This window comes from Methylorubrum rhodinum, assembly GCF_014199935.1.
Lineage (GTDB): Bacteria > Pseudomonadota > Alphaproteobacteria > Rhizobiales > Beijerinckiaceae > Methylobacterium > Methylobacterium rhodinum.
In genome coordinates this window covers 1-44,347 of record NZ_JACHOP010000033.1, presented here as the reverse complement: position 1 = coordinate 44,347, position 44,347 = coordinate 1, and the positions used below count along the sequence as shown (strand labels likewise).

General features: G+C 69.7%; 44 protein-coding genes, 2 tRNA genes and 1 pseudogene. 21 read left to right on the top strand and 26 right to left on the bottom strand.

The features are described 5' to 3' along the window. Window positions 1-175: 175 nt before the first annotated feature. Window positions 176-2,293, bottom strand: a complete 2,118-nt coding sequence (locus tag HNR00_RS23650; protein ID WP_183573699.1) for a TonB-dependent receptor — start codon at window positions 2,291-2,293, stop codon at window positions 176-178. 257 nt (window positions 2,294-2,550) lie between these two features. On the opposite strand from HNR00_RS23650, the gene HNR00_RS23645 reads away from it, so the two are divergent. The 4 genes from HNR00_RS23645 to HNR00_RS23630 all read left to right on the top strand — a co-directional run bounded on the left by HNR00_RS23645 (window position 2,551) and on the right by HNR00_RS23630 (window position 7,294). Beyond that, entirely contained in the window at window positions 2,551-3,384 is an 834-nt protein-coding gene (locus HNR00_RS23645) for a DUF3750 domain-containing protein (RefSeq protein ID WP_183573697.1), read from the top strand. A 570-nt stretch (window positions 3,385-3,954) separates the two neighbouring features. Then, window positions 3,955-4,446 carry a GNAT family N-acetyltransferase gene (locus HNR00_RS23640; protein ID WP_183573695.1) on the top strand — a complete coding sequence of 164 codons (492 nt, stop codon included), beginning with the start codon at window positions 3,955-3,957 and terminating at the stop codon, window positions 4,444-4,446. Window positions 4,447-4,530: 84 nt separating this feature from the next. Next, window positions 4,531-5,922 carry a GntP family permease gene (locus HNR00_RS23635; protein ID WP_183573693.1) on the top strand — a complete coding sequence of 464 codons (1,392 nt, stop codon included), beginning with the start codon at window positions 4,531-4,533 and terminating at the stop codon, window positions 5,920-5,922. Window positions 5,923-5,974: 52 nt separating this feature from the next. Beyond that, the gene (locus HNR00_RS23630) at window positions 5,975-7,294 is read left to right on the top strand and encodes a dicarboxylate/amino acid:cation symporter (RefSeq protein WP_183573691.1); all 1,320 of its coding nucleotides are present in this window, start codon (window positions 5,975-5,977) and stop codon (window positions 7,292-7,294) included. A gap of 4 nt (window positions 7,295-7,298) precedes the next feature. On the opposite strand, the gene HNR00_RS26155 is transcribed toward HNR00_RS23630, so the two are convergent. From HNR00_RS26155 to HNR00_RS23610, 5 genes are all read right to left on the bottom strand, one after another. Further along, window positions 7,299-7,550 carry a hypothetical protein gene (locus tag HNR00_RS26155; RefSeq protein WP_488199503.1) on the bottom strand — a complete coding sequence of 84 codons (252 nt, stop codon included), beginning with the start codon at window positions 7,548-7,550 and terminating at the stop codon, window positions 7,299-7,301. 86 nt (window positions 7,551-7,636) lie between these two features. Next, window positions 7,637-9,208, bottom strand: a complete 1,572-nt coding sequence (locus tag HNR00_RS23625; RefSeq protein ID WP_183573689.1) for an aspartate ammonia-lyase — start codon at window positions 9,206-9,208, stop codon at window positions 7,637-7,639. 105 nt (window positions 9,209-9,313) lie between these two features. Next, window positions 9,314-10,210, bottom strand: coding sequence for an amino acid ABC transporter substrate-binding protein (locus HNR00_RS23620; protein ID WP_183573687.1), 897 nt, complete (start codon window positions 10,208-10,210; stop codon window positions 9,314-9,316). 13 nt (window positions 10,211-10,223) lie between these two features. After that, entirely contained in the window at window positions 10,224-11,513 is a 1,290-nt protein-coding gene (locus HNR00_RS23615; protein WP_183573685.1) for a dicarboxylate/amino acid:cation symporter, read from the bottom strand. A gap of 153 nt (window positions 11,514-11,666) precedes the next feature. Beyond that, complete coding sequence (locus HNR00_RS23610; protein WP_183573683.1) at window positions 11,667-13,352, bottom strand: methyl-accepting chemotaxis protein; 1,686 nt, start codon at window positions 13,350-13,352, stop codon at window positions 11,667-11,669. A 280-nt stretch (window positions 13,353-13,632) separates the two neighbouring features. Here HNR00_RS23610 and HNR00_RS23605 point away from each other — a divergent pair, with 280 nt between their 5' ends. From HNR00_RS23605 to HNR00_RS23580, 6 genes are read left to right on the top strand one after another with little or no spacing between them, the layout of a single operon-like run. Continuing rightward, entirely contained in the window at window positions 13,633-14,547 is a 915-nt protein-coding gene (locus HNR00_RS23605) for an ABC transporter permease subunit (protein ID WP_056237309.1), read from the top strand. After that, the gene (gene livM / locus HNR00_RS23600; protein WP_183573681.1) at window positions 14,547-15,914 is read left to right on the top strand and encodes a high-affinity branched-chain amino acid ABC transporter permease LivM; all 1,368 of its coding nucleotides are present in this window, start codon (window positions 14,547-14,549) and stop codon (window positions 15,912-15,914) included. Before HNR00_RS23605 ends, livM begins: the two co-directional genes overlap by 1 nt. Then, window positions 15,914-16,798, top strand: coding sequence for an ABC transporter ATP-binding protein (locus tag HNR00_RS23595; RefSeq protein WP_183573679.1), 885 nt, complete (start codon window positions 15,914-15,916; stop codon window positions 16,796-16,798). The genes livM and HNR00_RS23595 overlap by 1 nt, the downstream gene beginning before the upstream one ends. After that, window positions 16,795-17,547, top strand: a complete 753-nt coding sequence (locus HNR00_RS23590; RefSeq protein ID WP_183573677.1) for an ABC transporter ATP-binding protein — start codon at window positions 16,795-16,797, stop codon at window positions 17,545-17,547. The genes HNR00_RS23595 and HNR00_RS23590 overlap by 4 nt, the downstream gene beginning before the upstream one ends. Window positions 17,548-17,576: 29 nt before the next feature. Beyond that, window positions 17,577-17,942, top strand: a complete 366-nt coding sequence (locus HNR00_RS23585) for a DUF6867 family protein (protein WP_210306661.1) — start codon at window positions 17,577-17,579, stop codon at window positions 17,940-17,942. 23 nt (window positions 17,943-17,965) lie between these two features. Beyond that, window positions 17,966-19,090 carry a branched-chain amino acid ABC transporter substrate-binding protein gene (locus HNR00_RS23580; protein ID WP_183573673.1) on the top strand — a complete coding sequence of 375 codons (1,125 nt, stop codon included), beginning with the start codon at window positions 17,966-17,968 and terminating at the stop codon, window positions 19,088-19,090. Between the two features lie 10 nt (window positions 19,091-19,100). Here the strand turns inward: HNR00_RS23580 and HNR00_RS23575 are convergent, their stop codons facing one another. The 11 genes from HNR00_RS23575 to purD all read right to left on the bottom strand — a co-directional run bounded on the left by HNR00_RS23575 (window position 19,101) and on the right by purD (window position 26,838). Next, the gene (locus HNR00_RS23575; protein WP_183573671.1) at window positions 19,101-19,367 is read right to left on the bottom strand and encodes a hypothetical protein; all 267 of its coding nucleotides are present in this window, start codon (window positions 19,365-19,367) and stop codon (window positions 19,101-19,103) included. Next, window positions 19,351-20,025: a hypothetical protein gene (locus HNR00_RS23570; protein WP_183573669.1), complete on the bottom strand. Its 675-nt coding sequence runs from the start codon at window positions 20,023-20,025 to the stop codon at window positions 19,351-19,353. The genes HNR00_RS23575 and HNR00_RS23570 overlap by 17 nt, the downstream gene beginning before the upstream one ends. Window positions 20,026-20,029: 4 nt before the next feature. Then, entirely contained in the window at window positions 20,030-21,460 is a 1,431-nt protein-coding gene (locus HNR00_RS23565) for an APC family permease (protein ID WP_183573667.1), read from the bottom strand. After that, entirely contained in the window at window positions 21,460-21,630 is a 171-nt protein-coding gene (locus HNR00_RS23560; RefSeq protein WP_183573665.1) for a hypothetical protein, read from the bottom strand. Before HNR00_RS23560 ends, HNR00_RS23565 begins: the two co-directional genes overlap by 1 nt. A gap of 76 nt (window positions 21,631-21,706) precedes the next feature. Next, window positions 21,707-22,126, bottom strand: a complete 420-nt coding sequence (locus HNR00_RS23555; RefSeq protein WP_183573663.1) for a hypothetical protein — start codon at window positions 22,124-22,126, stop codon at window positions 21,707-21,709. A 2-nt stretch (window positions 22,127-22,128) separates the two neighbouring features. Further along, window positions 22,129-22,422 carry a hypothetical protein gene (locus HNR00_RS23550; RefSeq protein ID WP_183573661.1) on the bottom strand — a complete coding sequence of 98 codons (294 nt, stop codon included), beginning with the start codon at window positions 22,420-22,422 and terminating at the stop codon, window positions 22,129-22,131. Between the two features lie 160 nt (window positions 22,423-22,582). Continuing rightward, window positions 22,583-23,626, bottom strand: a complete 1,044-nt coding sequence (locus HNR00_RS23545; protein WP_183573659.1) for a substrate-binding domain-containing protein — start codon at window positions 23,624-23,626, stop codon at window positions 22,583-22,585. 226 nt (window positions 23,627-23,852) lie between these two features. Further along, window positions 23,853-24,095 (bottom strand): hypothetical protein, encoded by a 243-nt coding sequence (locus tag HNR00_RS23540; RefSeq protein ID WP_183573657.1) that lies wholly within the window; start codon window positions 24,093-24,095, stop codon window positions 23,853-23,855. Window positions 24,096-24,623: 528 nt separating this feature from the next. Next, the gene (locus HNR00_RS23535; protein WP_183573655.1) at window positions 24,624-24,854 is read right to left on the bottom strand and encodes a hypothetical protein; all 231 of its coding nucleotides are present in this window, start codon (window positions 24,852-24,854) and stop codon (window positions 24,624-24,626) included. A gap of 239 nt (window positions 24,855-25,093) precedes the next feature. Further along, complete coding sequence (locus HNR00_RS23530) at window positions 25,094-25,537, bottom strand: nucleoside deaminase (RefSeq protein ID WP_183573706.1); 444 nt, start codon at window positions 25,535-25,537, stop codon at window positions 25,094-25,096. Beyond that, window positions 25,534-26,838, bottom strand: coding sequence for a phosphoribosylamine--glycine ligase (gene purD, locus HNR00_RS23525; protein ID WP_183573653.1), 1,305 nt, complete (start codon window positions 26,836-26,838; stop codon window positions 25,534-25,536). The genes HNR00_RS23530 and purD overlap by 4 nt, the downstream gene beginning before the upstream one ends. 100 nt (window positions 26,839-26,938) lie before the next feature. On the opposite strand from purD, the gene HNR00_RS23520 reads away from it, so the two are divergent. From HNR00_RS23520 to xseA, 3 genes are all read left to right on the top strand, one after another. Then, entirely contained in the window at window positions 26,939-27,655 is a 717-nt protein-coding gene (locus HNR00_RS23520; protein WP_183573651.1) for a hypothetical protein, read from the top strand. A 71-nt stretch (window positions 27,656-27,726) separates the two neighbouring features. Next, a complete protein-coding gene (locus HNR00_RS23515; RefSeq protein WP_246391035.1) occupies window positions 27,727-27,954 on the top strand; it encodes a hypothetical protein in 228 nt (75 codons plus the stop codon). 131 nt (window positions 27,955-28,085) lie between these two features. Beyond that, window positions 28,086-29,621 carry an exodeoxyribonuclease VII large subunit gene (xseA, locus tag HNR00_RS23510; RefSeq protein WP_183573649.1) on the top strand — a complete coding sequence of 512 codons (1,536 nt, stop codon included), beginning with the start codon at window positions 28,086-28,088 and terminating at the stop codon, window positions 29,619-29,621. Window positions 29,622-29,913: 292 nt separating this feature from the next. On the opposite strand, the gene HNR00_RS23505 is transcribed toward xseA, so the two are convergent. The 3 genes from HNR00_RS23505 to HNR00_RS23495 form a co-directional block, all read right to left on the bottom strand. Then, window positions 29,914-31,077 (bottom strand): YbfB/YjiJ family MFS transporter, encoded by a 1,164-nt coding sequence (locus HNR00_RS23505; RefSeq protein WP_312886108.1) that lies wholly within the window; start codon window positions 31,075-31,077, stop codon window positions 29,914-29,916. Beyond that, on the bottom strand, window positions 31,074-31,469 hold the full coding sequence (locus HNR00_RS23500) for a lysozyme inhibitor LprI family protein (RefSeq protein ID WP_183573647.1): 396 nt from the start codon (window positions 31,467-31,469) through the stop codon (window positions 31,074-31,076). Before HNR00_RS23500 ends, HNR00_RS23505 begins: the two co-directional genes overlap by 4 nt. A gap of 75 nt (window positions 31,470-31,544) precedes the next feature. Then, the gene (locus tag HNR00_RS23495) at window positions 31,545-32,306 is read right to left on the bottom strand and encodes a GNAT family N-acetyltransferase (RefSeq protein WP_183573645.1); all 762 of its coding nucleotides are present in this window, start codon (window positions 32,304-32,306) and stop codon (window positions 31,545-31,547) included. Between the two features lie 165 nt (window positions 32,307-32,471). Between HNR00_RS23495 and HNR00_RS25690 the strand changes: the two genes are divergently transcribed. The 3 genes from HNR00_RS25690 to HNR00_RS23480 all read left to right on the top strand — a co-directional run bounded on the left by HNR00_RS25690 (window position 32,472) and on the right by HNR00_RS23480 (window position 35,128). Further along, entirely contained in the window at window positions 32,472-32,699 is a 228-nt protein-coding gene (locus tag HNR00_RS25690; protein WP_183573643.1) for a DUF4170 domain-containing protein, read from the top strand. 297 nt (window positions 32,700-32,996) lie between these two features. Then, the gene (locus HNR00_RS23485; RefSeq protein ID WP_183573641.1) at window positions 32,997-33,941 is read left to right on the top strand and encodes a ribose-phosphate pyrophosphokinase; all 945 of its coding nucleotides are present in this window, start codon (window positions 32,997-32,999) and stop codon (window positions 33,939-33,941) included. Window positions 33,942-34,162: 221 nt separating this feature from the next. Beyond that, the gene (locus tag HNR00_RS23480; protein ID WP_183573639.1) at window positions 34,163-35,128 is read left to right on the top strand and encodes a LysR family transcriptional regulator; all 966 of its coding nucleotides are present in this window, start codon (window positions 34,163-34,165) and stop codon (window positions 35,126-35,128) included. Between the two features lie 280 nt (window positions 35,129-35,408). Here the strand turns inward: HNR00_RS23480 and HNR00_RS23475 are convergent, their stop codons facing one another. From HNR00_RS23475 to fdxA, 3 genes are all read right to left on the bottom strand, one after another. Then, a complete protein-coding gene (locus HNR00_RS23475; protein WP_137831096.1) occupies window positions 35,409-36,281 on the bottom strand; it encodes an RNA polymerase factor sigma-32 in 873 nt (290 codons plus the stop codon). Window positions 36,282-36,561: 280 nt separating this feature from the next. Beyond that, window positions 36,562-37,152, bottom strand: coding sequence for a CarD family transcriptional regulator (locus HNR00_RS23470; protein ID WP_183573638.1), 591 nt, complete (start codon window positions 37,150-37,152; stop codon window positions 36,562-36,564). A 411-nt stretch (window positions 37,153-37,563) separates the two neighbouring features. Then, window positions 37,564-37,902, bottom strand: coding sequence for a ferredoxin FdxA (gene fdxA, locus HNR00_RS23465; protein ID WP_183573636.1), 339 nt, complete (start codon window positions 37,900-37,902; stop codon window positions 37,564-37,566). A 547-nt stretch (window positions 37,903-38,449) separates the two neighbouring features. Here fdxA and HNR00_RS23460 point away from each other — a divergent pair. The 5 genes from HNR00_RS23460 to HNR00_RS23440 all read left to right on the top strand — a co-directional run bounded on the left by HNR00_RS23460 (window position 38,450) and on the right by HNR00_RS23440 (window position 41,119). After that, the gene (locus HNR00_RS23460; RefSeq protein ID WP_183573634.1) at window positions 38,450-39,040 is read left to right on the top strand and encodes a hypothetical protein; all 591 of its coding nucleotides are present in this window, start codon (window positions 38,450-38,452) and stop codon (window positions 39,038-39,040) included. 196 nt (window positions 39,041-39,236) lie between these two features. After that, on the top strand, window positions 39,237-40,223 hold the full coding sequence (acuI, locus tag HNR00_RS23455; RefSeq protein ID WP_183573632.1) for an acrylyl-CoA reductase (NADPH): 987 nt from the start codon (window positions 39,237-39,239) through the stop codon (window positions 40,221-40,223). 45 nt (window positions 40,224-40,268) lie between these two features. Beyond that, complete coding sequence (gene greA, locus HNR00_RS23450; protein ID WP_183573630.1) at window positions 40,269-40,733, top strand: transcription elongation factor GreA; 465 nt, start codon at window positions 40,269-40,271, stop codon at window positions 40,731-40,733. A 185-nt stretch (window positions 40,734-40,918) separates the two neighbouring features. Continuing rightward, window positions 40,919-40,995, top strand: a tRNA-Pro gene (locus HNR00_RS23445). A 47-nt stretch (window positions 40,996-41,042) separates the two neighbouring features. Beyond that, window positions 41,043-41,119: transfer RNA gene (locus tag HNR00_RS23440), tRNA-Arg, on the top strand. Between the two features lie 493 nt (window positions 41,120-41,612). Here the strand turns inward: HNR00_RS23440 and HNR00_RS26110 are convergent. From HNR00_RS26110 to HNR00_RS23425, 3 genes and pseudogenes are all read right to left on the bottom strand, one after another. Next, window positions 41,613-42,680: pseudogene (locus HNR00_RS26110) on the bottom strand (recombinase family protein); the annotation flags it as partial. 489 nt (window positions 42,681-43,169) lie between these two features. Further along, window positions 43,170-43,460 (bottom strand): type II toxin-antitoxin system RelE/ParE family toxin, encoded by a 291-nt coding sequence (locus HNR00_RS23430; RefSeq protein ID WP_183573628.1) that lies wholly within the window; start codon window positions 43,458-43,460, stop codon window positions 43,170-43,172. After that, window positions 43,457-43,705, bottom strand: coding sequence for a type II toxin-antitoxin system ParD family antitoxin (locus HNR00_RS23425; protein WP_183573626.1), 249 nt, complete (start codon window positions 43,703-43,705; stop codon window positions 43,457-43,459). The genes HNR00_RS23430 and HNR00_RS23425 overlap by 4 nt, the downstream gene beginning before the upstream one ends. Window positions 43,706-44,347: the final 642 nt, after the last annotated feature.

Genomic DNA, 44,347 nt, shown 5'->3' with positions numbered 1-44,347 from the left:
TCTGCTCCATGGACGGCCTCCTCGCTTGAGATCTGCAACGACCTCAATCTGGCACACACGATGCCGTCGGGGGCCGTCCACCCCATCACGACTGGGCACGACGCCCCGTGACGCCGCGCATCACGGGAGGATTCCGGGTTCCGCTCCGCGGCCCCGGAATGACGGCGGTGCCTCTTCAGAACCGCGCCGTCAGGAACAGCCGCAGGTTCCGGCCCGGCAGCAGGATCTCGTCCTTCTTGAAGGAGGCCGAGTTGCGGATGCGGTCGTCCAAGAGGTTGCGGCCCTGGAGCCCCAGCGTGATCTCGCTGGCACCGTACACCGCCGGATCGATCGGCTTGGTGTAGCTGATCTCCGCCCGCAGATCGTCCCAGCCCGGCGTCGGGGTCTCGATCGGCGCGGTCTCGGTGTGGGCGAAGGCGTGGAGCAGGAACACCCGCGCGTACCAGCCGTCGGCCCGCAGGTAGGCGCCGCCGCCGAGCCGGTGGGGCGGGATGCGCGGCACGAAGCCACCGTTGTCGAACTGCGCGCGGACGAAGTCGTACTGCGCGTCGACGCCGATGAAGCCGTTGCCGACCGGGATCAGGTCGAGCTGCGCGCCGATCTCGGCACCGTAGAATTGCGCGTTGGACTGGGTGTAGACGATCTGGCGCAGCTCGTCCTCGGCGCCGCAGGTCGAGAATTCGTCGCCGCAGAACGTGCCGGTCTCGCGCTTGTAGATGAAGCCGGTGTAGCGGGTGATGTAGCCGGTGGCATCGAGGCGCAGGGGGCCCACCGCCCGGCGGATGCCGAGTTCGAGAGTGCGGGCGCGCTCCAGCTTCAGGTTCGGATCGCCGATCTCGAAGGTCTCGGTCGCCTCGTGCGGCCCGCGCGAGTAGAGCTCGAGCACGGACGGGGCGCGCTCGACGTAGGACGCGGTCAGACTCCCCACGAAATCGTAGGGCAGGTCCTGCAGCACGCCGAAGCTCGCGCTCTTCGGGGCGAAGCGGCGGCGGCGGTCGTATTCCAGCGGATCGACCGGGCCGGGCAGGTAATCGCCCGGGAAATTCGTCGCCGTGCCGGTCGCGCGCGTCCCCTCGATGCGGCCCGCCGCCTGGAAGCGGGTGCCGGAGGGCAGGGCCAATTCCTCGAACAGGTAGAGGGCGTTGGCCCGCGCATCGGTCGGCGCAAGGAGCCCGCCCGCCTCGCCGGAGGTGCCGAGCACGCGCCGGTCCGACTGGACGCCCACCGCGCCGGTGAGCACGCCGAAGGAGAGATCGACCGGCACGTGCTGCGCCTCGACCCGGCCCTCGACCTCGCGGCTCTTGAAGGTCGAGCCGATGGTGCGGAAACCGTCGTCCTCCAGCCCGCTCTCGTTGTGCTTGTAGACCGAGCCGCCGGCCCAGAAGCGGATCACCGCGAACGGGCCTTCGAGCGGCCGGACCTCGCCCCGCGCCAGGAGCCGGTCCTGCACCGGATCGAGCAACACGCGCCGCTCCGCCGAGCCGCCGCCGGGAATGCCGTAGAGCGCGTCGTAATGGCTGTAGGAGATGCCGACGAAGCCGCGGTCGCCGATCACCGAGATGCCGACCGCGCCGCCCTGCGACCGGTATTGCGAGTTCGCCTGGATGCCGGCGGGCGTGTTGTAGCTGTCGCCCTGGCTGCGGAAGCCGTCGGCGTGGACGGCGACGTTGTCCGAGCCCGCATCCACACTGGCCGCGGTGTTGTACCCGTTGTCGACGCTCGAATAGCCCGTCGTCACCCGGCCGGCGATGCCGCCGACGGGGATGAAGGTCGGCACCCGGTTGTTCTCGGCGGCCACCACGCCGCCGATCGCCTGGCTGCCGTAGCGGAGCGCCGCGGGGCCGCGCACCACCTCGATGCGGTCGGTGGCAATCGGGTTGATCGGCACCGCGTGGTCCTCGGACAGCTCCGAGACGTCGCCGATGCCGACGCCGTTCTCTTGGATCCGCACGCGGGTGTTGTCGAGACCGCGGATGATCGGGCGCGAGGCGGCGCCGGGCGCGAAGGTCGAGGCCGACAGGCCGGGCTTGTCGAACAGGGCGTCGCCGAGCTGCGTCGGCTGCGAGCGCTCGATCTCGGAGCGCGTCACCACCGTGACCGAGGAGAACGAATCGGTCACCACCGGCAGCACGCCGGTCGGCGTCCGGGTGGGTAGCGGGGGGAGGGCGCCCGCCACGGGCCTCGCCGCCGGCTGGACCGGGCTCGCGGCGACGCTCAGCTCCTCGAGCGTCGTCGCCTGCTGGGAGAGCGCCGGCACCGCCCCGCCGGACAGGATCGTCCCGGCCAGCAGCATGCCCCGTCCCGTCCGCCTCGCCGCCGATCGCATCTTGCCTCGCTCAACATGTTATAATGTTTCATCGCGCGGATGTGACCTTGTTACAAGCGCGGACTCGGCGGCGGCGATACGCGGGCGGGCAAGCGTTGCCGTAAAGCCGCACTCGCGCTCCGCGTGCGGGCGCGCACGGACTGCGCGACGATGAGCCGGCGAACCGCCGCAGGCGGCCCCGCGCCGCTTGAACCGTGGCCGGCCCGCGGCAACATGCGCGGGACATGACCGCCGCCCTGCTCGCGAGCCTGCGCCTCGCCACCTTCGTCCTTCTCGTCGTCCTCGTGCTGGCCTTCCTGCTGCCGCTCGCGACCCACGCCCTGTGGTGGAGCGCGAAGGGCGGGCGCGCCGAGAGCTGGTCCTCGGCCGACTGGTCGAGCGCGGGCATCCTGCCGCCGGCCTCGGCCGCGCCGGAGGCGATGGTGCGGGTCTACGCCGCCCGGGTCGGGCGCTGGCGGGGCATTTTTGCGCATCACAGCTGGGTGGTGACGAAGGAGGCGAACGCGCCCCGCTACACCCGCTACGACGTGGTCGGCTGGGGCCCGCCGGTGCGCACCGACGCCTACGCCCCCGACGGGCGCTGGTTCGGCAACGATCCGGAGCCGGTGCTCGCCCTCGACGGCGAGGCGGCCGCCCGCGCGATCCCGGCGATCCGCGCCGCGGTGGCCGACTATCCGCATCGCAGCCTCGGCTCGTACCGGGCGTGGCCGGGGCCGAACTCGAACACCTTCGCGGCCCACGTCGTCGCGGCCATCCCCGACAACGACGTGCCGCTGCCGCCGACCGCGCTCGGCAAGGACTGGACCCCGCCGGGCCGCTTCCTCGAGATCACCCCGAGCCACACGGGCCTGCGCCTGTCGCTCCAGGGCTATGCCGGGCTGACGATCGGCTGGGTCGACGGCTTCGAGATCAACCTGCTCGGCGCGGTGGCCGGCCTCGACTGGCGCCGCCCGGCGCTGAAGCTGCCGGGCTGGGGGCGGATCGATTTTCGGCCGGGGGCGGGGGAGAGCAATGCGCGGGCGGCGACGCTGCCGGAGGCGTCTTCGCGGGGTGGGTAGGAAGGCCGATCTGCCTTAGATGAAATATTTCGATCACAACATCGAATTACATTCGAGAATTTGGCGCATCAGAGCCCACGTCGCGCTGCAGTGTCGCAAACATCAATCCCAAGGCAGCTTGGCTTTGTAGCCTTGAGCTTCATATCGGCGAACACATTCACCCATTTTTCGACGCGCCTCCGTCCTCTCGGCTTCATCTGCCATCATCATGAAATCGCGCTTGTAATTTTGCAGACAGAGCTCTGGCCGGCCTCCATTCGGGGGAATGAGTTCTGCTTCGATCAAAACCACTGAGCCGCAACCGGCGAGCGACAAAGGCAACACAATGACTGGAACTTTGCAAAAACTACGCACGATCCTACCTTTCATCAATTAACCCGCACTGTATCATAAGATGATTGAAGAAATTATCGCTGCGCATCGTGCTGACTCGATCACCGCCCCTCAAGAGAGGACTCAGGCGGGCTGCCGCTCATCGACACAACGCTCATGCTTGATCAAGCCGAACAGGATGATGCCGCCTGCCGACACGGGAGGACAGAAAAAGCCGTCCGATCCTAAACCGCCGCGATGACCGACCTCACCATCCGCCCCGCCACGCCCGATGACCACGACGCGATCTGGGCGATCCTCGAGCCGATCCTGCGGGCCGGCGAGGCCTTCGCGCTGCCCCGCGACTGGGACCGGGCGCAGGCGCTGGCCTACTGGTTCGCGCCGGCGCATCACGTCCACGTCGCGCTGGACGGGGACAGGGTGCTCGGCGCCTACTACCTCCGCGCCAACCAGCTCGGGGCCGGCGATCACGTCGCCAACGGCACCTACGCGACGAAGGCCGAGGCGCAAGGCAGGGGCGTGGCGCGGGCCATGGGCCTGCACTCGTTCGAGACGGCGCGGGGCCTCGGCTTCACGATGATGCAGTTCAACCTCGTCGTCGCGACCAACACCCGCGCGGTGGCGCTGTGGACGGGCCTCGGGATGCGCGAGGTCGGACGCCTGCCGGGCGTCTTTCGCCATCCCACCCACGGGCCGGTCGATGCGCTGGTGATGCATCGGACTCTGTAAGCGCCCCTCCATTGAAGACGGCCGCGCTTCGTCCAGATGGGTCCGGTGCACGGCCCGCGCGCCGCTGCCCGGAGGGTCGAGCACGTGAGCTTCCTGATCTGCCTCGCGGCGCTCTTCTTCCTGATGGGAATCGCCTATCGCGGCTTCTCGGTGATCCTGTTCGCGCCGGTCGCCGCCATGGGCGCGGTGCTGCTGACCGATCCGGCCGCCGTGCCGACGCTGTTCTCCGGCCTGTTCATGGAGAAGCTGGTCGGCTTCCTGAAGCTGTACTTCCCGGTCTTTCTGCTGGGGGCCGTGTTCGGCAAGCTCGTGGAGATTTCCGGCTTCGCCCGCTCCATCGTCGGCGCCGTGACGGGGCTTCTGGGGGAGGGTAGGGCGATCGTCGCCATCGTGCTGGTCGGCGCGATCCTGACCTATGGCGGCGTCTCGCTGTTCGTGGCGGTGTTCGCGGTCTATCCCTTCGCCGCCGAGCTGTTTCGCCGCTCGAACATCCCCAAGCGGCTGATCCCCGGCACGATCGCGCTCGGCGCCTTCACCTTCACCATGGACACCCTGCCGGGCACGCCGCAGATCCAGAACATCATCCCGGCCTCGTTCTTCAAGACCGACGCCTACGCCGCCCCCGTCCTCGGGATCATCGGCGCGCTCTTCGTGTTCGGGCTCGGCATCACCTATCTCGAATGGCGCCGCCGCCGCGCGGGCGACGAGGGCTACGGCGAGGGCCATTCGAACGAGCCGCAGGCGGTCGAGGACAAGGTCGTCATCCACCCGATGGTGGCGATCCTGCCGCTCCTCATCGTCGGGATCGGCAACAAGCTCCTGCTCGGCTGGATCACCGCCACCTACGGTGAGACCGCGAGCGCGGCGCTGACCCCGGAGATGGCCGCCCATCCGGTCACCGTACCGGTCAAGGCGGTGGCGGCGATCTGGGCGGTGGAGGGCGCGCTGCTGCTCGGCATCCTCGCCACCGTGATCCTCGGGTATCGCAACCTCGCGCCCCGCTTCGTCGAGGGCTCGAAGGCGGCCGTCGCCGGTTCACTGCTCGCCGGCATGAACACAGCGACCGAATACGGCTTCGGCGCCGTTATCGCGGCTTTGCCGGGCTTCAAGACGATCTCGGACGCGCTCTCGGCGATCCCGAATCCGCTGATCAACGAGGCGGTGACCGTCAACGTGCTGGCCGGCGTCACCGGCTCGGCCTCGGGCGGGCTGTCGATCGCGCTCGGCGCCCTGTCGGGCCGCTTCGTCGAGGCGGCGCAGGCGGCCGGCATCCCGCTCGAGGTGATGCACCGCGTCGCCTCCATGGCGAGCGGCGGCATGGACACGCTGCCCCACAACGGCGCGGTCATCACGCTCTTGGCCGTCACCGGGCTGACCCACCGCCAGTCCTACGGCGACATTTTCGCGATCACGATCATCAAGACCCTGGCGGTGTTCTTCGTGATCGGGGTCTACTACCTCACCGGCTTGGTGTGAGCCCTGGCACCGCCCTTGCTGCCCGAGCCGGGGACGTAAGGGGGCCGAGCCGATGACCACCACAGCCGCCACGCTGCCGGCCGCGCGCACGCCGCTCCACAAGTCGCTGTTCGCGCAGGTGATCGCGGGGCTGCTCGCCGGCATTCTGCTCGGGCTCGTCGCGCCCGAATTCGCCAAGAGCCTGAAGGTGTTGAGCGACGCCTTCCTCAAGCTGATCTCGATGATCGTCGCGCCGATCGTGTTCTGCGTCGTCGTCCACGGCATCGCGGGCGCGGGCGACCTCAAGAAGGTCGGGCGGGTGGGCGTGAAGGCGCTGATCTATTTCGAGGTGATGACCACGGTCGCCCTCGTGCTCGGCCTCGTGCTGGCCTGGGTCGTCGGGCCCGGCCACGGCATGAACGTCGACGTCGCGAGCCTCGACGCCAAGGCCCTGGGCCAAACCGCCGACAACGCCCAGAAGCTTCAGGGCGGGGGCATCTCGGCCTTCCTGCTCGACGTGATCCCGAAAACCGCCTTCGACGCGCTCGCCCGCAACGACGTGCTGCAGGTGCTGTTCTTCGCGGTCCTGTTCGGGGCGAGCCTGTCCTTGGTCGGCGGCGAGAAGGGCCGGGCGGTCACGGACATGATCGACGCGTTGAGCGCCGTGCTGTTCAAGGCGATGGGCCTGATCGTGCGGGTGGCCCCGCTCGGCGTGATGGGCGCGGTGGCCTACACGGTGGCCCGCTACGGCATCGGCTCGCTGACGCAGCTCCTCTCGCTGGTCGCCCTGTTCTACGCCGCGGTCGCGCTGTTCGTGTTCGGGGTGCTCGGCGCGGTGATGCGGCTGTCGGGCCTCAGCCTGTGGAAGTTCCTGCGGTATCTGCGGGCCGAGCTGACGATCGTGCTCGGCACCGCCTCGTCGGATGCGGTGCTGCCGCAGATCATGCGCAAGCTCGTGCATCTCGGCATCAAGGATTCCACCGTCGGCCTCGTGGTGCCGACGGGCTACTCGTTCAACCTCGACGCCTTCTCGATCTACCTGACGCTCGCCGTCGTCTTCATTGCCCAGGCCACCAACACGCCGCTCTCGCTCAGTGACCTGATGCTGGTGCTCGGCGTCTCGCTCGTCACCTCCAAGGGCGCGCACGGCGTGCCGGGCTCGGCCATCGTGATCCTGGCCGCGACCCTCAACGCCGTGCCGGCGATCCCCGCCATCGGCCTCGTGCTGGTGCTCTCGGTCGATTGGTTCATCGGCATGGCCCGCGCGCTCGGCAACCTGATCGGCAATTGCGTCGCCACCGTCGTGGTCGCCGCCTGGGAGGGCGACCTCGACCGGGAGCGGGCGCGCCGGGTGCTGGACGGGGAGGCGGTGGCGGATTCGGCGGCGGGGTAGGGGACTACCGGAGCGCCTTCGGATGCATCGATTTCGTACCGGCGAAATAATGGCCGAGCGAACAGCCGGGATGGCCGATCAGATGCTCGAAATGGGCCCGCATTCCATCTTTACCGGCCCTGTGGGCGCGCACGCCACCATGACATTCACGGCAGCGCATCCGCCGCCCGGAGGGCATCGTCAACGCCCGATCGATGTCGATTGGCGTCCACGCTCTGTTGGCCCAAAGCTCGCATGTGGCAGGTTCCGCATCCATGGAAGATACATACAACCTTGGAGCGCATTCTCATAGAGAGTACCTGACGGCCTCGGTTGCGTGGCACCGCCTCATGCGCCCACTCATCACCCCGCGCTCCCGGCCTTCTGCCGACGGGTCGGGTGGGTCATCGCTTCGAGTTCGAGTAGCTGATCGAGCTGGGCCCGCGTGAGCAGGCCTTCCTCCAGCACCAGATCGGCCACCGGGCGGTTCTCCGCGAGGGCGCGGCGGGCGACCCGCGAACTCGCCTCGTAGCCGAGCGTGGGCGCCAGCGCCGTGACGAGGCCGACCGAGCCCTCGACGAGGCTGCGACAGCGCTCGCGGTCGGCCTCGATGCCCTCGACGCAGCGCTTGGTCAGGGTGTCGATCGCCGCCGTCAGCATCCGCAGGGAATTGAGCACGCAGAAGCCGATGGTCGGCTCGAAGGCGTTGAGCTGGAGCTGCCCGCCCTCGGCGCAGAGCGTCACGGTGAGATCGAGGCCGATCACCATGTAGGCGACTTGGTTGACCACCTCCGGGATCACCGGGTTGACCTTGCCCGGCATGATGGAGGAGCCCGCCTGCACCGCCGGCAGGCGGATCTCGCCGATCCCCGTGCGGGGGCCGGAGGAGAGCAGGCGCAGGTCGTTGCAGATCTTCGAGAGCTTGACCGCGACGCGCTTGAGCGTGCCGGAGAACAGCACGAAGGCGCCGAGGTCCGAGGTCGCCTCGATCAGGTTGGAGGCCAGCACCATCGGCTGGCCGGCGAGCCGCGACAGCTCCTCGACGGCGAGCGCGGCGTAGCGCGGGTCGGCGTTGATGCCGGTGCCGATGGCGGTCGCGCCGAGATTGACCTCGCGGAACAGCCCGACGATCTCGGTCAGCCGCGCCACGTCCTCCTTGATCGTGGCGTGGAAGCCGTCGAATTCCTGGCCAAGCGTCATCGGCACGGCGTCCTGGAGCTGGGTGCGGCCCATCTTGAGCACGTCGGCGAACTCCACCGCCTTGCCCTTGAAGGCGTAGGCGAGGTCGTCGAGCGCCTTCACCAGCGGCGCGGTGGCGAAGATCACCGCGAGCCTGAGCGCCGTCGGGTAGGCGTCGTTGGTGGACTGGGCCATGTTGACGTCGTCGTTGGGATGGAGCGCGGCGTAGTCCCCGGGGCTCCTCCCCATCAGGCCCAGCGCCACGTTGGCGATCACCTCGTTGGCGTTCATGTTGGTCGAGGTGCCGGCCCCGCCCTGGATCGCGTCGACCACGAAGGATTCGGCGTAGACCGGATCGGTCGCCACCCGTGTGCAGGCCGCGTCGATGGCGCTCGCCTTGTCCTCGGGCAGGTAGCCGAGCCGGCGGTTGGCGCGGGCGGCGGCCTGCTTCACCAGGGCGAGCGCGCGCACGAGGTCCGGAAAGTGGCCGACCGGCACGCCGGTGATCGGAAAGTTCGCCACCGCCCGCTTGGTGTGGATGCCCCAGAGCGCGTCCGCCGGCACCTCGCTGTTCCCGAGGAGATCGTGCTCGGAGCGCGTCCGGCCGGATTCCAGCGCGATGGTGCGCACCGTCGCCACCGCGAGCCCGTCGGACGGGGGAGCCGCGGCGGGCTCGGGCGCGGCCGACGCCGCGGCGGCGGCCTTCGCCACTCGCTTGGCGACGCGCTTGGCCGTGGTGCCGGGTGCCTTCGCCATGCCGTCTCCCCCCGATGCTTCGGTGGCTCTCTCAGAGCCCGCTTGACGGATTCATCCTACCCATCCGAGTCGGCCTCATCTCGAAGAGATATGTCGAACAGCCCCTCAGTCCGGCAGCCCCATCACGGCGAAGCTCGTACGCAGGTCGTCCGACATCGGGATGTCGAGGCGCTCGCCGTTCGGCAGCCGCTTGAGGAACCACTTGTCGTAGGTCCAGCGCAGCTCGCGCGATTCGGCAAGCCGCTGGAAGGTGGCCGTGACCAAAGCCGCGAGCGCCGGATCGTCCTTGCGGAAGGCGAGGGCGTAGGGCTCGAACGAGAGCTTTTCCGGCAGCACCGTGAAGACCGCGCCGTCCGCCCCCGCGGCGGCCTTGAGGCCGTAGAGCAGCACGTCGTCGGTGGCGAAGGCGTCCGCCCGCCCGTCCCGCACCATGGCGAAGGATTCGCCGTGGTCCTTTGCCGTGAGGATCTCGGCGCTCACGCGGGCCTTGGCCAGCATGGTGCGGAGGGCCGCCTCGTTGGTGGTGCCGGCGGTGACGACGACGCGCTTGCCCCCGAGATCGCGATAGGACCCGATGCCGGAATCGCGCTTCACCAAGAGCTTCGTCGCGCTGAAATAGGTGACGGGCGAGAAGGCCACGATCTTGCGCCGCTCGGCGTTCGTCGTGGTCGAGCCGCATTCGAGGTCGATCCGGCCCGAAGTCAGCGCGTCGAAGCGGCTCTCCGAGGTCACCGGCTCGAAGCGGGTTCGGACATCCCGGCCGGTCGCCCGGCCGATATCCTCGACGACCTCCCGGCACAGGTCGAGCGCGTAGCCGACCGGGCCGCGGCCCCGTTCCTCGAACGAGAACGGCACCGAACTGGTCCGGTAGCCGATCACCACCTCGCCGGTCTCGGCGGCCTTGCGCAGCGTCCCGGTCAGGACTTCGACCGCGGCGGCCGGCTTGGCCGCGAGCACGAGGGCCAAGAGGAGGGCGAAGAGGAGAGCGATCCGGGCGGGCATCCGCGAAACACCTCTACTCGGCGGCCGCCGTCGCGGGGCCCGCCCCGATCTCCCGGTCGAGGCTCTGGTCGGTCTCGCTGAGCTGGCCCTCCCACTTGGCCACCGCCACCGTGGCGATGCTGTTGCCGAGCACGTTGGTGGCCGAGCGGCCCATGTCGAGGAACTGGTCGATGCCGATGATGAGCAGCAGGCCCGCTTCCGGGATGTTGAACTGGGCCAAGGTGGCCGAGATCACCACCAGCGAGGCCCGCGGCACGCCGGCCATGCCCTTCGAGGTCACCATCAGCAGGAACAGCATGGTGAGCTGCTGCCCCCAGGAGAGCGGGATGTCGTAGGCCTGGGCGATGAACAGCACCGCGAAGGTGCAGTACATCATCGAGCCGTCGAGGTTGAACGAGTAGCCCATCGGCAGCACGAACGAGGTGATGCGGTTGGGCACGCCGAATTTTTCGAGGTTGGCCAGGGTCTTGGGATAGGCCGCCTCGCTCGACGCGGTCGAGAAGGCGAGCACGAACGGCTCCTTGATCAGGCCGATCAGCCGCTTGAGGCCGTTCACGCCGACGAGCAGCGCGCCGGCGAGCAGCAGCATCAGCCACAGCACCGACAGGCTGAGGTAGAACTCGACGAGGAAGGTGCCGTAGGTGACGAGCACGCCGATGCCCTGCGTCGTGATCGTCGCCGCCACCGCGGCGAAGACCGCGAGGGGCGCGAAGTTCATCACGTAGCCGGTGACCTTCAGCATCACCTCGGCGAGCTGCTCGACCCCGTGCGCCAGCGCCTTGCCCTTCTCGCCGAGCGCGGCGAGGCCGACGCCGAAGAAGATCGAGAACACGACGATCTGCAGGATCTCGTTGTTGGCCATCGCCTCGACGGCGCTCTTCGGCACGAGATGGGTGACGAAGTCCTTGAGCGAGAGCGAGGCGGTCTTGAGCCCGGTGCCCGCGCCCGTATCGGGCAGCGGCAGGTTCAGGTTGTGGCCGGGCTGCAGCAGGTTGACGAGGACGAGCCCGAGCGCGAGCGAGCAGAACGAGGCGCCGACGAACCACAGCAGCGCCTTGCCGCCGACGCGCCCCACCGAGGCCGTATCGCCCATATGCGCGATGCCGACCACCAGCGTCGAGAACACCAGCGGCGCGATGATCATCTTGATCAGCCGCAGGAAGATGTCCGAGATCAGGGCGATGTAGCCGGAGATTTCCTTGGCGGTCTGCGGGTCCGGCCAGGTGATGCTGCACAGGTAGCCGACGAGGATGCCGAGCACCATCCCGACGAAGATCAGGGTCGTCAGCCGGGTGGACTTCATCGGATCTCTCCACAGGCCCGCCTTGTGCCGATCGGCCGGCTCCTCGTGGAGAAGAGTGAAGCAGGAAGGAGGCCACGCGCAAGCTCGGTTGTGCGCGGCCTCCCCGATCAGTTCGATAAAGCCGGGGAGAGTAGCGAGCCCGCCCGAAAGGGATCAGGCCGCCCGCACGCCCGCCAGGAAGCGATCGACCTCGGCGCCGAGCCGCTCGGATTGCTGCGACAGCTCGGTGGCGCAGGCGAGCACTTGGCTCGCCGCCGCCCCGGTCTCCTCCGCCGCCGTCGCGACACCCGCGACGTTGCCGGTGACCTCCCCCGTGCCGAGGGCGGCCTGGGCGACGTTGCGCACGATCTCCTGCGTCGCCGCGCCCTGTTCCTCCACCGCTGCCGCGATGCCGGTCGCCATGCCGCTGATCTCGCGGATGCGGCCCGCGATTCCGTCGATCGCCGCCACCGCCTGACCGGTCGAGGACTGGATGCGGCCGATCTGGGCGGTGATCTCTTCCGTTGCCCGCGCGGTCTGGCCGGCAAGCTCCTTCACCTCCGAGGCGACGACCGCGAAGCCCCGGCCCGCCTCACCGGCGCGGGCCGCCTCGATCGTGGCGTTCAGCGCCAGAAGATTGGTCTGGCCGGCGATGGCCGAGATCATCGTGACGATGTCGCCGACGCGGGCGACCTCGCCGCTCAGTTCCTTCACCAGGGCGGCGCTTTGGCCGGCCTCGCCGACCGCGGCCTGGGCGAGCGCGGCCGAGCCGTCGACCTGACGGCCGATCTCGCTCACCGTCGAGCCGAGTTCCTCGGCCGCCGCCGCCACGGTGGTGACGTTGGTCTCGGCCTCCTCGGCGGCAGCCGCGACCGCGAGCGAGCGGCGGGCGGTCTGGTCGGCGGTGCCGGCCATGCCCTGCGCGGTCGCCTGGAGCTGGGACGCCGCGGCGGCGACGCCGTCGATCAGCCCACCGACCGCCCGCTCGAAGCCGTCGGCCATCGCCCGCGTCGCCGCCCGGCGCTGCACCTCCGCGTCGGCGCGGGCGAGCGCGGTCTCCTCCTCCAGCGCGCGGGTGCGGATCAGGTTGTCCTTGAACACCTGCACGGCCGCCGCCATGGCGCCGATCTCGTCGCGGCGCCCGGTCGCCGGGATCGCCACCGTGGCGTCGCCCGCGGCGAGGCGCCCCATCGTCGCCGTCATGGCGCGCAGCGGCTGGGCGACGTTCAGGCCGAGCCCGACGGCGGCGCCGACCGCGAGGAGGAACGCGACACCGATGAAGAGCAGCGTGGAGAAGTTGGCCGTCTCGTAGGCGGCCTCCGCCGCGCTGCCGGCGAGGCGGGCGTCCGTCTCGTTCGCGTCGATGAGCTTCTGGAGCTCCGCCAGCGTCGCGTTGCTGCCCGCCGACATGGTCGTGTTGTAGATCCGCTGGGCGCCGACGACGTCGCCCTCGTTGGCCCGGGCGATGGCCTCGGCCTGGAGCGCGGTGTAGGCCTGCCACTTCGCCTCGAAGCTGGCGAACAGGGCGGCGGTCTCGGGGGTGGAGGGCTGCCGCAGGAAGGCCTCGCGGAACTCCCCGAGTTCGCGGATGCGCTTGGCGATCGTCTCCGCCACCTCGGCGCGCAGCGCGGGCGTGTCGGCGGTGATGAGGCGACCCCCGTTCACCCGCAACCGCAGGACGGCGACCTGGATCTTGGCGAGGATCTGCGTGACCGGCAAACGATGATCGCGCAGCTCCCGGGCGGCCTCGTTGACCTGGCGCAACTCCCACAGCGAGAACGCGCCGAAGGAAACTACCAGAAGGACCAAGACCCCGAAACAGGCCCCAAGCTTTCCTCGGATGGATGAAAGCCGGAACATATTCTTGACTCCTGATATCGTGATCCAATTACGGCGAATACCCCTCGATGTGTTTCCGTTTTCTTAAAGATCACTCAAATCAAGGCAAATTTGCCGCCGTTGTAAGCCGCCGCCGGGACGACGGTCGGACACCGCCACGCGGAAGCCGCAGGACGGCCCTTCCCGTAGGCGATTCCGGCGGCTACGCTCGCGCCCTGCGCGGGGTCCGGCTGTCGCCGGGACGCACCTTCCGGCGACGCGCCGGGCGCCACCGTCACGAGAGACCCGAGACCGCCGCCGCATGGACGTGTTCGTACAGCAGCTCATCAACGGCCTGACTCTGGGCTCGATCTACGGCCTGATCGCCATCGGCTACACGATGGTGTTCGGCATCATCGGCATGGTGAACTTCGCCCACGGCGACGTCTTCATGGTCTCGACCTTCATCGCGCTGATCAGCTTCCTCGTGCTGACGGCTTTGGGCATCTCCTCGGTGGCGCTCGCCTTCCTCGCGGTGCTCGTCATCACCATGGCGCTGACGGCGCTGTGGGGCTTCTCCGTCGAGCGCATCGCGTATCGCCCCTTGCGCGGCTCGTTCCGGCTGGCGCCGCTGATCTCGGCCATCGGCGTGTCGATCTTCCTGTCGAACTTCGTGCAGGTGGCCCAAGGCGCGCGCAACAAGGCGCTGCCCTCCATGCTCGACGGCGGGCTGACCCTGTTCGAGCGCGACGGCTACGCCGTGACGCTCTCCTACAAGCAGATCCTGATCATGGCGGTGACCAGCGTGCTGCTGCTGGGCTTCTGGTACCTCGTCCAGAGGACGCCGTTCGGCCGGGCGCAGCGCGCCTGCGAGCAGGACCGCAAGATGGCAGCACTTCTCGGCATCGACGTCGACCGCACCATCTCGCTCACCTTCGTGCTCGGCGCGGTGCTCGCGGCGGTCGCAGGCCTGCTCTACCTGCTCTATTATGGCGTGGTCTCGTTCTCCGACGGCTTCGTGCCCGGCGTGAAGGCCTTCACCGCGGCCGTGCTGGGGGGCATCGGCTCGCTGCCGGGCGCGGTCATCGGCGGGCTGATCATCGGGCTGATCGAGACCTTCTGGTCGGCCTATTTCTCCATCGAGTACAAGGACGTGGCCGCCTTCTCGATCCTCGCCATCGTCCTGATCTTCATGCCCTCGGGCCTGCTCGGCCGGGCCGAGGTCGAGAAGGTCTGATGGCCGCCGCCGCCACGCCGCCCGCCGCGATCCTCAAGGATGCCGGCCTGTTCGCCCTCGTGGCGCTCGGCCTGTGCATCCCGATCGTCAGCCACCGCACCGATCTGGGCGCGGACGGTCTCGAACTGACGCCCCGCTGGGGCCTCGTCGCGGGCCTGTGCGCCGCGGTCTTCACTGTCCGGCTGGTCCAGCGCCTCGTGCTGGAGCGGCGCGCGTCGCTCACCCCTTCGCCGCAACAGGCGACCGAAGCGGTCGGCGCCGAACCCAATGCCGGCCAGCGCCTGTCGCGCCTCGGTCTGCCGCTCTTCGTGGGCTTCGCCCTGTTCCTGCCGCTGATCGCGGCGCTCGCCAGCGGCGGCCTCTCGCCCGCGCGCTACTGGATCGATCTCGGCATCCTGATCCTCACCTACGTGATGCTCGGCTGGGGGCTCAACATCGTCGTCGGCCTCGCCGGCCTGCTCGATCTCGGCTACGTCGCCTTCTACGCGGTCGGCGCCTATTCCTACGCCCTGCTCTCGACGGTGTTCGGGCTGTCGTTCTGGGTCTGCCTGCCGCTCGCCGGGTTGTTCGCCGGCCTGTGGGGGGTGATGCTGGGCTTCCCCGTCCTGCGGCTGCGCGGCGACTACCTCGCCATCGTCACGCTGGCCTTCGGCGAGATCATCCGCCTTGTCCTCATTAACTGGACCGACGTCACCGGCGGCTCGGCGGGCATCTCCTCGATCCCGCGAGCGACCTTCTTCGGCGTGCCGTTCAAGGCCGGGCCCGACGGATTCTCGGCGCTGTTCGGCCTGACCTTCGATCCGATGCACCGGATCGTGTTCCTCTACTACCTGATCCTGGTGCTGGCGCTGATCACCAGCCTCGTCACCTTGCGGCTGCGCCGGCTCCCCATCGGCCGCGCCTGGGAGGCCCTGCGCGAGGACGAGATCGCCTGCCGCTCGCTGGGCATCGACACCACCAAGACCAAGCTCACCGCCTTCGCCCTGGGGGCCATGTTCGGCGGGTTCGCCGGCTCGTTCTTCGCCGTGCGCCAGGGCTTCGTCAGCCCGGAGAGCTTCAACTTCCTCGAGAGCGCGATCATCCTGGCGATCGTCGTGCTCGGCGGGATGGGCAGCCAGCTCGGCGTCGCGGTGGCCGCCGTCGCCATGGTCGGCGGGCCGGAATTGCTGCGCAACCTCGGCTTCCTCAAGGCCGTGTTCGGCGAGGGCTTCGACCCCAACGAGTTCCGGCTCCTCCTGTTCGGTCTCGCCATGGTGGCGATGATGATCTGGCGCCCCCGCGGCCTCATCTCCGACCGGATGCCGACCGTGGCGCTGGGCCGGCGCAAGGCCATCGGCAAGGACCTCGTGCGCGAGGGCCACGGCTGATGGCGACCCGCCGCCCGGACGACCCGGACGCCGTCCTCACCGTCGATCACCTCACCATGCGCTTCGGCGGCCTCACCGCCGTGGACGATCTCTCGTTCCGGGCGCGCCGCAGCGACATCACCGCGCTGATCGGCCCGAACGGGGCCGGCAAGACCACCGTCTTCAACTGCATCACCGGCTTCTACCGCCCGAGCGAGGGTATGCTGACGCTGCGCCATACGGATGGCGCCGCGCATCTCCTGGAGCGGCTGCCGAACCACGCGGTCAACCGCCGGGCGCGGGTCGCCCGCACCTTCCAGAACATCCGCCTGTTCTCCGGCATGACCGTGCTGGAGAACCTGATGGTGGCCCAGCACGCCCCGCTGATGCGCGCCTCCGGCTACACCCTGCTCGGGTTGCTTGGCCTGCCGGGCTACCGCCGGGCGGAGGCCGAAGCGGTCGCCAAGGCGAGCGCATGGCTGGAGCGGATCGACCTTCTGCACCGTGCCGACGATCCGGCGGGCGACCTGCCCTACGGCGACCAGCGCCGCCTGGAGATCGCGCGGGCCATGTGCACGGGCCCCGAACTCCTCTGCCTCGACGAGCCGGCGGCCGGCCTCAACCCGCGGGAATCGGCCGACCTCGCCCGGCTCCTGCGCCACATCCGCGACGACCACGCCACCTCGGTGCTGCTGATCGAGCACGACATGGCGGTGGTGATGGAGATCTCCGACCACGTGGTCGTGCTCGATTACGGAAAGAAGATCGCCGACGGCCCGCCGCGGGAGATCCGCGAGGACCCGAAGGTGATCGCCGCCTATCTCGGCGTCGAGGACGAGGAGGTGGCTATTGTCGATGCCGAGGTCGGGCTGACGATCCCCGTGGCCGAGGAGGCGCGCCCGTGAGCGTCCCGCTCCTCAGCCTGCGCGGCGTCTCCGCGTACTACGGCAGCGTCGCGGCGCTCCGCGGCGTCGATCTCGACGTGAACGAGGGCGAGATCGTCACCCTGATCGGCGCCAACGGCGCCGGCAAGTCGACCCTGATGATGACGGTGTTCGGCGCGCCGCGCGCCCGCTCCGGCTCGATCTCTTTCGCGGGCGAGGACATCACCGCTCAGCCCACCCACACCATCGCCCGGCTCGGCCTCGCCCAGTCGCCGGAAGGGCGACGCGTCTTCCCGCGCATGAGCGTGCAGGAGAACCTGCAGATGGGCGCCGCACTGCACGGCGGGCGCTACTTCGCGCAGGACCTGGAAAAAGTCTGCACGCTGTTTCCACGCCTCAAGGAGCGTCTGAGCCAGCGCGCCGGCACGATGTCGGGCGGCGAGCAGCAGATGCTCGCCATCGGCCGCGCCCTGATGAGCCGGCCCCGCCTGCTGATGCTCGACGAGCCCTCGCTCGGCCTCGCGCCGCTCGTCGTGAAGCAGATTTTTTCCGCGATCTCGGCCCTCAACCGGGAGGAGGGGATGACGATCTTCCTCGTCGAGCAGAACGCCTACCACGCCCTGAAGCTGGCGCACCGCGGCTCCGTGCTGGTCAACGGCCGCATCACCCTGAGCGGCCCGGCCCGCGCATTGCTTGACGATCCCTCGATCAAGGCCGCCTATCTGGAGGGCGGCCACGCCCCTGTGGCGAGCGTGGGGGAGGGGGTCTAGGCGTGTTCCAAGGCGCGGTCCAAGGATTCTTGCACGAGTCCGACTCGATCCTGCCCTTCCTCCTCGTCACGGTGGCGATGGGCGGCTGGGCCGGCTGGATGGCGGCGCGCGCCGTGGCGCGGGGCTGGCGGCCCTACCTCGCCTGCCTGCCGGCCCTGCTCGGTGTGGCGGCCGCCGTGCGCTTCATCCACTTCGCGCTGTTCTCGGGCACGCTGCTCTCACCACATTACTTCGCCATCGACGCGCTCGTGGTGCTCGCCGTCGGCTCGGCGGCGTTCCGCCTGACGCGGGCGCGGCAGATGACGACGCAGTACCGCTGGCTCTACGCCCGCACCGGGCCGTTCACGTGGCGCGAACGCAAAGAAGGCCAATCGCAGCAGGCCGGGCGGCCGTGATTGTCGATTTTCGGGGGGACACCATGAAGCGTTTCACATTCCTGGCCGGCCTCGCGCTCGGCCTCGGCCTGAGCGGGGCCGCTGAGGCTCAGATCAAGATCGGGGTCGGCAGCCCCGTGACCGGCAACAGCGCCGCCTTCGGGGCGCAGGTGCGCAACGGCGTCGTCCAGGCGGTGGAGGACATCAACAAGGCCGGCGGCGTGAAGGGCCAGAAGTTCGAGCTCTCCACCGGCGACGACGCCTCCGACCCGAAGCAGGGCGTGTCGGTGGCCAACAAGTTCGCCTCGGAAGGGGTGAAGATGGTGGTCGGCCACTTCAACTCGGGCGTCTCGATCCCGGCCTCCGACGTCTATCTCGATGCCGGCATCATCCAGATCACACCGGGCTCGACCAACGTGAAGTTCACCGAGCGCGGGATGTGGAGCACGTTCCGCACCTGCGGCCGCGACGACCAGCAGGGCGCCATGGCCGGCGACTACCTCGCGACCAAGCTCAAGGGCAAGAAGGTCGCCTTCGTCCACGACAAGACCCCCTACGGCAAGGGCCTCGTCGACGAGACCCTCAAGGTGTTCAAGGCCAAGGGCGGCAAGGAGACGATGATCGAGGGCATCAATCCGGGCGAGAAGGACTATTCGGCCCTCGTCTCCAAGCTGAAGCAGAACGGCGTCGATCTGGTCTATTTCGGCGGCTACTACACCGAGGCCGGGTTGATCATCCGTCAGATGCGCGACCAGGGCCTCAAGGCGCCGCTGATGGGCGGCGACGGCATGGTCGACAAGGAGTTGGTCGCCATCGCCGGCCCGGCGGCGGAGGGCACGCTGGTCACCTTCCCCCCGGACGCGCGCAAGAACCCGGCGGCCAAGGACGTGGTCGCGGCCTTCAAGGCCAAGGGCATCGAGCCGGACGGCTACACCCTCTACGCCTACGCCGCCGTGCAGATCCTGGCGAAGGCCGTCGAGGCCACCGGCTCGACCGAAGGCGAAAAACTCGCCGCCTACCTGCACCAGGGCAAGCCGACCGCCACCGCCATCGGCGAGATCGCCTATGACAAGAAGGGCGACATCACCCGGCCCGACTACGTGATCTACGAGTGGAAGAAGGGCCCGTCCGGCACCATCGACTACACCGGCAACGAGATCGCTCCGTAGCGATCCCGTATCAAACGCCCCGCTCGAACCTTGTCCGGTCGAGCCGGGCGCCGCGATAGGCGTCGGTCAGAGAGAGCGCCCAGACGAAGAACCCGCCGGCGTGGCGGCCGACGAAGCTCGCTTCCGGCGCCGCGAACTTCGCCGTCAGCCATCCGCCGAGGATGGCGAAGAGGGCGAAGCCGAAGCCGCGGGCGGCGCGCCCGGTCCAGACATGGCCCATGCCGGGCAGGAGCGCCGCGACCATCAGGACGTGGCGCGGGTCAGGCGGCGCGCGCATGGACGATCTTTTCCGGGTTCTGCGACAGGGCGCGGGCGAGGCGATGCAGTCCGGCGAACGTCTCGTCGAGGAGCGCAGGCGGGATGCCGTCGAGGTCGAACCGGCTGCCGCGCAGCAGCAGGTAGGCGCCGCGCGCGCCCTCCGCCGCCTGCACCACGAGGCGCACGCCCCGGGGCGTCACCAGCACCTCCTTGACGCGGGGGTCGGCCAGGATTTTCGCGATGATGGGCTCGGCCTGCCGCAAAAGAACGTCGGCGCCCCCTGTCCCGCGCACCAGCGTGTCGGCGGGCCAGCCGGGCGGGGGATCGAGGCGCAGCGGCAGGTCGGCGGGGGCGTAGAACTCGACGCCCGCGGGCCGGCGCAGCACATCGAGGGTGGCACTCACGGGAAGCGGGCACCGCAGGCTCACCGAGAGCCAGAGCTGCGGCAGGCGGCGATGCACCAGCGCCTCCGGGATCAACCGCACGGCGACCGGCATCCCGTCGCGAACAGCGTCGAGGGTGGCGAACCCGGCCCGGTCGCGCCCGAGCCGCGGCGCCCCGAAAAGCGCCGTGCATCCTGACAAAAGCCCGGCCCGCCACGCCGCCGCGCGCCGGCCCTGCCGCCAGCAGAACGCGGCGGCGGCCAGGGCGACCAGGGCGGCGAGCGCACCGAGCATCGGCTCAGTATCCCTTGGGCTTGGGCCAGGGCATCGTGAACTGCTCGCCGCGGCGGACATACTTGTAGCGGTGCAGCACGAACCAGGCGGAGGCCGCGATGTAGAAGGCCATCATGGCGAGCAGTTGCGTGCCGTAGCCCAAGAAGACCGCGAGGTAGGTGACGGTGCAGAGGCACAGCAGCAGGATCGCCGGCAGCGGGTGCAGCGGGTGGACGTAGCCCCGCTGGATCGAGCCGAGCGGCCACTTGCGGCGGAACAGCACGATCGAGATCGCCATCAGGGTGTACCCGAGCAGCCCCGATAGGATCGAGAGCGTGATGGTCTGATCCAGCGGCGTCGAGATCGCGAACAGGATCGCGATCGGCACGAAGAACACGATCGCCCGGTAGGGGGTGCGGTAGGTCGGATGCACCGCCCCGAACCAGACCGGCATGTAGCGGTCGCGGCCCATGGCGAACCATGCGCGCGAGGCGTCGTTGATGCAGCCGTTGGCCGAGGCCACCGTCGCGAACAGCGTGCCGAGGAACAGGAACAGCTCCAGCCAGCGGCTGCCGGTCAGCCGCGCCGCGTCGTAGAGCGGGGTGACGGCCTGGCCGAGATACTCCCACGGCATCAGGCCGGTGGAGACGTACCACGTGAGGGTGGCGGCGATCAGCAGGGTCATCATGCCGGTCATGGTGCCGAGCGGCAGCGCGCGGGCGGGCGAGCGCACTTCTTCGGCGGCCTGGGTCGTGCCCTCGATGCCGAGGTAGAACCACAGCCCGAAATGCATCGCCGCGAGGATGCCCAGCGACCCGTAGGGCAGGCCGACGAGCAGGCTCTCGTGCTGGAGCACCGCGCCCGGCGCCCAGGGCTCGCTGGCCACGAACAGCACGACGATCGCGGCAAACGCCGCGGCGGTGATGACGAGGTTGAGGGTGAGCGTCGCCAGCACGCCGCGATAGTTGAGGAAGGCGAGCGCCACCACGGTCAGCACCATGAAGGCGCGCTTGTCGACCGTGCCCTCCAGCTGCAGGCTGTGGGCGAAGGCCTCGATCAGGTCGCCGGTGACGATGGCGTTCGACACCTCCAGCATGGTGTAGGCCATGACGAGGTAGAGGCCGACGTTGAAGGCGGCCAGCGGCCCGATGATGTGCTTGGCCTGGGCGTATTGCCCGCCGGCGGCGGCGACCGTCGAGGTGATCTCGGAATCGATCATCGCGACGCAGGTGTAGAGGATGCCGGCGAGCCAGCAGGCGGCGAGCGCCGCGATCGGCCCGCCCTTTCCGACGGCGAAGTTCCAGCCCATGAACTCGCCGACCAGCACGATGCCGACGCCGAGCGCCCAGACATGGCCGGGGCCCAGCACGCGCAGAAGCGCGATCCGCTTGGCCGGAGGGGCCGCGGCGGCGGCGGGGGCCGGCGGCGTGGTGGCGGGTTGCAGGGTGCTCGTCATCACGACCTCGCCGCCGTCTCGCCGACGTCCGAATCCACGATCTCGCCCTCCTCCGAGGAGAGCAGGAAGCTCTCGTCGTAGGCGCGGTTGGTGCGCCAGAGGTCGATGCCCATCCACAGGGCGAGGACGGCCGCGACCGCCCAGGCGCCCCAGTTCATCACGGCCACCATGGCAGGGTCCCCCGGCTTTCGCAGTCTTTGAAAGGATTCGGAGAAAGGGGTCGGGCGGCCTCGGCCGCCGGCCACCTCAGGGGCGCGGCGGCCCGTCGAACCGCTCGGCGATGACGTCGCGGTACTGCTTGTCCGAGGTGCGGAACAGGAACACGAAATAGCCGACGATGATGAGCGCGGTGAACGCCATCGCGCCCCAGTTGAAGGCGTAGTCGAAGCGCGTGCCGATGATCGTCGCGGCCTTCTCGGGGGTGAAGTCCAGCTTCTCCCACTGCGCCGCCATCACGGCGTTCTGGCCGAGCGATTCCCAGGTCGGGTTCTCGACGGTCCTGGTGGTGGTGCCCCCGCCCGCGAGCTTGAGCAGCAGCGGCAGGTAGAGGGTGATGACCACGAGCACCAGCATCAGCAGCGCGTCGAAGATCTGCCCGGCGACCGACTGGGCCGGCGGCTCGTAGGGGGTACGACCTTGGGGCTTGCGAGCGGGAGAATCGGCCATGGTCAGACCTCGCCCTTGCGGCGCAGGGCCCGCAGCTGATCGAGATAGTACAGGTCCATCCCGTAGATCGCGGCGCGGTCCTCGCCGTAATGGCGGATCATCGCGGCGACCGCGGCGGTGTTGAGGAGCACGACGCAGAGGCCCACACCGACCATCAGCCCCGTGAGGCCGGCGGCCGCGATGGCGTCCCGCATGGTCCAGAAGGTGAAGGCGTAGACCAGCCAGACGACGACGACGGCCAGGATCGCCGCCGCCCTGTCGCGGCCGAACATGGCGGAGACCCGCGGATCCTGCACGGCGCACCTCCCAGATGGTTCTTGAAAGGAATTGACCTTTCTTATCGAGAAATATCCCGCCGGCCCGGACGCGCGTCAAGCACGAAGTTGCGCATTCCTGCGGCAAATGCGCGAAATTGTTCCAGTCGTCCGCGTTCGGGGAGCGGCGACCGGAAAGGGCTCAGTGCATGTCCGTCTCTGCGAGGCGGTAGCCGGGGATGTCCGCGGCGCGCGCTCCGACGGCGGCGATCAACTCGTCGAAGACCGGGGCGGCGAGCGTCCGGCTCGCGGCGAGGTAGTACCGCTCCCAGCCGACCGACAGGAAGTCGAGGCCGAGCCGGTCGGCCGCGGCCCGCACGCCGAGCCCGACATCGGCCGCGCCGCAGGCGATCATGGCCGCGACCGCCTGATGGGTGAACTCCTCGACCTCGTAGCCGCGGATCCGGGCCGGTGCGAGGCCGGCCTCCGCGAGCATGCGGTCGAACCAGAGCCGCGTGCCCGATCCCGGCTGGCGGTTCACGTAGCGCACGCCCCCGGCCGTCAGGTCGGCCAGGGTGCGGATGCCGAGCGGGTTGCCGGGGGCGAGGAGAAGCCCCTGCTCGCGCTCGAACAGGGGATGCACCGCGAACCCGGCGGCTGCGTTGACGCCGGAGAAGGGCGCCTCCGCCTGCTCGGGGGAGAGCGCGCCGCAATGGAAGCCCGCGACGTCGATCCCGCCCGCGAGCAGCAGCCGCACCGCCGCGCTGCTTCCCATCACCGACAGCCGGATCTCCCCGTGCTCGGGCGGAATCGCGTGCAGCACGTCGAGCAGCAGCGGGTCGTGGCTCGCCGCGAGCGCCAGCGCGCCGGCTTGGCCGGTGAGCAGGCGGCGCAGGCGGTGCTCGATGGCGCGGGTCTCGCGCTCGAGGCTCGCGCCGACGCCCGAGGCGGCCGAGGCGAAGGCCTCCGCGAGCGTGGTCCCGAACTCGGTGAGTTCCGAGCCCTGGCCTTGGGTCTTGCGCACGATCGGTCGGCCGAGCGCCGTCTCGCAGGCCTGCAACCGGTTCCAGGCCGCGCGGTAGGACAGGCCGAGGGTTTCGGCGAAGCCCTTGATCGAACCCGTCCGCCGGATCGCCTCGAGCATCACCATCAGGTCGCCCACCTCGAACGCCTTCGCGCCGATCCGCACCGTCCCGCCGAGCTTGAAGGCGACGGCAAGGGATTCCCTACCGGCAACGACGTTCATATGGGCGGGTCTCCAGTTGTCGCAGACAACCAGATACCCTGAAACCCGCCGACCTGTCGCGGGTCGGCGATGCCCCTTCCGACGCGTCTTCACCAGACGTCTTCGCGGGGTGGTCCCGTCGACCCGGCGGAGCGGCACAGGGGGCGCGTTCGATCCCGCCGCCGCAGGACTTGGACGGGCGGCCCCGGTCGCGGCCGACCCCGCGCCGATCCGGGATCGGTCGGCCTCAGCGGGCTCCGCGGCGGGCAGGGGTGGTCCGGGCCGCCGCGACCGGCTCGTCGGGCGATTTCTGCGCGACGGGAGCGCCGAGCGCGGCCATCAGCACGCGCAGGCCGTCCACCCACTCTTCGGCCTCGGCCAAGGTGGCGAGGCCGCTGCGCCGGAAAACCTTGTCGGGCTCGATGGTGGCGGTCACGTCGAACCGCCCGTCCTCCCGGTCGCTGATCGTGTAGGTCACGAGGCGAGGCATGGGAGGGACTTAGGGCAGGGCGCGCCGGAAGGAAACCCGACACCGCGGATGAAAATCTTGACGACACAACGATATAGCGGACCGTCCAGGATCCCGGGTCCAGGACGATGCGCCGGTTTCCCGTGCCGCATCGGCCCGAAAGCCGGCGGCCACCTTTCGGGCCGATGCTCTTGACGGGCCGTTCGCCGCGCCGGTTCGCGCGCCGCCCTCACGCACCTCGGACAGTTCGACAGACCGGAAACGCCGTCGTCACGATCGGTCACGACGGCGCGCCCGTCACCGGGGCCGCGGCCACGGGACGGCTCACAGACGCATATCGCACAGGCTCGACCCCGATCGAAATTAACAAATGAAGTTTTCGGCCGAAGAGCGCGTCGCGTCAAGCGCGTCCGGTCGTCAGGGGCGGTCGCCCAGTCACACGACCGGCGCCCCCGATCCGGCGCCGGATCCGGGCGGATCGCCCCGTCCCTGCATTCTTCGTGACGTCCCCCCTCTCAACCGACCGGCATCCACGCCGTCGGACCTGCTCTAATAGGTGAGGGTCCACATCCTGTCGGGCTGCGGCCTGATGATCTGTACGATGTTTCGACTGCGGAACTCGTCGGATTCCAAGTAGCTCTTCAGCACGTCGGCTAGATCGTTGCCGAGATGCGCTTTCGTATGGATGCCGATCTCTTCCGGGGTCGGTTCTCGACCGAGAATGAGCTTGAAGCACGCAGCGATATCGGCCAGCGTTGCCCTTACCATGGAATCCCCCACCTGAAAGACTGATCCTTAAATCGTTTCGAATTGATTTTTCCATAACGAACACGTGAATCGATTACTGAAAAAGGCGGTGTTGCACCGATGCACCGGCCGGCGCATCCGGGCACCCGACGCGTCCTGCGGGACGGCGCCCCGGTTCGTCCCGCCGCATGGGGCGCCGATGCCGGGCCGCATCGGCGCGGCGGCGTCCGGCTATGCCCTGCTTGCCGATCCTCCGGCGGACCGGACCCGGATCAGCTCCGCCGCCCTTCGAAGAAGCCGCGCAGCAGGGCCGCCGCCTCGCCCGCGCGAAACCCCGAATAGACCTCCGGGGCGTGATGGCAGGTCGGCTGGTTGAACACCCGCGGGCCGTGCTCGACGCCGCCGCCCTTGGGGTCGCTCGCCGCGTAGTAGAGGCGGCGGATGCGGGCGAACGAGATCGCGCCCGCGCACATCGGGCAGGGCTCCAGCGTCACGTAGAGGTCGCAGCCCGTCAGCCGCTCGTCGCGAACCGCGGCGCAGGCGGCGCGGATCGCCAGGATCTCGGCATGCGCCGTCGGGTCGTGCAGCGCGCGGGGGCGGTTGCCGGCCACCGCCAGCACCGTGCCGTCGCGGACCACGGCCGCGCCGACCGGCACCTCGCCGAGCCCCGCCGCCTCGCGGGCGGCGGCGAAGGCGAGGTCGAACGGGTCCATCAGTCGGACAGGGTCTCGGCCGCGGCCTCGCGGGCGACCGCCCGTCCGCCGATGTCGCGGCGGCAGAAGCCCTCCGGCCAGTCGATCCGGTCCAGCGCCGCGTAGGCGCGGCCTTGCGCCTGCCCGACGCTGGCGCCGAGCGCGGTCACCGCGAGGACGCGCCCGCCATCGGACAGCAGCCGGTCGCCGTCGCGGCGGGTGCCGGCCTGGAACACGATGGCGCCGCCCTCGGCCTCCGCCGCCTCGACGCCGCGGATCTCGGAGCCGCGGGTGACCGGGCCGGGATAGCCCTGCGCCGCCATCACCACGGTGAGCGCCGCGCGGGCCGGATCGAAGCCGATCGTCACGCCGGAGAGGTCGCCCTGGGCGGCGGCGAGCAGCGCCGGCACGAGGTCGCCGGTGAGGCGCGGCATCAGCACCTGCGCCTCGGGATCGCCGAAGCGGGTGTTGTACTCTATGAGCTTGGGACCGGCCTCCGTCAGCATCAGTCCGGCATAGAGGATGCCTGAGAACGGCGTGCCGCGCTCGGCCATGCCGCGAAGCGTCGGGGCGATGATCGCCTCCATCACGGTGCGCTCGATCTCGGGCGTGACGATCGCGGCGGGGGAATAGGCGCCCATGCCGCCGGTGTTGGGGCCGCGGTCGCCGTCATGGACGCGCTTGTGGTCCTGCGCGGTGCCCAGCGGGATCGCGCGGGTGCCGTCGCAGAGCGCGAAAAAACTCGCCTCCTCGCCGAACAGGCATTCCTCGATGACGAGGGCGCCGCCCGCGTCACCCAGGATCGCCCGCACGGCCGCCTCGGCCTGTTCCAGCGTCTCGGCCACCGTCACGCCCTTGCCGGCGGCGAGCCCGTCGGCCTTGACGACGATCGGCGCGCCCTGCTCGCGCAGGTAGGCGAGCGCCGGCTCGAGATCGGTGAAGCGGGCGAAGGCCGCGGTGGGGATCGAGCGCTCGGCGCACAGGTCCTTGGTGAAGCCCTTGGAGCCTTCGAGCTGCGCCGCGGCCTTCGTCGGCCCGAAGGCCGGGATGCCCGCGGCCTGGAGGTCGTCCACGAGCCCGGCCACCAGCGGCGCCTCCGGCCCGACCACCACGAGCCCGATCTTTTCCGCCTCGCAGAACCGCACGACGGCGGCGTGGTCGGCCACCTGAAGGTCCGGGCGGTTCTCGCCGTGCCGGGCCGTGCCGGGATTGCCGGGAGCCACGAAAAGCCTCTGGCACAGGGGCGACTTCGCGATCGCCCAAGCCAGGGCGTGCTCGCGCCCGCCGGAGCCGACGAGCAGGATGTTGAGAGGGGTCTGGCTCATGGTCCCACCCCTTCCCAAAAATCGCCGCCCGGGGGAAGAGCCATCGCGCGGGAACGCGAAGGCGGTCGCCGGCGCTTGTGGCCGAGAAGGAGGAGGCTCGATGCCCGCACCCCCGTCCGAGCGGCCGAAGCCCCGGCTCGGCCTCGACCGCGCCAACACCCTGGTGCAGACGCTGGCGATCCTCGGGGCCGGCGCCTGGGGCGTCTACACCTTCATCTACGAGGCCCGGATCAAGCCGGGCTTCGAGCCGCCCTCGGTGACGGTCAAGACCGACCTCGTCCGGGTCGGCGAGCGCGACCACCATGTCGCGATCCGCTCGACGGTGACGCGCACCAATGTCGGCCATGCGGGGGTGCGCGTGCTCGGCCTCACCTACACGGTGATCGGCCTGCGCACCCGCTTCGCGCCGCCAGGCCCGGACGCGGCGGCCCGCGAGGCGGAATTCCGCCGGAGCCTCGACCGGGCCGCCACGGTGGACGCCGCCCGCGACTACGTCCGCGAGAGCGCGACCGAGGTCCCGATCCTGCGCCAGGGCGTGCTGTTCTCCGGCGCCACCGACCTGCCGAGCGAGCCGTCCGAGCTGAATCCGGGGGAGGCGGTCTCCCGCGACCTCATCGTCTACGCCGACCGCACCGAGTTCGACGCCGTGCGCTTCGAGGTGCGGCTCGCCTATGCCCGCGAGGACGCCGCGCCCGTGCGCCTGCGCTTCGAGACGCAAGGCGACGGCACCCTCGGGCTCGCCCCCGCGGCAGCCTGCCCGGCCCCGAACTGCCCGCTGCGCAGCACGGATTTCGCCACCGAATTCTCGCTCTGGTGATTTTTTGCGTGAAGCGTCGATTTCCGTGCGAGCCGCGGGCGCGAGGCGGAACGCCGGAGCCCGGTCGCTCGTTGACGCAAGCCATGCCCCTCTGCCGCCACTCGACCCTCCCCGCGCTTCCCGCCCCACCCGGGCCGACGGCCGTGCGGCTGTCGCATTACGTGGTGACCCGCCGCACCGCGCCGCGCGCCGCCAACGACAACCGCCGCCCCCGCGCCGTCCCGGCCTGGCCCTGGGCGGTGGCGATCGCCGCCGCGCCGATGCTGACGGCGGCCTTGATTGTGATGCAGCTGATCTGAGGGAGGGACGGAGGTCTCTCTCGAATCGGTTTCTTGCAGCCCGCGGGTTGACGCGGCGCCCCACATCCCTCCCCAACCTGTGGCCGCCGCGCCCTTTACCCGGCCCGGCCCGGTCCCGTAGCGTCCGGGGCATGCCGCTCGTGCCCCCGCCGCGTCCCGCCGCCGTGCCGCCGCCTCCGCCGCCGGGGGAGGCCGCGCCCAGTGCGCTCCTCAATGCCAACGCCCCCGAATGGTCGGTCGGCGACCTCGCCGCCGCGCTCAAGCGCACGCTGGAGGATTCCTTCGGCCATGTGCGCCTGCGCGGCGAGATCTCGGGCTATCGCGGGCCGCACGGCTCGGGCCACGCCTACTTCTCGCTCAAGGACGGCAGCGCCAAGATCGACGCGGTGGTGTGGAAGGGCGTGCTCGGGCGGCTGCGCCAGAAGCCCAAGGAGGGGCTGGAGGTCGTCGCCACCGGCAAGATCACGACGTTCGCCGGCAAATCCTCCTACCAGATCGTGGTCGATTCGATGGAGCCCGCGGGCGTCGGCGCCTGGATGGCGCTGCTGGAGGAGCGCAAGCGCGTGCTGGCGGCCGAGGGGCTGTTCGCGCCCGAGCGCAAGCGGCCGATTCCGTTCCTGCCGAGCGTGATCGGCGTCGTCACCTCGCCGACGGGCGCGGTGATCCGCGACATCCTCCACCGGCTCGCCGACCGGTTTCCGCGCCCCGTCCTGGTCTGGCCGGTGCGGGTGCAGGGGGAGGGGGCCGCGCCCGAGATCGCGGCCGCCATCCGCGGCTTCAACGCGCTGACGCCCGGCGGGGCGATCCCGCGGCCGGACGTGCTGATCGTCGCCCGCGGCGGCGGCTCGATCGAGGATCTGTGGGCCTTCAACGAGGAAGCGGTGGTGCGCGCCGCCGCCGAGAGCGCGATCCCGCTGATCGCGGCGGTCGGCCACGAGACCGACACCACGCTGATCGACTACGCCGCCGACCGGCGCGCCCCGACGCCGACCGGCGCGGCCGAGATGGCGGTGCCGGTGCGGGCCGAGTTGCTGGCGCAGATCCACGATCTCGGCGCCCGGCAGGCCGGCACGGTGCTGCGGCGGATCGAGCGCGAGCGCTCGGATTTCCGCGCACTCGTGCGGGCGATCCCCAACCCGGACGCCTTCCTGGCCGGCAAGCGCCAGCGGCTTGACCTCGCCGAGGCGCGGCTGCGGCCGGCGCTCGCCGCCAACGCCCGCGATTCCCGCGAGCGCCTGGCGCGGTTGGCCGACCGGCTGACCCGCCGCTCGCCGGCCATCGCACTCGCCGAGGCCCGCACCCGGCTCGCCGGCATCGACCACCGCCCGCGCACCGCCCTGCTCCGCGCACTCGAGCGCCGCCGCGACCGGCTCGGGGGCCTCGAGCGGATGCTCGGCGCGCTGAGCTACCGGGCGGTGCTGGCCCGCGGCTACGCCCTGGTGCGCGACGAGGCCGGCCTGCCGATCCGCTCGGCGGAGGCCGCCGGGGTCACAGCCCGGCTCCAGCTCCAGTTCGCCGACGGCGCCATCACCGCCGTGCCCGAGGGCTCGGCGCCGCCGCCCCCGGCGAAGCCGAAGCGCGCCGCCCGCAAGCCGGCGCCCGAGGCGGCTCCGAGGCCGGAGGCCGCCGAGCCCGCGCCCGCGGCGCGGCAGGGGTCGCTGTTCTGAGGCGGCGGGCCGAGATTTCGACGGGCCGGATCACACGCTTCCGATTGAACTCATGGGCTCAGCCGGGCCCCCTCTACCCGCACGCGGGCAGAGGCCTTCATGGACCCTGTCGTCGATGCAGGAAGCGAGGTGAAGCCGGAGCGGTGGTGACGGGCGACTCCGGTTGAGATCCGTCCTGAACGGCCCCCTCACCTTCGGCTGCCGCCTTGCCGCGCCGACGACAGGGTCGTCGCGGCCCTCTCCCCGCAAGCGGGGCGAGGGGATGCGCACGTCGCCGAGCGCATCGTTGACGTCACGCCTCGCGCCACAGCCACGCGGCCGTCCCCAACAGAACCACCGTGGCCGCCGCCCCGGTCCAGGCCAGGGCATCCCCGCCAGACCCGTCGAGCGCGCGGACCATGAGCGGGCCGGCGATCTGGCCGGCGGCGAAGGCGGCGGTCATGCGGGCGATGAGGGGGGTCGGGTCGGCGGGATGCGTCGCGCGGGCGAGCTGGAGGCCGGCCATGGTCGCGACCATGAAGGTACCGCCGACCAGCAGCGCCGAGGCGGCGACCGTCCAGAGCGACGGGACGATGAGGGGCAGGGCGGTCCCGAGCGCCATGACGCCTTGCGCCACCGCCCAGACGCGGCGGCGCGGCGCCCTCGGCAACCACCGGGCCACGCCCGCGACCGAGAGGGCGGCGGCCAGCCCGAACAGCGGCCATGCGAGCCCGAACACCAGCGGATCGGGCGTGAGCGCCCGCGCCATGGCCGGCAGGAAGGTGGCGGGCACGATGTAGCCGAAGCCGAAGGCGCCGTAGCAGATCACGAGGGCCGCCTGCCCGCCCCGGCGCTCCGCCGGGGCCGCGGCGGCGGGCGGCGCGTCTCCGGCCCCACTCGCGCCGCGCGAAAATCCCCACACGAGCCACGCGCCGGTCGCCGCGATCAGCCCGAGCTCGAGCCAGAGCCGGTCCGCCGGCTGGCGTCCGCCAAGCCAGGCCAGGATGCCGGCGAGGGCGATGCCGAGGCCGACGCCGGTATAGATCCAGGCGCCCCGCGCCTCGGCCCGGTGCCGGGCGAGTTCGGCGAGGCACCAGCCGCTGGCGCAGACGAGGGCCCAGGCGCTGAACACGCCCGCCGCCGCCCGCAGGCCCGCTCCCAGGAGCGGGTTGCCGGTCCCCGCCATCGCCAGCGTCGTCCCCGCGACACCGGCGAGGCCGAGCCGCAGGCCGCGGCGCGGATCGTCGGAGAACCACGCGGCGGTGAGCGCGCCGACGAGGTAGCCGACATAGTTGGCCGCCGCCCATTCGGCGCCGGTGGCGGCATCGAGGCTGCCGTCCCGGATCATCAGCGGCATCAGCGGCGTGAAGGCGAACCGGCCGATCCCCATGGCGACGGCGAGCGCCACGAGGCCGGCGACGACCGGCCGGAGCGCGGGATCGGCGGGGGAGGGCGCGGGCGTCGGGTCTCGGATCACTCGGCGAGGTTGCCGACACAGGCGAGGTCGCCCTCCTCACAGGCGAGATAGCCGGCGAGCCGTTTGGTCCGCTCCTGCGTGAGCGCGGCGAGGCAACCCGCGCGCACCATCGGCTGGGCCGAGCCGCCCGTCGTGCCGAGCGCTTCGAGATCGCAGGTCCTGTCGCGGTAGGGCAGCCAGGCGCGCTGCGCCTCCTTGAGGCCGGCTTGCGCCTGCGGGCCGATGCGCTTCATCAGCCGGGCATAGGCCGCGTTCATCGCCGCGTCGGCGCGCTTGAGGTCGGAATCGGCGCAGGCGTTGAGATCGGCCTGGGTCGTGCCCCTGCACTCGGCGGCCGCGGCCGGACCGAGCGCGAGACCGAACGCGGCGACGACGACAAAGGCGCGGACCATCTGGCACTCCCGGCAACGACCGGCCCATACGGCCCGCCCGGCGCGGCAGGTCAAGCGCGATCGCCGATCCCGCCGTCAGGCCGGATCGCGGCTTCGGTACGAGTACGAGAAAAGCTCGCGTGCGAAGCCGAGCCCGGCATAGAGCCGGCGGGCGGGGGCGTTGTCGGCCACCACCTGCAGGCAGGCGGCGCGGGCGCCCTCGGCGCGGCCCCAGCGCAGCAGCGCGGCGACGACCCGGCGGGCGAGGCCCTGCCCGCGCAGCGCCTCCAGGGTGCCGACCGACTCGATCACCACGAGGTCGCGGTCGAGCGCCGCGTAGGCCATGGCGGCGACCGCACCGTCGCGCCGGATCGCCGCGAAGGCCTTGGGCAGCAGGATCGTGCGGATCATCTCCGCGTAGACGCGGCTCGTCTCGGAATCGGCCGCGTTGAGGGCGGCGCGGGCGGCGAGCCAGTCGGCATCGGGGGAGGGCGCCAGGGTCACCTCCGGGTCGGGCGGCCAAGCATGGTCCGCGAGGTCGGCGAGCAGGGTCAGGGAGCGGCCGAAGGCGGTGTAGCCCCGCCGCTCCAAGGAGGCGTCGAGGTCCGGGGCGATCTCCGGCACCCGGAACAGGGCGGGCCGCCCGAGCCCGGCATAGGCCGCCTCGCAGGCCGCGATCACCGCCTCCGGCTCGGCCCGGTGGCCCCGCAGCGGATTGACCGAGTTCGGGCGCCGCGACGGCCCGCCCGAGGCCCGCAGCAGGTAGCCGCCGACGAGACGCTGGCACGGCAAGGGCCACGCATTGAGGCAGGCCTCCTCCACCGTCCAGGCGAGGGCCTCTTCTTCGCGAGCCGACATGGGCACTCCTGCGGTCGCCGAGCCGACGAGAGGGAGGCATTCGACGTCCGAGCACGCAACCCCCTCCCGATGCGGGGCGGCTTGACCCGCTCCCCGGCCTCTGCGACCGACGCGGCACGGCTCGTGCCTTCCCGTGGCCCCGAGCCCTGCGGCAGGAGAGGCCCCGTGACCACGGCGATCGAATCGGACCAGAAGCTCCACCTCGTGTTCGGCGGCGAGTTGGAGGACGTCTCGGGGGTGCGCTTCCGCGACCTGAAGGATCTCGACGTGGTCGGCATCTTTCCGGACTACGCCTCCGCCCAGAAGGCGTGGCGTTCGAAGGCCCAGGCCACCGTCGACAGCGCCCAGACCCGCTACTTCATCGTCCACCTGCACCGCCTGCTCGAGCCGTGAGGGCGTCGCCCAAACGGGCGAAGCGATCGTCCTGCTTCCGCATGCCCGGCGCGACGAGCGCCGCGCACAGCGGGCCCCGGCGCCAGCCGAGGCGTCGAGCGGAGCGAAGCCCACGCCCGCGGAGGCGGGCGCCGGCGATCGAGGCCCGCCGAAAACCTCACAACAGCTTCGCTCCGCTAAGCTGTTGTGACGAAGCGGCCCCGCTGTTATGAGCCCGCGCGACCGGATTGCGGCGCGGTCCCGGACGTGCCTCGTCGTGAGCGTTCCGCCCGTTGAGAGAGCCGAGAGACGCCCGGCATGACGTCGTCGATCAAGATCATCGCAGGCAATGCGAGCCGCCCGCTCGCGGAGGCGATCGCGTCCTATCTCGAATTGCCGCTCGCGAGCTGCATGGTCCGGCGCTTCGCCGACATGGAGATCTTCGTCGAGCTGCAGGAGAACGTGCGCGGCGAGGACGTGTTCATCGTCCAGTCGACCTCGTTCCCCGCCAACGATCACCTGATGGAACTGCTCATCATGATCGACGCGGCGCGGCGCTCCTCGGCGCGGCGCATCACGGCGGTGATCCCGTATTTCGGCTACGCCCGGCAGGACCGGCGCACCTCGGGTCGCACGCCGATCTCGGCCAAGCTCGTCTGCAACCTCATCACCGAGGCCGGGGCCGACCGCGTGCTCACCCTCGATCTCCATGCCGGCCAGATCCAGGGCTTCTTCGACATCCCCACCGACAACCTGTTCGCCGCCCCCGTGATGGTGCGCGACATCAAGGAGCGGCTGGCGCCCGGCCAGCGCATGGTGGTCTCGCCCGATGTCGGCGGCGTGGTGCGGGCCCGCGCGCTCGCCAAGCGCATCGACGCCTCGCTCGCCATCGTCGACAAGCGCCGCGAGCGCGCGGGCGAGTCGGAGGTGATGAACATCATCGGCGACGTCGAGGGCCAGTCCTGCATCCTCGTCGACGACATCGTCGATTCCGGCGGCACCCTGGTGAACGCCGCGGAAGCCCTGCTCAACGCGGGCGCCAAGGACGTGTCGGCCTACATCACCCACGGGGTGCTCTCGGGCGGGGCGGTCTCGCGGATCAGCGCCTCGCGGATGAAGGAACTCGTCATCACCGACTCGATCCAGCCGACCCAGGCGGTCAAGCTCGCCCGCAACATCCGCGTGATCTCGATCGCGCCGCTGCTCGGCGAGGCGATTGGGCGTACGGCCACCGAATCGAGCGTGTCGAGCCTGTTCACCTGACGCCGTCGCTCGGCGACGATCCGGACGAAGTCGAGTTATTCCGGTTGCAATCCGTTCACCCTCCGAAATTATCCCAGATCCTGAAACGAGTTTTCCGAACGGACATCCGATGGCCGAGCCTCGTTGAAACCGGTATGCGTTAGGCGCAAGGGGGATTTACGCGTGGCTGCAGGCAACCGGCCGGGCGTCGATCACGGAACGAGTGGATGGACCGCGGAAAAATGCCGCATCCTCAACTGCTGCGCGACATGGCCCTCTTCGTCGAGGTCGCGCGCCGCAAGAGCTTCAGTCAGGCGGCGGTTGCCCTCGGCATGCCGATCTCGTCCCTGTCGCGGCGCATCACCCTGTTCGAATCGGCGGTGGGCCTGCGGCTGCTCGACCGCACAACCCGCAAGCTGGCGCTGACCTCCTACGGCGAGGCCTATCTCGCCCAGGTCTCGCGCCTCGTCGACGAGGCGCAGCGCACCTTCGACGACATGATGGCGGTGGCCAAGGGCCCCAGCGGTTTCCTCAAGATCGCTGCGCCGCCGGATTTCTGGGTTCTGCGCCATCTCTCCGGCGTCATCACCGAGTTCTCGGCCCAGCACGAGCACATCCACGTCCACGTCGATCTCAAGCCCGCGCCCGTGGACCTCGTCGGCGACAATTACGACCTCGCCGTGGCGATCGAGGAGCCGCGGGAGACCTCGCTGATCGTACGCAAGGTCGCCGAGGTCGAGAACGGTATCTTCGGCGCGCCGTCCTACCTCGCCGAGCGCGGCGAGCCGGTCGCCCCCCTCGACCTCGAGCGCCATCAGGTCATCGTGCCCACCCAGGGGACCAGCGCCACGTGGTCGCTGAGCCGCCACGGCGAGAGCGTGGCGATCACCGTCGGCGGGCCGATCTCCTGCAACTCGCCGAGCCTCGCCCGGCGCTTCGCCGTCGCCGGCCAGGGCATCACCACCGCCAACGTCATCAACGTCGACAGCGACGTCTGCAGCGGGCGCCTGCGGCGGGTCCTGCCGGACTGGACCCTGCCGGCGACGCCGGTCTACTTCGTCACCACCTCGCGGCTGCTGCCGGCCAAGTCCCGCAGCTTCATCGACTTCGCCACCAAGCGCCTCGCCGCGGTGCTCGCCACCGCTTCGCGCGATGCCCGCCGCCCCGCCGGGCGGGGGCGGATGGTGGACCGCGTGCTCACCTCCTGATTTTTTTGGCATCGCTCGCGACGGCGGCAAGCAAAACCGCTCCGTCATTGGCGACGCAATCCAGAGCGCGACCGTTCCGGGCAGAGCGAGACCGCGCCGCCAAGACGGCGCGGCGCGCGCCTTTTTCGGGGAATGCGGAGCGTCGTATGGCCTCGGTTCCGCCGCGCAATGACGGCGTGGGGTGGAAACCGCCGGTGCGATCCTTCGATGCGGACATCCGCATCGCCCATGAAAAAGGGGCCGCACCCGCAGGTACGGCCCCTTCCGATCAAGGTCCCGCTCAGGCGTACACGCTGCTCGGTGCCTGCGGGAATTTTTCGGCCAGAGCCCGGCGGAGTTTCTCCAGGGCGCGATTCTCGATCTGGCGGACGCGCTCCTTCGAGATGCCGAGGCGATGGCCCAACGCTTCGAGGGTCGCCTGATCCTCGGCGAGCCGGCGCTCGCGCAGGATGCGCAGCTCGCGCTCCGACAGCACGGTGAGGGCCTGGCGCAGCCAGATCAGGCGGCGCTCGCCATCGACCCGTGCCGAGACGGTCTCGTCGGGAAGCGCCGCGCCGTCCACGAGGAAGTCCATGCGCTCGGAGGAGGCGTCGCTGTCCTCGCCGACGGGGGCGTTCAGCGACATGTCGGGGCCCGACAGCCGGGCGTCCATCAGGGCCACGTCCTCGCGCGACACGCCGATGGCGGTGGCGATGCGGCTGTGGATCTCGGAGCCGACCTGCTCCTCGGTCGATTGCATCAGCCGGGCGCGCAGGCGCCGCAGGTTGAAGAACAGGGCCTTCTGGGCCGAACTCGTCCCGCCGCGCACGATCGACCAGTTGCGCAGGATGTAGTCCTGGATCGAGGCGCGGATCCACCACGTGGCGTAGGTCGAGAAGCGCACGTCCCGCTCCGGCTCGAACCGGGCGGCGGCCTCCATCAGGCCGACATGGCCCTCCTGGACGAGGTCGGCCATCGGCAGGCCGTAATGGCGGAAGCGGCCGGCGAGCGCGATCACGAGGCGCATGTGGGCGGAGATCAGGCGGTGCAGGGCGCGCTCGTCGCGGGCCTCCTTCCAGGCCACCGCCAGCCCACGCTCTTCTTCCCGCGCAAGGAACGGCGCCTCCATCGCTGTTCGAACGAACTGACGCCGCATCCCCGCGATCTCTGCCATGCCCGCCTCTCTCGTGAGCGTTTTTGGATCGGACCGCGGGACGATGCCGTTCGCTTTAAGAGCCCGCAGGTGCGGACGCGAACGCACCCGGGTCGGGCCATTCGTGGCTCAGTCACAACAATCGACCGCCGGGGTGGTTCCCTGCGAGCGCGTGGAACCGATCACAAGAAATTCAAGAGGCATGCTCAGGAGGCATGAAAAAAGGGCCCGGCTTGCACCGGACCCTCTCAACAACACGCGCGAAACATGGTCCGGACGCTTGGCCCGTCCGGCGACCGCCTCAGGCGGCCTCCTCCACGTCACCCTCTTCGCCGTCGGCCTCGGCATCCGCGTCGGCCTTGGCGCGGCGCGGCGACTTGGCGAGGCTCTGCTCGATCAGCTTGAGCGCCTCGGTCTCGGTGATCTTGTTCACCGAGGAGATCTCGCGCACGACGCGGTCGAGGGCGGCCTCGTAGAGCTGGCGCTCGCTGTAGGACTGCTCGGGCTGGGCCTCGGAGCGGTAGAGGTCGCGCACCACTTCCGTCACCGAGATCAGGTCGCCGGAATTGATCTTGGCCTCGTATTCCTGGGCGCGGCGCGACCACATCGTCCGCTTGACGCGGGCGCGGCCGGTCAGCACGTCGAGGGCCTTCTTGACGAGTTCCGGCTCGGCGAGCTTGCGCATGCCGACGCTGTTGGCCTTCGCGGTAGGCACGCGCAGGACCATCTTGTCCTTCTCGAAGGAGACGACGAACAGTTCGAGCTTGTAGCCGGCGATCTCCTGCTCCTCGATCGCGGTGATCCGCCCGACGCCGTGCGCCGGATACACGACCGCCTCGCCGGTCTTGAAGCCTTGGCGGCCTGCTGCCGTCGTCTTCTTGGCTGTGGTCATGCGGAATGAGCCTCCACTGTAATCCACGCGGGTCTCTCGCCCGCGCTCGTCGCTTCCGGGGCGGGACACCCGGCGCACGCCTGTTCCGACGGCCCCGATCCGAAGGCCTGCCGGTTCCCGGGCACTGGTCGCGCTGCCCACACCGCACGAAGGAACGCGCCGGGAGCGAGATGCTTCCGGCGGTCGATCGCAGCCAACCTCGTTTCCAGGAAGATGGAACCCGCCGGGGCGGTGACGAAGGAAGCGCATCGGGCGTGAGCGACGGCGATCATTCGTATAGCACGAATGGCCGGCGAATCAAAGGATTGCCGGCACGTCGGGCGCGTATCCGCGGGGGATGACGAAAGCAGGGCAGGGCCCCGAAGCGGGGCCGGCCAGGCGCGTTTGAGGCGTAAGGCCGGAAGCGCCGGCTCAGTCGCCCGAGCCGGGATTGGCGGAGAAATGCGCCTCGAACTTGCCCGAGACCCCGTCCCACTGCTTGGCGTCGGACGGCGCGTCCTTCTTCTGGGTGATGTTGGGCCAGGACTTGGCGTAGTCGGCGTTGACCTTGAGCCACGTCTCGAGGTTGCCCTCGGTGTCGGGCTTGATCGCCTCGGCGGGGCATTCCGGCTCGCACACGCCGCAATCGATGCACTCGTCGGGATGGATGACGAGCATGTTCTCGCCCTCGTAGAAGCAATCCACGGGGCACACCTCGACGCAGTCCATGTACTTGCACTTGATGCAGTTGTCGGTGACGACGTAGGTCATGGGCCGTTCGGTCCTGCAATCCTCTCCCGCGCCGCGAGGGGCGCCGCCCGGTACCGGGCCGGCTGCCCTTTCGCGGGACGGTGTCCGCGCCCCGGGCGCCGCCGTCGCCCGGTCGGCCAAGCGCTCTAGACCCTGGCCGATGGCCTGACAAGCGCAGTTGGAACGCACTGGCCGTGTCCTTGGCCAAGGTTCTTGGTCAAGGTCCTTGGCCAAGCAACCCGGCCTCGGGGCCGAACGCCGCCGGACGGCGAGGGCCGGGCACCGCCCGGACGCCCGGCGAAAGACTCAGGTGCGCCCGCGGCGCGATCCCAAGGCCGCAACGTCGCCTTCTCCGGCATTCCGCGAGCGGCCCGGCCGGTTCCGGCAAAGTCGAGGGATGGCGGAAAGGTCTGCGTAGTCTGAGTCGTTGGTTAATTTTACTGTCTTCGACGATCGAGCTTGTCCGGAACGCAACCTTGGCTGCACTTGTCGCGTCGAGAGGAGCGCGCGCCGGATTCGGTCGCGGCACTCGAGACCTCAAGTAACGCGTCTTGCCGAGGACCCCTTCATGGCCGCCTTGTCCCTCCGCCCCACCCTCCTCGCCGCGGCGCTCGCCGCCCTGTCGGCCAGCGTCGTCCCCGCCCAGGCCGGCGGCGGCTGCGTCAGCGCCGAGTGCTACCGCCGCGTCACCACGCCGCCGGTCTTCGACACCGTCTCCGAGCAGGTGCTGGTCCAGCCCGCCCGCACGGTCTACCGCTCGACGCCCCCGGTCTACGACACCGTGTCCGAGCGCGTGCTGGTCGCCCCCGGCGGGCGCCGCTGGCAGACGAGCACCGATGCGTACGGCCAGCTCGTCGGCTGCTGGGTGACGACCCCGCCGCAATACGCCGTCCAGACCCGCCGGGTGCTGGTGCGCCCCGCCGAAGTGATCCCGCAGACCCTGCCGCCGGTCTACGCCACGACGCAGCGCCAGGTGCTGGTCCAGCCCGCCCGCGCCGCCTGGGTGCCGGCGGCCGCCCCGGCCTACGGCCCGCGCCCCGGCTACGGCCCGCTCGGTGTGGGCTCGATCCCGGACGCCTTCGGGCTGGCCGGCGCGTCGGCCGCCGACATCTCGGTCGGCCTCGGCTTCTCCCGCGGCAGCGTCTACGACGGCTACTGATCCCGCCGTATGCCGGGCGCGAAGAGCGCTCCGCTTGGGCAGGCCTCGGCTTCGAGCCGAGGCGGCGAGCGGGGCGAGAGCCGAGGCTGCGGCTGCAGCCGTCGGCGTTTGAGGCCATCAAGAAAAGCAGATCGATCTTGAATCGGCTCGGCGACGCCGTAGCTCCCTTCCCCGACAGAGATCGGGGGAGCGGAGCATGGCGGCGTTCAGGGCCTGGGTGATCGAGAAGGCGGAGAGCGGCCAGACCCTGGCGCTCCGCGACGTCGAACCGTCCGAGTTGATGGACGGCGACGTCACCGTGCGGGTCTCGCATTCGGGCCTGAACTACAAGGACGGGCTCGCGATGACCGGCCGGATGCCGGTGGTGCGCCGCTTCCCCATGATCCCCGGCATCGACTTCGCCGGCACGGTCGAAGCCTCCGAGCACGCCGCCTACAAGCCGGGCGACGCCGTGGTGCTGACCGGCTGGGGCGTCGGCGAGACCCATCTCGGCGGCCTCGGCGAGGTGGCCCGCGTGCGCGGCGACTGGCTGGTGCCCCTGCCCGAGGGCCTGTCGCCGGCCCGCGCCATGGCGATCGGCACCGCCGGCTACACCGCGATGCTGTCCGTCCTGGCCCTGGAGCGTCACGGCCTCACCCCCGAATCCGGCCCGGCCCTGGTGACGGGCGCGGCCGGCGGCGTCGGCTCGGTGGCGGTGGCCCTCCTCAGACAAGCCGGCTGGCACGTCGTCGCCGCGACCGGCCGCGGCGACGAGGCGGATTACCTGAAGAAGCTCGGCGCGGCCGAGATCCTGGAGCGCGAGGCGCTCGGCGGCGAGCCGCGCCCGCTCGCCAAGGAGCGCTGGGCCGCCGGCATCGACGCGGTCGGCGGCCGGGTTCTCGCCAACGCGCTCGCGATGACCAAGGGGGGAGGGGCGATCGCGGCCTGCGGCAATGCCGGCGGCATGGACCTGCCCTCCTCGGTGGCGCCGTTCATCCTGCGCGGCGTCGCGCTGCTGGGCATCAACAGCGTGACGACGCCGCTCGCACCCCGCCGCGCCGCCTGGGCACGGCTCGCTCGCGACCTCGACCTCGCGCTCCTCGACGCGATGACGACGACCGTGCCCCTGGAGGAGGCCGGCGGACGCGCCGAGGCGCTGCTGGCCGGCCGAGTGCGCGGACGCACGGTCGTGGCGGTCGCCTGACCTCGGAGGCGGAACCGTCGCCCGGCCCTGCGCATTGGCGCTCTCATGAGCAGAGCATTCGTCCGTGAGCCGGAGGGTGGCGAGGCCTTCGAGGACCTGCCCGACCGGCCGATCTCCCCCCATGCCAACTTCGTCACGCCCGAGGGCCTCGCGCGGATCGAGGTCGAGACGGCGCGGCTGGAGGCCGAACTCGCCGGCCTCTCGCCCGAGGACAAGGCGGCTCATGCCCGCGTCTCGCGCGACCTGCGCTACTGGAGCCTGCGCAAGAACTCGGCGCAGCTCGTCGACGAGGCGCCCGACGGTGAGACCGTGCGCTTCGGCACGACCGTGACGATCCTGCGCGAGGACGACACCCGCCAGACGTTTCGGATCGTCGGCGAGGACGAGGCCGACCCGAATGCCGGCTCGATCTCCTACGTCGCGCCGCTCGCCCGCGCGCTGACCGGCAAGGGCGTGGGCGACACGGTCACCGTCAACGACCACGACTTCGAGATCGCCGAAATTCGCTGAGCGGAGCCTGCCGAGCGGCGAGGGTTCGTCCGCCGGCTTGGCCATCGGCATCGACACCCGCCCGGTTCTTTTCGCGACGCGGCTCCGAGCCCTTCGCGAAAAGAACCGCCCGAACGGCGAAGAGTCGCTTGCGACCCCGGAAAGTGCCGGCTATAAGCCCGCTCGCCGGCCCTCGGGGGCGGCATCGGAGTGTAGCGCAGTCTGGTAGCGCACCACGTTCGGGACGTGGGGGTCGCAGGTTCAAATCCTGCCACTCCGACCAAAAGCAAGAGGAGAACCATCCGACAAGGATGGCAGGACAGTAAAAAGGCGCCCGTAGCTCAGCTGGATAGAGCACCAGACTACGAATCTGGGGGTCAGAGGTTCGAATCCTTTCGGGCGCGCCATCACTTTTTCACCGGACAAAAAATCGGCTAACACCTTGAACGGTAAGGACAGATTTGCCGTTCTAAATCCCTCGCCGCGCTTGTAGCGCAAGCGGTCGGCAAAGGTGAGTTTTAGGACCGCGCGGCGGTCCTCGATCCGCCCCGAAGTCCAGAGTTTCCAAGGACTTGCGAGGAAGCCGAGCGCCGTTCTAAGTCTCTGGTCGAAGGCTCCTTGCGGCATCGTCGCGGTCGCCATCTTCTCTGCGATCAGCAGCTTCTCTTTTTCTAGGCGTCCGATTTTTTCTTCAAGCGCCCGGAGCGCCGCCGGAACGCTGATTTCGACGATCCGCTGCACGGTATCGTCGATTTGCCGCTCGACGCGGGCCAGCTCCTCTTTCAGCGCCTTCTTACGCGCCTGACCATTCGCGGCCCTGCGCGCCCACAGCTCCTTGAACATGGCCGTTGCCATTGCGAACAGGCGCGGGTCCGGCTCGGCGGTGCGGAGCAGGGCCTCGAACTCGCCCTCGATCACATCGCGGCGGATCGACTTCCCATAGGAGGCGCACGGCTTTCTCGGGCAGAGGTAATACGGGTGCCGGGCATGGGTGCCCTTCGACCAGCAGGCGGTTAGCGGCTCCCCGCAATCGTCGCACATGACGAAGGTGCGCAGCGGGAAGTCGTCCGAGAGGTTCTTCCGGGACGGCAGGCGCTCCTTGCCGTTCAAGCGGTCCTGGATGCGCTGGTGGGTCGCGACGCTGATCAGCGGCTCGTGATGGCCTTTGCGGAAGGGGATGCCCCAGCACTCCGACCCGACCAGCCCGGCATAGGCGGGATTGCGGAGGATATCGCCCGCGCGCTGGTGCGGGACCTTGCCCTTGCGGCTTTTGGGGAAGAGGGGATGCGCCTCCAGAAAGCGGTGAACGTCGGCGGCGTTGCCGAAGGTCGCATTCGCGAACCCCTCCAGCGCTTCGATGACGACCGACGCGACAGGCTCGTCCCGCAGCAGCACCTTCCCGGCATGGCCCGAAGCTTTGCCGTAGCGGTAGCCCACAGGCGCGCAGAACACGGCATAGCCGTTTTCCAGGCGCGAGCGCATGCGGACGTTCGTCTGCTCCATGTTGTGTTTGCGCTGATAGTCGGAGACGGCGACGCTCATGTTCTCGACAAGGCGCGAGGTGGAGTCGTTGCCATAGACCATGTGCGGCGACTCCAGCGTCCCGCCCATCTCGTCGATCATGCGCCGCAAATCGCCGTAGAGGTACATATCCCGGCTGAAACGGTTGATATGGTCGAAGACGATCCGGTAGCGCTTCGTCCGGTCGGACCGCATGACTTCGAGCAGCGCATCGAGGCCGGGCCTGCGGCTCGCGCTGCCCGTCAGATCGTCCGTGAAGGTGCCGCAGACCTCATAGCCACGGCTTTGCGAGTAGTTTAGGCAGGCGGTGAGCTGGGAGTTGAGGCCGTCGCCCGCGACGACCTGCTTCTTCGAAGACACGCGCCCGTAGATGAACGCGAGCTTCGTCTCCTGGATTACAGATTTACTCTTCGGAATGACGGGCTTTCTCGTTCTTTGCGCGGGCATGCGGCCTCCTAGGTTTTGGCGTGATCTCCTGTTGCTTTGTCTAGTCTAGCGAATCGGATTCGTCCCGAATCGGATTGATGATGCTTTCGACAATCTGCCCACAACTATCGGCGGGCAAATCCATCTCGACCCACATACGCATAATATCCTAGACGATGCGCATCAGCTCGGAGGCCTGCTCGTCGGAGATATCGAGGCCGTTGAGGTGGGAGCGGAACTCGTTTTCGTCGAAATCCGCCATCGACGCCGGCACACTTTTTTCGTCGCCCGAGCCTTGAAGGATTTTATTCCTGGAGTCACCAAAATCAGTCATAACGCACCTCCTTTCCTATTTTCCGGGCGTTTCCAAAGTCTATCTTGAAACGAATTCCTAGTAAAGGAATATATTCACAGACTTTAGGCAGCCTTAATGAGAAAGCTGGTGATTGCGATTACCAGTGTAAGGGGCGGCGCCATCAATTTCGAAGTTTTTTTGCGGTATTGCCAAGCTTAGGAAAGCCAGCGCTCCCAGTCCGCGCGGCCCGGCAAAATGCGGACGATCAGCACGCCTGCATCGTCGAGCGTGTAGGCGACAAGATGCGCGCCATAGGGATGAAGACGGAGCGGCGGCGTGAACTCGGTCCGCTCGCGCGCAAGCCGTGGATTGTCCGCGATCAGGTCGAAGAGATCGAAGAGACCGTCCTGATAGCGCTCGGCCTGCCGTGTGCCGAACTGCGCCTCGCCGTCGGCATAGAGGTCCGCGATATCGCGGTCCGCGGCTTCCGTGGTCCGGTAGGTCACGCTTTGCGCGCCGCCGCCGTCTCCATGGACAGCCGCCGGATATCGTCCTTCGTGCGGGTGCTGATACCGCTCTCGATGCCTTCGGTCACAAGCGCCTGCAACTCCGCAAGCTTGGCATTGCGTTCCTGGTCGCGGCGGATGAGGTCGCGCACATAATCGCTGGCATTGCTGTAGCGGCCTGTCCGGGCCTGGGCCTCGACCCAATCCTTCATCGGATCGGGGAGGGATACGTTCATTGTCGCCATGGGGCCTCCTCAAATTAGGATGCCAGAGAATGGCAAAGATTGTCAAAATTTCTTTACCTGGACGAACGGGCCTGATCCGCTCGCCTCGTGCCTGCCATGACCGCCGCCTTTGATGGTTGAGCGGACCAGACCCGTCCGTCCTCATCAACAGGCGGGTCCTCGCCATGCTCGCGCAAATGCGCTGCGCGTGGCTCCAGTCCCGGCTTCGCCGCTGTTGATGAGGCCGCCCGGCTCCGGTTGATGGTTTTCATAGGCTTCGATGCTGGAAGCTTTGGACAAGCTGCGCAGTCCGGCAACCATAAAATCACGAGCGAAGATGAGGGTCATTAAAACAAGCCGAACGATAAGCGGGGCGATTATGAAGTATGGAGGAAGCGGATAGGCTGGGCTGTGGGAAGGGCGAGACAGAAGCGGGCAGGCGATGCGGGAGCGGAGGGGTCAGTAAGGTTCAGCAGCAGGGGCAGAGGTAAGACTGGGAAGCTGGAGCGGAGGGCAACATCGGAAGATGCAAGCTGTGCGGGGTAATACCCCGCCCACTTGGCAAGGGGGTGATCTGCCCCCACGAGGTGGTCCAAGTTCGAAGTTAGTGCAGGGTCGGCCTTTGCTCCACGGGTAGCTTGGCCGGCGGAGCCGGTCGGGTGA

Excerpts from the sequence above, each read along its gene's own strand:
- HNR00_RS23650 (WP_183573699.1), bottom strand. The coding sequence starts at position 2,293 with ATGCTGCTGGCCGGGACGATCCTGTCCGGCGGGGCGGTGCCGGCGCTC.
- HNR00_RS23645 (WP_183573697.1), top strand. The coding sequence starts at position 2,551 with ATGACCGCCGCCCTGCTCGCGAGCCTGCGCCTCGCCACCTTCGTCCTT.
- HNR00_RS23640 (WP_183573695.1), top strand. The coding sequence starts at position 3,955 with ATGACCGACCTCACCATCCGCCCCGCCACGCCCGATGACCACGACGCG.
- HNR00_RS23630 (WP_183573691.1), top strand. The coding sequence starts at position 5,975 with ATGACCACCACAGCCGCCACGCTGCCGGCCGCGCGCACGCCGCTCCAC.
- HNR00_RS26155 (WP_488199503.1), bottom strand. The coding sequence starts at position 7,550 with ATGGATGCGGAACCTGCCACATGCGAGCTTTGGGCCAACAGAGCGTGG.
- HNR00_RS23625 (WP_183573689.1), bottom strand. The coding sequence starts at position 9,208 with ATGGCGAAGGCACCCGGCACCACGGCCAAGCGCGTCGCCAAGCGAGTG.
- HNR00_RS23620 (WP_183573687.1), bottom strand. The coding sequence starts at position 10,210 with ATGCCCGCCCGGATCGCTCTCCTCTTCGCCCTCCTCTTGGCCCTCGTG.
- HNR00_RS23615 (WP_183573685.1), bottom strand. The coding sequence starts at position 11,513 with ATGAAGTCCACCCGGCTGACGACCCTGATCTTCGTCGGGATGGTGCTC.
- HNR00_RS23610 (WP_183573683.1), bottom strand. The coding sequence starts at position 13,352 with ATGTTCCGGCTTTCATCCATCCGAGGAAAGCTTGGGGCCTGTTTCGGG.
- HNR00_RS23605 (WP_056237309.1), top strand. The coding sequence starts at position 13,633 with ATGGACGTGTTCGTACAGCAGCTCATCAACGGCCTGACTCTGGGCTCG.
- livM (WP_183573681.1), top strand. The coding sequence starts at position 14,547 with ATGGCCGCCGCCGCCACGCCGCCCGCCGCGATCCTCAAGGATGCCGGC.
- HNR00_RS23595 (WP_183573679.1), top strand. The coding sequence starts at position 15,914 with ATGGCGACCCGCCGCCCGGACGACCCGGACGCCGTCCTCACCGTCGAT.
- HNR00_RS23580 (WP_183573673.1), top strand. The coding sequence starts at position 17,966 with ATGAAGCGTTTCACATTCCTGGCCGGCCTCGCGCTCGGCCTCGGCCTG.
- HNR00_RS23575 (WP_183573671.1), bottom strand. The coding sequence starts at position 19,367 with ATGCGCGCGCCGCCTGACCCGCGCCACGTCCTGATGGTCGCGGCGCTC.
- HNR00_RS23570 (WP_183573669.1), bottom strand. The coding sequence starts at position 20,025 with ATGCTCGGTGCGCTCGCCGCCCTGGTCGCCCTGGCCGCCGCCGCGTTC.
- HNR00_RS23565 (WP_183573667.1), bottom strand. The coding sequence starts at position 21,460 with ATGACGAGCACCCTGCAACCCGCCACCACGCCGCCGGCCCCCGCCGCC.
- HNR00_RS23560 (WP_183573665.1), bottom strand. The coding sequence starts at position 21,630 with ATGGTGGCCGTGATGAACTGGGGCGCCTGGGCGGTCGCGGCCGTCCTC.
- HNR00_RS23555 (WP_183573663.1), bottom strand. The coding sequence starts at position 22,126 with ATGGCCGATTCTCCCGCTCGCAAGCCCCAAGGTCGTACCCCCTACGAG.
- HNR00_RS23545 (WP_183573659.1), bottom strand. The coding sequence starts at position 23,626 with ATGAACGTCGTTGCCGGTAGGGAATCCCTTGCCGTCGCCTTCAAGCTC.
- HNR00_RS23540 (WP_183573657.1), bottom strand. The coding sequence starts at position 24,095 with ATGCCTCGCCTCGTGACCTACACGATCAGCGACCGGGAGGACGGGCGG.
- purD (WP_183573653.1), bottom strand. The coding sequence starts at position 26,838 with ATGAGCCAGACCCCTCTCAACATCCTGCTCGTCGGCTCCGGCGGGCGC.
- HNR00_RS23520 (WP_183573651.1), top strand. The coding sequence starts at position 26,939 with ATGCCCGCACCCCCGTCCGAGCGGCCGAAGCCCCGGCTCGGCCTCGAC.
- xseA (WP_183573649.1), top strand. The coding sequence starts at position 28,086 with ATGCCGCTCGTGCCCCCGCCGCGTCCCGCCGCCGTGCCGCCGCCTCCG.
- HNR00_RS23500 (WP_183573647.1), bottom strand. The coding sequence starts at position 31,469 with ATGGTCCGCGCCTTTGTCGTCGTCGCCGCGTTCGGTCTCGCGCTCGGT.
- HNR00_RS23495 (WP_183573645.1), bottom strand. The coding sequence starts at position 32,306 with ATGTCGGCTCGCGAAGAAGAGGCCCTCGCCTGGACGGTGGAGGAGGCC.
- HNR00_RS23485 (WP_183573641.1), top strand. The coding sequence starts at position 32,997 with ATGACGTCGTCGATCAAGATCATCGCAGGCAATGCGAGCCGCCCGCTC.
- HNR00_RS23480 (WP_183573639.1), top strand. The coding sequence starts at position 34,163 with ATGCCGCATCCTCAACTGCTGCGCGACATGGCCCTCTTCGTCGAGGTC.
- HNR00_RS23475 (WP_137831096.1), bottom strand. The coding sequence starts at position 36,281 with ATGGCAGAGATCGCGGGGATGCGGCGTCAGTTCGTTCGAACAGCGATG.
- HNR00_RS23470 (WP_183573638.1), bottom strand. The coding sequence starts at position 37,152 with ATGACCACAGCCAAGAAGACGACGGCAGCAGGCCGCCAAGGCTTCAAG.
- fdxA (WP_183573636.1), bottom strand. The coding sequence starts at position 37,902 with ATGACCTACGTCGTCACCGACAACTGCATCAAGTGCAAGTACATGGAC.
- HNR00_RS23460 (WP_183573634.1), top strand. The coding sequence starts at position 38,450 with ATGGCCGCCTTGTCCCTCCGCCCCACCCTCCTCGCCGCGGCGCTCGCC.
- acuI (WP_183573632.1), top strand. The coding sequence starts at position 39,237 with ATGGCGGCGTTCAGGGCCTGGGTGATCGAGAAGGCGGAGAGCGGCCAG.
- greA (WP_183573630.1), top strand. The coding sequence starts at position 40,269 with ATGAGCAGAGCATTCGTCCGTGAGCCGGAGGGTGGCGAGGCCTTCGAG.
- HNR00_RS23425 (WP_183573626.1), bottom strand. The coding sequence starts at position 43,705 with ATGGCGACAATGAACGTATCCCTCCCCGATCCGATGAAGGATTGGGTC.